The following is a 57,671-nucleotide window of genomic DNA, read 5'->3' on the forward strand; positions in this document are numbered from 1 at the left end:
CCGAGGCCCGCGGCCTGCTGCTGCCGGATCGCGGCGGCCACCCCGGGCACCGTCGCGGCCTCGAAGATGACGTTCATCGGCAGGTCCCCGTGCAGTTCCCGGAGCCGGGCGATGATCTGGATGGCGAACAGCGAGTTTCCGCCGAGCTCGAAGAAGTCGTCGTCCGCGGCGAAGCCGTCGCGGCCGAGGACGTCGTGCCACACCCGGGCGACGCTCTGCGCCACCTCGTCGTCGGGCCAGGTGTCGGCCGGATCCCAGGAGGAGGAAGCCGCGGTGGCCGGGCCGCGCAACGACTCGGCGACCGCGTGCGCGTCGAGGGCGGCCCCGCCGGCCAGCACCGACCGCAGATCCACCGCGGACACCACGGCGCGCGGAAGCCCAGCGGCCAGTACCGCCCGGGCGGCGGCCACGCCCTCCTGCGCCCGTACGCCGGCCTCGCGCCGGTGCCTGGCGAAACCGTCGCGCATCGCCGGAGTGCCGGCCTGCTGTTCGTGCCAGTCGTCGAAGGCCCACTGCGCCCACGCGATCGTGGTCACCGGCCGGCCACTCGCGGCCCGCGCGTCCGCGAACGCGTCGAGGAACGTGGCCACCGCGGCGTTCTCCGCCTGGCCGATCCCACCGACCAGTCCGGTCGTACTGGAAACGGTGAGGAAGAAGTCCAGGTCGCCCGGGAGCAGTTCGTCGAGCAGCAGGGTCGAGCGCACCCGGGCGTTCAGCACTGTGTCGATCTGCTCGGCGGTCTTCAGGGCGATCAGCCCGGAACCGCGCACGTCCACCGCGTGCACGACCCCGTCGACGGCGCCGAGGTGTTCGCGGGCCGCGTCCACCACCCGCCGCACGCCTTCCCGACTGGCCAGGTCGGCCGCGACGAAGCCGATCCGGCCGGACTCGGCCAACCGGACGAGCCGGTCCCGGGTCTGCGCCGGCAGCTCGGTCGTGGCCCATTCGTCAAGCGCCGGGAAGCCGGGCGGCCCGGCCAGCATGACCCGCGCGCCCTGGCCGATCATGTCCTCGGCGAAGGACAACCCGGGTTCGTGCGTGGCGCCGGTCACCAGATAGGTGGCGTCGCGGTTCCAGACCTGCTCGGCCGGCGCCGGTCCGAGATCGATTCCCGCGTACGCCGGAAGCCAGCGCCGGCCGCCGCGCAGCGCGACCACCTCGTCGGGGCTGTCGGCGCTCAGTTCGGCCACCAGGTGCTCGGCCAGGCCGGTGTCGGACCGGCGGACGTCGACGCACCGGGTACGGATGGCGTCGAACTCCTGGGCCAGCACCCGGGCCGCGCCGAGCACCGTCGCCCGTTGCGGCCCGTGCGCGCCCGTGCCGTCCACGTCGTGCAGCTCGTCGGTCAGCACGTCGATCCGGACCGGCCGGCTGTCTCCGGAAGCGCCGAGTGAGCGGGCAATGTCGAACAGTGCCGGCAGGCCCGGGTCGCCGCCGATGCCGCGGGCGTCCACGACGTGATCGATCCGGCCGGCGGGCAGGCCGTCGTCGGCGATCCGCACGGTGTCGCCGCGGGCTTCCAGCAACGGCACGAGACTCGCGGCCACACCGGCATGGTCGGGCAGGATGAACCAGCTGCGCGGGCCGGTCGGCGCGGGCGCCGCCGGTGGTACCCGCCGCCACACCGGCACGCTCGTCCAGTGGGCCGGGTCGAGACGGCCCGTCGGGTTCTGCTCACCCGGGCGCGGCAGCAGGTGGTCGTCGCCCTCGAACGGATAGCCCGGCAGCGAGACCCGACGCCCGGCCGTCCCGTGCCACGCCGCCCAGTCCACCGGCACCCCGCGGCTCCACAGCTCGGCGACGCCGTCGCGGAAGGACGTGACCTCGTCGGTGGGCACACCCTGGCGGTGCCGCAGCAGAGCCACCGCGGCGACCGGCGCGTCGTCGCTGCCGTGCGCCCCGGCCAGGGTGGTCAGCGCGCTGCCCGGCCCGGCTTCCACAAGCACCCCGCGACCCAACACCGCGCGCACGCCGTCGGAGAACCGGACCGGTCGGCGGACGTGCCCGACCCAGTACTGCGGGTCGGTGGCCTGCTCGTCGGTGATCCACGTGCCGGTCACGTTGGACACGAACGGGATCCTCGGCGCGGTCAGCGGGATGCCCCGAAGGACGTCGCCGAACTCCGGCAGGGCCGGCTCGACGAGCGCGGTGTGAAAGGCGTGCGAGGTGGCCAGCGCCTTCGGCCGCAGACCGTGCTCGGTGAGCCGCCGCTCGGCCTCGGCGATCTCGTCCGGCGTACCCGCGACCACGCAGGAACGCGGACTGTTGACGGCGGCGACCACGGCGTTTCCGTCGCCGTCGAGCAGCTTCTCGACGGTCTCGGCGGGCGCGGCCACGGTCAGCATCCGGCCCGGCGCCACCTGGTTCAGCAGCCGTGCCCGCGCGGCCACCACGGTGATCGCGTCGTCCAGGGTGAACACGCCGGCCAGGCACGCGGCGACCAACTCGCCCAGGCTGTGCCCGAGCAGGGCGGCGGGCTGGATCCCGGCGGCCAGCAGCGTGCGCGCCACCGCGTAGTCGAGGCTGAACAGGACCGGCTGGGTGTGCACGGTCTGCCGCAGCCGCTCGGCCGCTGTGTCGTCGTCGGCGAAGGCCACCGCGTGCAGGTCGATCCCGAGCCGGCTGCCGAACCCCTTGGCGCACTCGTCGAAGGCGGCCCGAAACTCCGGCTCGCTGTCGTGGAGCCGTGCGCCCGCGCCCGGATACTGGCTGCCCTGGCCGGGGAGGAGGAAGACGGCGGCGGCCGGCTCGGACCGTGTCGCGGTGCGCGAGGCGCGCAGGGCCGCGATCACGTCGGCGGCGTCCGTGCCGGTCACGGCCCGCCGGAACGGGAATTCGGCACGGCCGCTCTGCAACGTGTACGCGACGTCCGGGAGGCGCAGCCCGGAGTCCGCGGCCAGCCGGTCGGCGAGCCGGGCACAGGCGGCGTCGAGCGCGGCCGGCGTCCGAGCCGACACCGGAAGGACCTGGCGGGTCTGCTCCGGCAGCCCACGGGCGGCCGACGCCGGCGGCGCCTCAAGAACGACGTGGACGTTCGTGCCGCCGATACCGAACGAGCTGACCCCGGCCCGGGCGGGATCGGGCGTTCGCGGCCACGGCTCACCTGTCGCGCTGACCCGGAACGGGCTGCCGTCCAGGCCGGTCGCCGGATTGGCGCTCCGGTAGTGCAGCGTCGGCGGGAGGTACCGGTGCGCGATGGCCAGGGCCGCCTTGATCAGGCCGACCACCCCGGCGGCCGTGTCGAGGTGGCCGACGTTGCCCTTCACCGAGCCGAGCAGGCAGCTCCCCGGCGCGGCCACCGGCCCGAACACCTCGGTCAGCGCCCGCACCTCGATCGGGTCACCGAGCGGAGTCCCGGTGCCGTGCGCCTCGACGTACCGCACGGTCGCCGGGTCGACCCCGGCCACCGCCAGCGCCTCCGCGATCACCTCGGCCTGGCCGCGCGGCGACGGCGCGGTGAACCCGGCCTTCTCGGCGCCGTCGTTGTTGACCGCCGAGCCGCGGATCACGGCGTACACGTGGTCGCCGTCGCGCTGGGCGTCGTCGAGCCGCTTCAGGGCGACCACCGCGGTCCCGTCGCCGACGACCGTGCCCGCGGCGGCCGCGTCGAACGGCCGGCAGTGCCCGTCCGGCGACAGGATGCCACCCTCGTCGTAGTGGTAGCCCTGGGCGTCGAGCAGCCGCACGGCGGCGCCGCCGGCCAGCGCGACGTCGCACTCGCGCAGCAGCAGGCTCTGCGCTGCCAGGTGCACCGCCACCAGCGATGAGGAGCAGGCGGTCTGCACGGTCACGGCCGGGCCGCGCAGGTCGAGTTTGTACGCCACGCGCAGCGCGAGCATGTCGAGGTCGGTGCTGACGGCTGCCTGCACCGGAAGTGTGGTGCGACGGCGTTCCGGGTCGGCGTCGATGCGCTGCGACCGGTACCCGCTCGTGCTGCCGCTGGCGAAGACCCCGACCCGGCCGGTGAGCTGCTGCGGGGCGTACCCGGCATCTTCCAGCGCGTGCCACGCGGTTTCCAGCAGCATCCGCTGTTCCGGGTCGGTCAGCTCGGCCTCGGCCGGGGTGTAACCGAAGAACTCGGCGTCGAACCGTGCGGGCCGTCGCAGGGCGCCGACCACCGGCACGTACGCGGGATCGTCACGGGTCTCGGCCGGCACACCGGCGTCGGCGAGCTGGTCCGGGGTCCACCGGGTGAGCCCCTCCTCGCCGGCCACCAGGGCGGCCCAGAACGCGTCGAGGGTCTCGGCGCCCGGCAGGCGACCGGCCATCCCGACGATCGCAATGCCGAGCCCGTCGTCACCGTTGTCAGCCATGCCGTCCTCCCCGGGATCTGGTTCGCCCCGCTGTATTCACATTTCGGAATGGTTGTGCGACCTTGGAGACCACTGCGGCGTTTGTGGGGAGACGATGAACGAAGCCGGCTGAACGGCCACGGTCAGCCCCCGACCCGCGTGATCAGGCCGGTGAGCAACCGGCCGACCTCGCCCAACTGTCCACGATGGAAGAAGTGGCCGCCGGGCAGCAGGGCGATCTCCAGCGGGCCGTCCACGACGTCGGCCCACGACCCGAGCGCGGACGCCGGGCAGCGCCTGTCGGCAGTGCCGCCGAGCACGACCACCGGCGCATGCACCCGCTCCCGGCCGGCCGATCTCGTGGCCGCGACCGCGGATGTCCGGCGGGCGAAGGCCAGCCCTCGCCGAACCAACGGGAGATAGAAGGAACGCGCGTCGGCGTCGTCGAGGACGGCGGCGGGAATGTCGCCGTCGGCGCCCAGCGCGGCGGCGAGGGCGGCGTCGCTCAGCACGCTGAGATCGGGCACGAGGTGGCCCTGATGGGCCGGCACCGAGCCGGACAGCAGCAGCGCGTCGACCGGCCGGCCGGCCGCCTGTAGCACCAGGGCCACCTCGTAGGCCAGTATCGCGCCGAGGCTGTGCCCGCCGAGGATCAGAAGCCTGCCGTCCAGCTGCGCCCGTACCTCGGCCAGCAGCCCGGCCAGCTCGGAGATCATGACGGCCGGGTCGTCGATCGGCTCTTCGCTGATCCGGGAGCCGTAGCCGGGGTACTCGACTGCCGACAGCGCGAACTCGGCCGGCAGAATCGAAGCCCAGTCCCGGTACGCGTGGGCGCTGCCACCCGCGTGCGGCAGCATGATCAGCTGACCCGTCGTCACCGGCCGGACAATCGGCCGCAGCCACGGCGAATCCGACCGGGACTGTGCTGTCACCCGTACGTTATCCACGGCACCTCCTCCAGGGCCGCGACCGTTTCGGCGAGCTCGTCGTGGGTCGCCACCGTGCCGGATACGGCGGCCGCGTTGACGGTGGCGCCGAGTTCCCAGCCGGCCGGACTGCCCGGGCTGGTCAGCACCGTCACCCGGTCGGCGTGCGGGACCCGGCGCAGGGCCGGCACGCCGTGGATGGCCCGCACCTCCGTCACCCCGACGGGCGGGACGAGCAGGTAGTGGAAGGCGATCGGGTTGTCCGGCACGGCCTCGCGGCGTCCGTCGAACGGCAGGCCGAGCGCGGCGCGTACGGCCACCTCGGCCGGGACCGCCGACTCGGACCGTACGGCGAGGTCGTCGACCCAGGCGCCGAGCCGGCCGTTCACCTCGATCACCCGCGGCCCGTCCGGGGTCAGCTTGATCTCGACGTCGGCGATGCCGGTGGTGACACCGAGCGCCTCGACCGCCCGGCAGGCGAGCGCCTCGACCTCGGCGACGAGTGCCGGCTCCACCACGGACCGGGTGCCGTACGCGCCGCGCTCCCGGAACGGCTCGGCAAGCGTGAACTTGCTGGAGGTGAACAGCGCCTCGGCGCGGCCCTGCCGGACGGCGCAGTCGACGGCCATGTAGTCGCCCCACGGCGCCGGCGTGGGCCGGCCGACGAGCAGCTCCTCGAGGATCAGCGCGCTCTCCGGAACCCCGGGGCCGGTGCCGGCGAGGAGCCCGGCGACGAAGGCGTGCGCCTCGGCCGCCGTGTGCACGGCGCGGGTGTTCCGGCTGGACGCGCCCCACACCGGCTTGACCACGGCGGGAAGGCCGACCTTCTCCAGGGCCGCCTCCAGCTGGCCGGGCGCCGTGACCACCTCGGCGCGCAGCGCGTCGACGCCGCGTTCGGCGAACCGTTGCCGCTGCGCGTCCTTGAGGGTGATGGCCGGGATGTCGTCGAGGGCGTGGTGCGGAAGACCGAGCCGGGCGGCCAGCCGGGCCGTCGGCGCCAGCTGGAACTCGCTGAAGGTGACGATGCCGGCCGGCTGGTGCGCGTCGATCGCGGTGAGCAGCTCGTCCAGCCGGCCCGGCACGCCGGTCACGACCTCCCCGCACATGCGCAGCGCCGGCATCATCTCCTCGGCGTGTGCCGCGGCCGCGGGGATCGGCGTTCCGGTCGCCGCCTCGGCGCCCACCACGAACAGCAACTCGGCCTCGTTGCACGCGGCCACCTCGGCCAGCCGGGTCGGTGACAGGCTGCCGCGGTCGTAGACGACCACGAGTGTCGAACGGTCAGCCACGACGCGCCTCCGACGGCTCGGCCCGCACGCTGACATCGACCTCGCCGGCCGCCCGGCCGTCGACGATGGCGGCGGCCAACCGCGCGACGGTCGGGAACCGGAAGATCGCCTGGATCGGCACCGTGAGCAGAAACTCGCTCTGCAGCTCCCGGGTGACCTGGGTGGCCAGCAGCGAGTCGCCGCCCATCGCGAAGAAGTCGTCGTGCACGTCGAGGTCGTCGGCCCACAGCGCCTTCTGCCAGATCCGGGCCACGGCCCGCTCGGCAGCCGTCCGGGGCCGGGTCAGGTCGGAGGTCGCCGATGCGGCGTCGTCCGGCGGCCAGGCGAGGATCTCCGCCGGGCCGGGCAGCGACCGGTCGTCGATCTTGCCGCTGCCGGTCAGCGGAAGCGCGGGCAGCCGCAGGCAGACCGTCGGCACGAGATGGCCGGGCAGCGTGACCGCACACCACTCCCGCAGCTCGCCGAGGGGCATCGGCTTGTCCCCGGCGGTGACGACGAAGGCGACCAGCCGGGTGTCGCCGGGGCCGAACTCGCGGGCCCGGACCACCGACGCCACGATGTCCGGGTGCTCGTTCAACCGGGCCTGCACCTCGCCCGGCTCGATCCGGTAGCCGCGAACCTTCACCTGAGCGTCGATCCGGCCCAGCAGGCGCAGCCGACCGTCCGGCGCCCACCAGGCCAGATCACCCGTGCGGTACACGGTGGACGGCGTCGCCTCGTGTCCCCAGCGGTCCGGTACGAACCGATCGGCGGTCAACTCCGGCCGGCGTAGATAGCCGCGTGCCACGTTCGTCCCGCCGATCAGCAGCTCACCCGGCACGCCGGCCGGTAGGGGCCGGTCGTGCTCGTCGACGACGTGCAGGACCGTTCCGTCGACCGGCTCACCGACGGTGACCTCGTCGGCCGTGGTGATCTCCGCAACGGTCGAGTAGATGGTGGTCTCCGTAGGGCCGTACCCGTTGAAGACCCTGCCCGCGACGGCCAGCAGCCGGCCGGCCAGCGCCGGCGTCAGCGGTTCGCCCGCCGCGACGACCTGCAGCCACTCCCGGCGGCCGCCCGGCGCCAGCGCCTCGGCCAGCTCCCACCAGGCCGACGGGGTGGCCTGCACCAGCCGTACCCGGTGCCTGTCGATCAGCCGGGCCAGCTCGTCCGGCGCGCGGACCTGATCGCGGTCGGCGATCACCAGGTGGCCGCCGTTGAGCAGCGGCAGATAGATCTCCACCGTGGAGATGTCGAAGGCGGCGGACGAGCTGACCAGGACGGCGTCCCCGGGCCGCACCCGCACCAGCCGGCCGACGGCGTCCAGCAGCCGGCCGACGGCCGCCTCCGGCACGGCCACACACTTCGGCTCGCCGACGGAGCCCGAGGTGTAGAGCAGGTATCCGAGCCGCGCCCCGGCCACCGCCTGCTCCGGGGCGGGGGCCCAGCCGCCCGCGCTCGGCTCCGGGTCGCGGTGGGTCACCGGACCGTCGGTGGGACCGGCCGCGATCGGCTCCGGGCCGAGGTGGATCACCGGGCGGTCGGCGGGAACCGTGGCGTCCGGGGTGGCCAGCACCACGCGGGCGTCGGCGTCGTCGAGCAGGAAGGCGATCCGGGCCGCGGGATAGCCCGGATCGACCGGCAGGTAACACCCGCCCGCCTTGAGCACGGCCAGCTGGGCGACGACGAGTTCGAAACCCGGCGGCAGGCACACCGCGACCGCGACGTCCGGTCCCACGCCGTACGCGACCAGCCGGTCGGCAAGCGTGTCGGCCCGCTCGTCGAGGTCGCCGTAGGTGAGCCGGCGCGAACCGTGGACGACCGCGAGCCGGTCGGGCTCCCGACGTGCCCATTCCCGAACGATCTCGTGCCGGGGGCTCGGCGCGTCCGTCGCCTGCCCGGCGGCCCTGCGCCACACCTCGGGCGGGCCGGTGTCCTCCCCGGTGAACGCCCGGAGCCGCGTCAACGGCACCGACGGATCGGCGGCGATGCGCTCCGCCGTACGGGCGACAAGGCCCGCCAGCAACGCGGCCTGGACCGGGCCGACCGACCCGGACCTGGCGCTCAGCCCGGCCTGCCCCTGCTCGATGACCAGCGCGACGTCGTCGGCCGCGTCGGCCGCGTCCGTGCCGCCCGCCGCACACGCCGCGACGAGATCGGCTCCGGTGCCGAGGGCGTCCAGGTCGGCCTCGATCACCCGGCTCGTCCCGTCGACAGTCACGGCCGGCCGCACCGTGCCGCCGCGGCGCAGCGCGCCGAGGACTATCGCCCAGGCGGCCACCACGGTCGGGGCGTCGGCCGTCACCGGCACTCCGACGGTGGCGCTCATGACGCTGCCCGGGCGGGCTGCCTGTCGATCCTGCGGGTCGTGCGGGTCAACGCGATCGCGGGCACGATCAGGATCACCCCGGTGACGATGATCGACGCGGCGATGCCGAGCCAGTTGGCGGCCGCGCCGCCGAGCAGCACGCCGATGATCGTGAAGTTGACCATCAGGGCGTTGAGCAGCGCGATCCCGCGCCCGCGCAGATCGTCGGGCAGGTCGCGCAGCAGGATGTTCGCGACCGGCACCTGGACCAGGCTCATGCCCATCCCGGCGAGCGCGCACCAGGCGCAGATCACCGCCAGGCCGCCGAACCGGAAGTGGTCGATCGGCCAGAGCAGCACCAGCGACACGGCGAACAGGGCCACCGCGGCGGCGAGCAGATCGGCCAGCGGAACGCGTTTGACGAGCACCGGCCCGAAGAAGGCGCCGAGGATCGCGCCTGCCCCGAGCATCGCCGTGGCCAGGCCGAAGTCGAAGGCGCCCAGCCCGAACGCGACGAGTAGCTGGGTGTTCACGTTTGTGGTGAACACGCCGAACGCGATCATCGCCGGCACCATCATCCAGGCCACGATCCGCAGCGTCGGAATGCCGAGCGCGCGGCGGATGCCGTCGCGCAGCGACTGCCAGTACTGCCCGGCCGGCGTGGCCACCACCGACGCGTTTCGCAGCACGGCCAGGTTGCCGAGCAGGAGCGCGCTGACGACGAACGTGGCGGCGTCGATGATGAACGACCACCGTACGCCTGTCGTCGCGATGAGCAGGCCGCCGATCAGCGGCCCGACCAGGTTGAGCGTCTGGACCGTGCTCTGGAACAGCCCGATCGCCGCCGGGAGGCTGTGGTTGCCGACGACCTTCGGGATGGCCGCCATCCGGGCCGTCTCGAAGACCGCCTTGCCCAGGCCCTCCAGGAAGATCAGGACGAGGAGCAGGGCCGCGTGGTGTGACGCCGGGATCATCGCCAGCACGATCGCGACCCGGGCCAGGTCGGCCCCGACGAGCAGGTTGCGCGGCGACATCCGGTCCACCAGCGGCCCGATGAAGGTGCCGAGGATCCCGGAGGGCACCAGCTGGGCGATCACCACCGCGGCGATGAACAGCGCCGGGGCGTCGGTCAGGGTGGCGGCCACGTAGACCACGGTGACCTTCACGATGCCGTCACCCAGATAGGAGACGACCACGGCCAGCCAGTAGCGGAGGTAGACCTTGTCGCGCAGCAGTTCTCTCACGTTCTCGACTCCACGGGAGCACTCGGGGACAGGGCCGGTACGGGGTCTTCGTCGAGCAGCCCGGCGAGCAGGCCGACGGTCGGCGCGTCGAACAGCGAGCGCAGCGATACGGCGAGCCCGTAGCGCTCCCGGGCCAACGCGACGGCACGGGTGGCGAGCATCGAGTGCCCGCCCAGGTCGAAGAAGTCGTCGTCGAGACCGACCTCGGCGACGCCGAGCACCTCGGCCCAGATCTCGGCGAGCTGCTGCTGCACCCGGGTCCGCGGCTGGACCAGCGGGGCCGACAGGGCCGGGCGTTCGGTGCCCGGCTCCGGCAGGGCCGCGCGGTCCACCTTGCCGTTCCCGGTCAGCGGCAGCCGATCCAGCGTCACGAAGACGGCGGGCAGCATGTAGTCCGGCAGCGACCGGGCCAGGTGGGCGCGCAGCTCGTCCGGCGCCGCGGCGGCGCCGAGGACGACGTACGCGACGAGCCGCGCGTCCTGCTCGGCACGCTCGTCGAGGACTGTCACCGCTTCGTGTACGGCGGGATGGTCGCCGAGGGCCGCGTCGATCTCGCCGAGCTCGATCCGGTGCCCGCGGAGTTTCACCTGGTGGTCGAGGCGGCCCAGATACTGCAGTTCGCCGTCCGGACGGATGAGACAGCTGTCACCCGAGCGATACAGACGGCCGCCCCATTCCGGCGGCCCGGTCACGAACCGGGCCCGGGTGAGATCGGGCCGTCCGGCGTAGCCGCGGGCCACCCCGGCCCCGCCGACGTACAGCTCGCCGGGCGTACCGGTGGGCGCCGGCTGGCCGGCCTCGTCCAGGACCACGGCCGTCCAGCCCGCCAGCGGCAGACCGATCAGGCTGGCGTCGGGCTCGGCCAGGTCGGCCGTGGTCATCCGCCGCCACGTCGAGTGCACAGTGGTCTCGGTGATGCCGTACATGTTGACGAGCAGTGGCTGCTCGTCCCCGTGCCGTTGCAGCCAGGGCCGCAGCATCGCCGGCGTCAGCGACTCACCGGCGAAGATCACCCGGCGCAGGGCGGGCAGCGCCGCCGCGTCGGTGTCCTCCTCGTGGCGCGACAACTGACGGAAGGCGGCGGGCGTGAGATTCAGGACCGTGACGTTCTCCCGGCGCAGCAGGTCGTGCAGCGCTGCCGGTGAGCGGCGGTCGTCCTCGTCGACGATCACGAGCCGCGCGCCGTGCAGGAGGGCGCCCCACATCTCCCACACCGACACGTCGAACGCCAGCGAGGCGAACAACGTCCACACGTCGTCGCGTGTGAACCCGAACCGGGTGCCGGTGCTGGCGAGCAGGGCGACGACGTTCGCGTGCTCCACCTGCACGCCCTTGGGCCGGCCGGTCGAGCCGCTCGTGTAGATCAGGTACGCCAGGTCGCCGGCCTCGGCGCCCGTCCCCTCCGGCGCCGTGTCGACGCCCGGGCCGATCGCGGCGATGTCGACGACCGGCAGGCCGGACGGATGCTCCGCCGGCTGGTCCGTGACCAGCAGCCGGGCACCCGAGTCGGCGCAGACGAAGGCGTGCCGGTCAGCCGGGTGGGCGGGGTCGAGTGGAACGTACGCGCCACCGGCCTTGACCACCCCCAGCAGCGCGACCACCGCTTCCGGCGTCCGGCGCAGTCGGACGGCGACCAGGACGCCCGGGCCCACACCCTCCGCGCGCAGCCGGTGGGCCAGCGCGTTCGCCCGCTTGTCGAGCTCTCGATAGGTGCGGTGGCGACCGGCGTGCGTCACCGCGACGGCGTCCGGGTGGGCCGCGGCCTGCTCCGCGAACAGATCGTGCAGGCAGGCCCGCAGCCCCGGCGTCAACGCGGTCATCAGGACGCCCCCTGGTCGAGGCCGCCGGCGCGTTGCCGGGTTCGCCGGATGGCACCCTCGAAGCCGCTCGGCGCGGACAGGTCGACAAGCGCGTCCGGATCGCGGACGAGCGCGTGCAGGGCTTCCGTGTAGGTGTCCAGCACCGCCACCGCGGTCTCCCGCTCGTAGACGTCGGTGTCGTACTCCAGCTCAAGCCGCATTCCGGGACCTCGGCCGATCGCGTACAGGCTCAGGTCGTACTTGGCCGACCCGGGCGGGCTGGAGAACTCGGGCGCGGTGTCGGCCAGACCGTGGAAGGCGACGAGCGGCGAGTTCGGTTGGTACGAGAAGAGGACCGGGGCCACCTGCCCGGACGCCCGCACCAGCCGGTCGAACGGCGCGTCCTGCGCGTCCAGGGCTTCCCACGTCGCCTCGCCGACCTGGGCGACAAGCGCGGCGGCTGTCGCTGTGGCGTCGGGCCGGACGACGACCGGCACCACGTTCACGAAGCAACCGACGATCTCCTGCCACTGCGCGCGGACCCGGCCGGACGCCGGTGTGGCGACCGTGAACTCCGGCTGCCGGCCGGCCCGGCCGAGCACGACGACGAACGCCGCCAGCAGGATCGCGAACGGGGTGACCCGGCACCGCCCGGCGAGCCGCCGCACCGCACCGACCGCGGCGGGCTCCAGGCGGTCGTGGACCGCCGAGCCGACGAACCGTGCCAGGCGAGGGCGTGGCCGATCCGTCGGCAACCGGACCGGGGGGACACCGGCGAGCGCGGCGGCCCGGGCCGTGACAGCGCGGTCCATCGCCGCGGACCCGTCGGGTGACGATTCCCACCGGGCCACGTCGCCGTACGCCGGGTGGGCGCCGCCGGAGGCCGCGGCATCGCCGCGCACCCGGGCCGAATACCTTTCGCCCAGGTCGCGGACCAGCTTGTTCACCGTCACCCAGTCGACGGCGATGTGGTGGAGCGTCGCGACCAGCACGAGCCGGTCCCGGCTGCGGCGCGCCAGCGCGAGCCGTACGGGTGGCTCCTGCTCCAGCCGGAAGGGGATCGCCGCCTGCTGGGTCGCGAGGCGGTCGAGGGCCGCGGCGGGATCCGCCTCGGCGGACAGGTCGATCGACGGCAGCGGCGGCGGCGCATCCGGTGCGCCGACCCTGGCCAGCGGAATCCCGGCCGTGACGGGATAGGTCGTGCGCAGGATCTCGTACGCTGCCCAGACGTCGGCGAGCGCCGCCCGCAGGGCGTCCTCGTCGACCGGGCCGGCGAGTTCGAGCCGGACCGGCACGTTGTAGGGCACCGCGTCGTCGGCGAGCTGCTGCACGAACCAGATCCGCTGCTGGGCGGACGACAGGGGATGGTCGTTGGCGGCGGTCGCCGTCGGCTCGCCGGACGCGGGCGGGGGACCGGCCAGGGCGGCCTGGACGACGGCGCAGACCTCGGCGACCGAGCGCTTGCCCAGCAGGTCGTCCGCCGTGAGATCGATCGTGAAGAGGGAGTTGATCCGGGCGGCGAGTCGGGCCGCGCCGTCGGGGCCGGCCGCCGTCGGTGACGCGTCCCAGATGGCGCCGACCTCCTCCAGCAGGTACCTGGAGACAGGCGGCAGCGTGTCGGCCATATCGCTCCCCCCGTGGCCCGGACGATGTGGACACTCGCACAGCTCAAACCGGCGGTCAAGCCACATATAGAGGATGAAAATTAATTCGGCAAGGATCTCTGGACGACTATTTATCCATTGATCATTGTCGCCCTCTGTGATTGATCATCATGGCGGCGGGGGAGCAACGCGGATTGCCCGGGGCGGTTAATCTAGGCCCGCGTTACCGGTCCATTTCCACGATTCCGCAGGCCACCCCACCCGGAGGATTCCTCGACGATGAATCGCGACGCTGGAAAGACCCGAGTCCTGATCATCGGCCTGGGTGACCTGGGCCGACGACTGCTGCACATGCTGATCGCCGAGCCCGGCTCGCCGTACGAGGTGGTGGTGGCCGCGCGCTCGGCCGAGACCGCGCTGCGGCACGCCAATCTGGCCCGGTACACAGCGGCGAACCTGGGCGTGTTCACCTCGGTCGGCTCCGCCGCGATCGACCTGGAGGACATCGACCGCACCGCCGAGCAGATCGACCGGATCGCGCCCGACGTCATCGTCAACGCCGCCTCCCTGCAGGCCGCCCGGGCCATCCTCGACCTGCCGGCGGAGGTCTTCCGCGAGGTCGACGAGGCGCAGCTCGGACCGTGGCTGCCCATGCACCTGGCGCTCAACCACCACCTGATGCTCGCGCGCAGCCGGGCCGACTCAGCCGCGGTCACGGTCAACACCGCCTACCCGGACGCGGTCGGTCCCGCGCTGGCGTCGATCGGGATGGCACCGCACATCGGCATCGGCAATGTGGGCAACATCGTCCCCGCGCTCACCTTCGCGGCCGCCGGCGAGCTGGGCCGCGACCCGGCCGGGCTGACCGTACGCCTGGTCGCCCACCACTACTTCAGCCACCACGTGCACCGCTTCGGCGAGGCGCAGGGTGTCCCGTTCGCGATCGAGGTGTCCGACAGGGACACCGGCGAGGTGCTCGCACCCGAGCCGGAGCGGATGTTCGCCCGCCTGACCGGGGAGCTGAAACGGCAGGGCGGGACACACGGTCAGCAGCTCACCGCGGCTTCGGCGCTGCAGGTGATCCGGGCCCTGTCCGGCGTCGAGGAGCGGCGACTGCACGCGCCGGGGCCGCAGGGTCGCACCGGCGGCTATCCGGTCCTGGTCTCGGCCGGCGGCATCCGGCTCGACCTGCCGGCCGGGATGACCGAGGCGGCAGCCGTCGCCGTCAACGAGGAGTGCCAGCGCATCGACGGCATCGACGGCATCCACCCCGGCGGCCGGATCGTCTTCGCCAAGGAGAACATGTCGATCATGCAGCAACTGTTCGGCTACCACTGTCCGGAGATGGTCGTCGAGGACAGCCTGCCGCTCGCCCGTGAGCTGGCGGTCAGGTACGACGCCTTCGCCGACCGGGTGCGGTGAACGATGGCCGGGCCGAAGGTCGTCCTCTTCGATCTGGACGGGGTGCTCGTCGACAGCCAGGGAGCCGAGAACGACGCCCTGCTGTATCTCGCCGATCTGGTCGGCGCACCCATCACCGCGGCGGATGCCGAGCTGATGTTCACCGGACGCCGCATCGCGGAAAGTGTCGACTATCTGACCGAGTACGCGACGCGGCCGATGCCGGCGGACCCGGTCGGTGTGGTGCGGGCCCGGTGTGCGGAACTGGTCGCCGGTCGGATGCAGGCGGTGCCGGGGGTCGAGTCGGCGCTGCGTGCCATCACCGTGCCGAAGTACGTCGTGTCGAATTCGCCGCTGGAGATGATCGGCGACCGGCTCCGGATGACGGGACTCGACGGTTACTTCCCCGAGGCGCATTTCTCGGCGTACGAAATCGGGGTGTGGAAACCCGATCCGGGGCTCTATCGCGTCGCCGCCGAGTCGGTGGCGGTCGAGCCCGCCGACGCCCTGGTGATCGAGGACAGCATGGTGGGGGTGGTCGCCGCCGCGACGGCGGGAATGCGGGTCCTGTGGTACCGCCCCCGACCTGATCCGGCCGATCCTGACATCCCCGGCGTCCGCAGACTTCCGGACATGTTCGGCCTCGCCACGGCGGCGGCGACCGAATCCGGAGACCTGTGGCATTTCGCTCCGCAGGCCGAAAAACCAATTCCGGATCGCGCATAGTACGGCGACGGCAGTAGGCGAATCGAGTCCGGTTCGCGTTCGTTGGTCTGCGTGCCGTCGCGGCAGCCCCTTTCTCGCCGGTCACCGCCGCAGACGGTGAGATCCGGTGCCAGCGCATCGCTGGTTAGACTGCCGTCCTTCACGACGATGAAAGCGTCCTCGTGGGGGCGCGGCCCGACCCAGTTCTTCATGTCGCGGGTGACCCGCCTCATGCCCGCGTACGTCCTGGCCGTGCTGCTCACCGCCGCCGTGCTGACACTCTGGCCCGACCCGGACCCCAACGCGCACCCCGTCACCGTGCGCCGACTCCTGGCCAACCTCACGATGTACCAATTCCACCTGGGCCAGGAGCACATCGACCCGGTGTACTGGACCCTGGTGATCGAGGTGACGTTCTACGTCCTCTTCCTCGGTCTCGTCGTGGCCGGCCTCACCTACAAGCGCGTAGTCGCGTTCTGCCTGGTGTGGACGGTTGCCTCGTTCTATGCCCAGGCCTCGCACAGCGCGCTGCTGTCCACGGTCCTCGTGCCGACCTACGCCCCGTTCTTCGTCGCGGGGATCGTGCTCTACCTCATGCGCCGGTTCGGCCGGAACCTGATGCTCTGGATGACGCTGGCGGTGACGTTTGCTCTCGGGGCGCAGTCGGTGATCGAGGAGACCGATGCCCGCAGCCAACGCGGCGACCTGATCAACAGTACAAACGCGACCCTCGCCCTGGTCGCGATCTACGTCGTGATGATCGGTGTGGCATGCGGCTGGTTCGACTGGATCCGCTGGCGTGGCCTCGTCCTTTTCGGCGCGCTGACGTACCCGCTCTACCTGCTGCACGACGTGATCGGCGCGACCATAGCCCGCGAGACGTTATTTGTCCTCGGGCCGTACCAGATGCTGGCGGTGACCCTCGGCGGGCCCCTGTTACTCGCCTACCTGGTCTACCGGCTGTGGGAACGGCCGGTGGCCCGCTGGATAGGTCGAAATCTGCGGTCGAGCTTCGCTCAGATGCGCGCCCAAGGCCGGCCGAAATCCTGAAGTGGATCGAACAGAGGGCCCCGGGGTAGCCGCGAGGCGGGCGCCAGCAACACCTCGGCCGTCGCCAGGTCGGTGCCGCGGCGGGGCGGCGGCGAAACCTGACGTGGAGTACCGTCAACGGGACGGCGCTGCTCGTCCCCCCGTGCGAGCAGCGCCGTCCTTGATGCCTGGCGAAACCGCACACGATCCGGGACACCCACCGCACTTGTAAAATCGGCTCATGGGTCGGACAGACAAGGCTTCCCGGGTGATTGCGGCTCCGCTCGACCGCGTCTACGCGGCCCTCGTCGATCCCGAGGCGTTGACAACATGGTTGCCACCCGACGGCATGAGCGGCCGATTCGAGCGGTTCGACGCGCGTCCGGGCGGGTCCTACCGCCTTGTGCTTACCTATGCCGACGCTTCGACCGCGCGAGGCAAGACCACCACAGACTCGGACATCGTCGAGGCGGAGTTCGTTGACGTCGTCCCTGATGCCCGCGTGGTACAGGCCGTCACCTTTGTCTCCGACGATCCGGCCCAGGCCGGCACCATGACGATGACGTGGGAGGTCACGGCAGTGGAGCACGGCACACGAGTGGAGTTCCGAGCGGAGGACGTCCCAGCCGGCATCTCCGCCGCCGACCACGCCGCCGGTCTGAACTCCTCCCTGGCCAACCTCGCAGCCCACGTCGAGACGTGAGCCAGCGCTCGGGGCGGCGACGCCGTCCAGAAGGCACACAGCGTGGTTAGGCTCGATCTCATGATTGCGACGCGGCAGGTCACGTATGACGTCGACGGCATGACGATGGTCGGTCACCTGTCGCGGCCAGCGAGCGGTGGGCCCTGGCCGGCCGTGCTCCTCGGACACGACGGAGTGGGTCTCGACGACTATCAACGCAGCCGAGCGGACGACCTCGCCGAACACGGCTACCTGACCTTCGCGATGGACTACCACGGCGGCCGGACCTTCTTCGGCGAGCCACAGGCGATGCTGGATCGGGTCCTGCCGCTGATGGCCGACCCGGACCGCATGCTGACCATCGGCCGGGCCGCGCTCGACGTGCTACTCGCCGAACCCGGCGCTGACCACACCCAACTCGCCGCGCTCGGGTACGGGGCCGGCGGTCGAATCGTGCTGGAACTCGCCAGGAGAGGGCTGTCCTTCACAGCGCTCGCCGTCATCCACCCCGGCCTACCAGACGCGCGCGCCGAGGACTGGACGAATGCCGACGGGGTCTTCCTGCTCGCCACGGGTTCCGAAGATCCGCTCTGTACCCCCGCTCAACTTCTCACGTTCGGCGGCGCGCTCCAGGACGCTGGCGTCGATTGGCGGGCACACATCTACGGCGGCGCCAAACACGCCTTCTGGGCCGCTCCGGCTCGGCCGGACGGGTCGCCTACCGGAGGCACCGGCCACCTCAGCCCCACCGTGCCCGGCGTCGGCTACCACGCCGCCCACGCCGCGCGGGCGTGGCTGGCGGTTCTCGACGTGTTCGGCGAGAGCATCGGCGCGCGGTGACCCGAGGAGGGCTGCGACGTCGGGGGTGGGGCAGGAAGTCCGTCGTCGGGGAAGGGCCGGTCACTGTCTCTGCGCGACGTCGGGACGTCGGGTCCGGTCCCCGGCCCAGGCCGCTTCGAGGATCGCGGTCAGGCTGGCGGTGTCGCTCGGGCCCGGGTGGTTCTGGATCAGGCGGGTGACGCCACTGGCCATCTCCGCGAAGCGCGGGAGGTCGGCGCGTGCCACGCCGATGTCCGCCAGGGTGGGAGGGATGCCGATGTCGGCAAGGAGCCCGTCGAGCCAGGTGAGGAACGTCTCCGCGGCCTCGGCATCCGAGGCGTCGGCCACGTCGAGCCCGCACACCCCGGCGAGGATGGCCAACCGGTCGCTGATGGCATCCCTGGCCGCGTCCAGCGCGTAGGGCAGGAGCAGCCCGACGCCCAGGCCGTGCGGCGTGTGCGTGGCCGCGCCGATGGGGTACTGGAGAGCGTGCGGGGCCGCGTTGCCCGCGTGGGAGAAGGCGAGCCCGGCGAGCATCGACCCGTAGGACATGTCCGCGCGCGCATCCGTGTCGCCTCCGTCCCGGACCGCACGACGCAGGCTACGGGCGATCCGCTCCGCGGCCAGGAGCGCGTAGTGGTCGGTGATCGAGTTGCGGCCGAGGAACACCTGCTCCACCGGGTCGCGTGGCCCGTGGGCCCGGGGTCGCGCGGTGTAGCTCTCCACCGCGTGACAGAACGCGTCGATGCCGGAGTGAGCGGTGACCGTCGCCGGGCAGGTGTAGGTGAGCTCGGGGTCGACGATGGCGAAGTCGGGCACGATGTGGACGCTGGAAACCCCCACCTTCAGCTCACGGTCCGGGTCGGTCAACACCGAGACGGGCGTGAGCTCGGAGCCGGTGCCTGACGTCGTCGGGACCGCGACGAGAGGAATCGTCGGCCCCGGCACCTTCGACTCGCCGTAGAAGTCGCGCGGCGACCCACCGTGGCGTCTGATGACGCCGACGATTTTGGCGAGGTCGATCACCGTGCCACCGCCGACGGCGAGGATCACGTCCGCGTCCACCTCGGCGGCGGCCGAGACGGCCAGGGCGACGTCGGCGAGTGGCACGTCCGAGGTCGCGTCGGAGAACACCTCGACGACTCCGACCTTTTCCCGCACGGCGGCCACGATCTCGGCCACGCCTGGCTGCCCCAGGAGAACCTGGTCGGTCACGATGAGGACGCGCGAGCCACTCTCGGCCACCACTCGTGGGATGTTCTGCGCGACCCCTTCGCCCACTATCAGCTGGCGTGGTCCGCGGACGGTCTCAAGCATGTCGGTGCCTCTCCGGAACGTCGGCGGCGATGTGCGGGGCGGACGTCCAGGTCACCTGCGAGACCCCGACGGCGTCGGCAGGGTTGGCCGGCGGGTTCGTGCCGGCCGTGGCCCGGGTCGCGTCCGCCGGATGGAGGCCGGTCACGGTAGGTCGATCGCCGCGTAGGTGAGGTCGAGGTACTCGAGGATGCCCTCGTGCGACCCCTCCCTGCCGATCCCGGACTGCTTCACGCCGCCGAACGGAGCGGACGGGTCCGAGATCAGACCGCGGTTGATGCCGAGCATCCCGGTATCCAGCCCCTCGGCGAACCGGAGCGCCCGCTGGAGGTCACGGGTGAAGACGTAGCCGACCAGGCCGTACTCGGTGTCGTTGGCCTTCGCCAGCACCTCGTCGTCGGACGTGAACGAGACGATCGGCGCCACCGGGCCGAAGATCTCCGCCGCCAGCATCCGCGCGTCCTCGGGCACGTCGACGAGGACTGTGGGCGGGTAGAAGTGGCCCGGCCCAGCCGGACGCTCGCCGCCCACCAGGACCCGCGCGCCGCGCTCGACCGCGTCGGCGACGAGCTCGTCGATCTTGGTGACCGAGGCCTCGTCGATCAACGCCCCGACGTCCACGCCGTCGTCGAGTCCGTGGCCCATCGACAGCGCGCCCATCCGCGCGGCGAAGCGCGCCGTGAACTCCTCGCGCACCGGCTCCTCGACGTAGATCCGGTTGGCCGCGATGCAGGACTCCCCGATGTTGCGCATCTTGGCCACCATGGCGCCGTCGACCGCGACGTCCAGGTCAGCGTCGGCACACACGATCAGGGCCGCGTTGCCGCCCAGTTCCATCGAGGTACGCAGCACGTTGTCCGCCGCCTGTCGGAGCAGCACGCGCCCGACCTCGGTCGAGCCGGTGAACGAGAGCTTGCGGGTCCGACTGTCGGCCAGCAGTGCGGAGACCACCGTGCCGGAACGCTTGGTGGTCACCACGTTGACGACGCCCGGGGGAACGCCGACCTCCTCCATGATGCGGGCCAAGAGCAGCATGGTCAGTGGCGTCTGCCCCGCCGGCTTGGTGATCGTCGTGCAGCCCGCGGCCAGCGCAGGAGCGATCTTGCGGGCACCCATGGCCAACGGGAAGTTCCAGGGCGTCACGAAGACACACGGTCCAACCGGCTTCGGCACGGTGAGGATGCGATAGCCACCTCCGGGAGCGGTGCTGTAGCGGCCCTCGACGCGTACCGCCTCCTCGGCGAACCAACGGAAGAACTCGGCGCCGTAGGCCACCTCTCCCCGAGCCTCGGCGAGCGGCTTGCCCATCTCGAGCGTTATCAGCCGGGCGACCTCCTCGGATCGCTCGGTCAGTGCCCGGTACGTCGCGGTCAACAACTCCGACCGTTTCCGCGGCGGGGTCGCCGCCCACTCCGCCATCGCCGTGCTCGCCGCGTCCAGAGCGGCGAGCCCGTCGACGACGTCGGCGTCCGCCACCTCGGCGATGGTCTTGCCGGTGGCGGGGTCCTCGACGGCAAATGTGGCTCCGCTCGCGGCGTCGCGCCAGGCGTCGCCGATCCGGAGCCGCCGGTGCTCGGGGGCCAGGACGTTCATCGGGTCACTCACTGCGTCGCCTCCGGTGATCTTTGTGGTGCCAGGTGCGGGCGCATGTCGACACACGCCCTAGCGCCCAGCCTCGGACAGCGACAGCCCGGTGTCCGCGTCGAACAGGTGCGCACGGTCCAGGTCGACAGCGACCTGCAGCCGCTCGCCCGGCGTACCGGTGACTGTGGGTCGTGCCTTGACCTTGACCATCTCGGTCCCCACTCGGACGTCGACCACCGTGCGGTCACCGAGCGGCTCAAGCCCGTAGAGTTCCCCCGCCAACGACGCGTCCCCGCGCTGCTCGACGGACAGGTCCTCCGCGCGCAGGCCCAGCAGCAGGGCACGACCGTCCTCGGCCGTGGTCCAACGGGGCCGCGGCAGCGTCCAGCCTTCCGCACCGACCAGACGATCTCCCTCGGCGCGGCAGGCGAGCAGGCTGATCGGTGGGCTCCCGACGAATCCGGCGACCCACTTGTTGGCGGGACGCTCGTACACCTCGGTCGGCGTTCCGACCTGTTGCACAGTGCCCTCCTTGAGGACCGCGACCTGGTCGGCCATGGACAGGGCCTCGACCTGGTCGTTCGTCACGTAGACGAAGGTCGCGCCGAGGCTGCGGTGGATGCGGGTGAGCTCGGTGCGCATCTCGACGCGGAGCTTGAGGTCGAGGTTCGTCAGCGGCTCGTCCATGAGGAACGCGCGCGGGCTACGGACCAGCGCCCGGGCCAGGGCGACACGCTGCATCTCACCGCCCGACAACTGCGCGGGACGACGCCGCAGCAGACGTTCGATGTGCAGCAGGTTCGACATCTGCTCGACGGCAGCGGCGATCTCGCTCGACGAACAGCGGCGTGCCCGCAGCGGCGAGGCGATGTTCTCGTACACCGTGTGTCGCGGGTAGAGGGCGTAACTCTGGAAGACCATGGCCAGGTCGCGCGCGGCCGGGGTGTCGCCTGTCGCGTCCCTCCCGTCCAGGTGCACCGATCCGGCGTCGAGCTTGTCCAGGCCGGCGATCGCTCGCAGGGTCGTCGTCTTGCCCGCCCCGGAGGGGCCGAGCACGACGAAGAACGAGCCGTCCGGTACGTCCAGGGTCACCCCGTCCAGGGCCTGGACTTTGCCGAAAGACTTGCGCAGCCCTTGCACTGCAACGGTTCCCATCAGGCCACCAGCTCTTCCGTGCTCACGTCGTAGACCGCCGGGGTACCACCGGTGTGCCGTAGCCCGACCTTCGCGTCAGCGGCGAAACGGACAGTCGGTGGCATCCGAACCCGGACGTCGCGCTGACCGCTGTGGTCGACCACGTAGATGATTTCGTCGCCCAGCCACTCCGCCGACACCACGCGGGCCGGTACCGACCGTTCCGCCCCTGGTTCGGTGACTTCCAGCGCCTCGGGCCGGACGCCCGCGACCAGGCGACGGTCGCGCGGCAGGCCCGGCGGTGGCGTGAGGACCAGTCCGCCCTGACCGCGTAGCTCCCCGTCGGCCACCTCGACGTCGATGAGGTTCATCGGCGGGGAGCCGATGAATGCGGCGCAGAACAGACTCGCCGGACGGTCGTAGACCTCCAGGGGTGTGCCGATCTGCTCGACGCGGCCCTTGTTGAGGATGGCGATCCGGTGACCGAGCGACATCGCCTCGACCTGGTCGTGGGTGACGTAGACCATCGTCGCCCCCAGTTCCCCCTGCAGGTGCTTGATCTCCGTGCGCATGTCCGCCCTCAGCTCCGCGTCCAGATTCGTGAGCGGCTCGTCCATGAGGAATGCGCGCGGCCGTCGCACCAGGGCGCGAGCGAGCGCGACGCGCTGCTGCTCCCCGCCGGACAGCTGACGCGGTCGCCGGTCCAGCAGCGGGCCGAGCCGCATCAGCCGGGCGGCCTCGTCGACCCGCTTGTGCACCTCGGCCTTGGGCAGTCCCTCGGCCCGCAGTGGGAACGCCAGGTTGTCGCGGGTCTTCAGGTGCGGGTAGAGGGCGTAGAACTGGAACACCATGGCGATGTCGCGCTCGGCGGGCGGCAGGTCGTTGACGAGCGTCTCGCCGATGCGGATGTCGCCGGTCGTCTGCCTCTCCAGGCCGGCGATGGCCCGCAGCGTGGTCGTCTTGCCGCAACCCGAGGGGCCGAGCATCACGAACAGCTCGCCGTCGCCGATGGACAGGTCCACGTGCTCGACCGCCACCGTCCCGTCCGGGTAGCGCTTGTGCAGCGCGGTCACCTCGATGCCCGCCATCAGCGACGCACCGCCCCGAGCGTGACGCCGGCGATGAGGTGCTTGCGCACCAGGTAGGCGAAGACGAGCACCGGTAGGGCGAACACCACGGACGCGGCGGCCACGAGACCCCAGTCCGTAGTGGTGCCACCGATGAGGCCGGCGATGGCGGGTGGGGCCGTCCGCACGTTGTCGCTGGAGGTGAGGAAGATGGCGAACACGAACTCGTTCCACGAGAAGATGAGGGCGAAGACCGCCGTCGCGGCGATCCCGGGCACGAGCAGGGGCAGGGTATATCGCCAGAACGCCTGCAACCGGGTGTAGCCGTCGAGCATGGCGGCGTCCTCGTACTCGGCCGGCACCTCGTCGACGAAACCCTTCATCATCCAGATCGTGAACGGGACGTTGAACGCGGCGTAGATGAGGATCAGACCGAGCTTGCTGTCGATGAGTCCGACCTGGCGGTACATGAGGAAGATCGGGACCACGACCACCACCGGCGGCATGAAGCGGGTGGACAGGATGAAGAACAGTTGGTCCTTCTTGGCCTTCAGGGTGAAGCGTGAGTAGGCCCAGGCCGCCGGCACCCCCAGCACGGTGGCCAGCACCGTGGAGACCCCGGCGACCACGACCGAGTTGAGAAACGCGACGGACACGGCCGACCGACCGCCGCCGGGCGCCACGAACACGTCCTTGAAATGCTCCATGGTGACGTTGAAGCCGAAGAACTTGGCCGGGATGGCGTAGACGTCCCGGTTCTCCTTGATTGACGTCTCGATCATCCACAGCACCGGAAAGAGCATCACGACGGCCAGCACGATCAGCAGCGCGACCTCCAGCCCGGAGCGGCCCCGGCCGCCGAGGCGGCGCGCGGGGGGCGTGTGATCCCGGGCCGGGCCTGTGGAGACGGCGTCGTCGACGGAGACGGCCATCAGCCCTCCTTGAGCTTGTTCAGATAACGCAGGTAGAGCTGCGTGAGGACGATGACGACGAGGACCATGAGGATCCCGTACGCCGAGGCGGTCCCGGTGTTGAAGCCCAGGAACGCGACCTTGTAGACGTGGAACGACAACGTCTCGGTGGAGACACCCGGGCCGCCGCTGGTAAGGATGTAGACGAGGTCGAACAGCCGGAATGCCTCGATGGCCCGGAACAACACGGCAATGAGGAGCAGCGGCCACACCAGCGGAAGGGTGATGGTGCGGAACCGGAACCACTCGGACGCCCGGTCGATCGAGGCGGCCTCGTACAGGTACTTGGGTACCGCGGTGAGGCCCGCGAGCGCGATGAGCATGATGAACGGCGTCCACTGCCAGGTGTCGACAACGATCAGGGAGACAAGTGCCGTTCGCTGCCGGGTGAGCCACTCCACAGGTCCCAGGCCGAGCGAGCCGAGCATGCTGTTGATCACGCCGAACTGCGCGTCGAGCATGAATCGCCAGAACAGCCCGACCACGACCGGCGACAGCATCATCGGCACCAGGAACAGTGTGGTGAGCACTCCTCGCCCGCGCGTACGCCGGGAGATCAGGTAGGCGATGGTGAAGCCGAGCACGGTCTGCAGGCCGACCGCGCCGATCACGTAGACCAACGTCGTCAGGGCCCGCTGGTGGACCTGCGCCGACGTCAGGATGGCGGTGTAGTTCCCGAACCCGACGAAGTTGGCGGGCCCCCCGCGGGTGGCCGAGTAGTCGGTGAACGACAGGTACAACGCCCACAGCAACGGGAACACCGACATCGCGAGCAACAGCAACAGCGCGGGGGAGATGAAGGCCACGGCGAGCCCGCGGTCGCTCAGCCGGCGGGACCGGCCCCGCGCAGGTGGCGTCGCGGACGCCACCTGCCCGGGGTGTTCGGTCGTCAGAGGGGCAGAGTCACTCACAGTCCGCCGCCGCCCTTGCGGCTGCTGGAGTCGAGCACGCCCTGCTGCTCCTTTGCGATGTCGTCGAGCGCGTCCTTCGGCTTCTTCGCACCGTTGAGAGCCGCGTTCACGTTTGTGTTCTCGATGTTGACCAGGCGCGCGTACTCCGGCACGTTCCACATGTCCCGCATCCGCGGAACCGAGTCGGTGTACACCTGGTTGAACGGCCCGGCGTTGAGGAACTCGGGCGACTCCAGGGCGTCCGTACGAGATGGCACGCCACCGGCCGCGGCCCACTTCTTCTGGACATCAGCCTGCTCGAACCACTTCATGAAGTTCAGGGCCTCGGCCTGGTTCGCCTTGGAGGAGTACGCCGAGACGTGCATCCCCATGCCGCCGAGGGGGACCAGGTTCGTCTTCTGGGTCGGCAGGGTGGCGAAACCCAGCTTGTCGAGGATCTGCGCCCGCGTGGTGCCGAGCGTCGACTGCTTCGGATCGAGCAGGCCGCCGCTCGCGGCGATCCAGTTGAACGCGATGCAGGCCTTGCCCTGGGCGACCGCCGCGTTCACCTCGTCGATGAACCAGTTGCCGGAGCCCTTGGCGGTCAGCGGCTTCATCTTGTTGACCAGGACGTCCATCGCCTCCTGGCCCGCGGCGTCGTTGAGGATGCCCTCGATCTTGCGCGTCTTGGCGTCCCAGAGGTTGCCGCCGTAGACGCCGTTGACCGTGTTGTAGGTGACGGCCGCGGCGTCGGAGCCGTTTGCCTGGTGGAAGGCCAGTCCGCTGACGCCGGGATTCTCCGTCTGGCACTTCTCGGCGGCTGCGATCATCTGGTCCCAGGTCTGGGGTGGCTTGTCGCCGATCAGGTCCTTGCGGTAGATCATCGTCCAGGTGTCACCGAGCAGCGGCAGCCCGTACAGGCTGGCGTTTTCGTCGCGCTTGCCGGTCTCCGCCTGGGGGTACTGGCCGTAGGCCGCCAGGAGGTACGGGTTGTAGGCGGTGACGTCGATGTTCTGCTTGACGAAGTCGGTGAGGTCGAGGATGTTGCCGTTCGTGACTGCCTCGCCGATGTGCTGCGAGTCCAGGATCGCGATGTCGAAGTCGGTCTTGTGCGCGGCGAACTGGGTGAACATCGCGTCGTGCCAGTTCGCGTTCGGCACGGTGTTGACCTTGATGGTCGCGTTCGGCCGTTCCTTCTTGTACTCCGTGTTCGCGAAGGTCTCCAGCGCCTGGGCGGGGGGCCAGTCGAACCAGATGAAGCTGAGGGTCAGCGGGTCCTTCGTGAGCTCCGGGACGGTCGCCGGCGCCTTCGGGGCGCTCGCCTTCGCGTCGTCGTCCTTGCTGTCGCCGCAGGCCGCCACGGTCGTGGCCATCAGCAGCATGGCCGCCGTCGCCAGCCGCACCTTTCGACCGGGAAGGGATGTTCGTCCTGTTCGGTGTGGATACCGCATCTTCTTGCCTGCTTTCTGGTGGTGGGGAACCTCTAAGCCTCGCTATGCGCTTCGCCGAGCAGTTGCTGGGTTGTTCAAGCGTGTTACCGGGCTGTCGCGGGGGTCGATCCGCGAACCGTCGTCACGGGATCGAAGTGGAGCGATGGCGGGTGGAGCCGCGATGGTGCAGGATGGCGAGCATCCGGCACATTTCCTATACGATCCAGTGGGGGCGTCAGCATCCCGCAGCGTTGTGACTGATGTCAACAGGTTCCCGAAGGCGCAAGAAAGGACCTCAGGTCACGATGGACGAGGAAGCGATGATCGCTCCGGGCCGTAGGGCCGTAACGGGTGGAACGCCGTCGGGAAGATCCGGCGGCCGGCTTGCCGACGAGGTGTACGACACGCTGCTCGGACAGCTGATGTCGCTACGCATCGAGCCCGGGTCCCGCGTCACGATCGACGTCCTGGCGCGAGAGCTGGGGGTCTCGCAGACACCGATCCGAGACGCTCTGAACCGCATGGAGGCCGAGGGGCTGGTCGTGCGTGTGCCCCATGCCGGCTACCGTATTCCGCCCCAGATCACCCGGCACCGATTCGAGGACATGCTCGAGGTTCGCCTGCTCCTCGAGCCGGCGGCGGCACGCCGATCCGCCGAACGCGCATCCTCGGCGCAGGTGGCCGGTCTACAGCAGATGCTGGAGGAGATGGCGGAGCTGGAGGGGGGCAGCGGGCACGCGGCCTATGGCGCCTTCGGGCTGCGCGACGCCGCTTTCCACGACCTCGTCGCCCTGAGCGCGGAGAACCAGGTCATCCGTGAAGCGCTCGCTCGCCTGCACAGCCACGTGCACCTCTTCCGGCTTCACCACGACACCCAGGTCACCCACCTGGCCATGGCCGAGCACGAGGAGGTGGTGGCCGCGATCGCCGCGCGTGACCCCGACGCCGCCGCCTACGCGATGCGTCGGCACATCCTGCGATCCGGCGAACGTTTTCGACGATTGTTCGACGAGGTCAAGCACGCGGAGGGTTTGGCGGTAGAGGCTTGACGGGCGGGCTGGGCCGAGGAATGCTAACAATCGATCGGATCGGATCGGATTGGATCCACCCCACCCCCAGACGCGAGGAGAAGCAGGTGCCCAGAGCGCTGCTCCTGACCGGCGACGCCGCCGAGGAGCTCGACACCATGTATCCCTACTATCGCGTGCAGGAGGGCGGTTGGGACGTCGACGTCTCGTCCCGGACGCTGCGTGACGTGCAACTTGTCATCCACGAGTTCGACCCCAACTCCGACGCCTACGTGGAGAAGGACGGCCGGAAGCTGCCGGTCGACGTGCCCTGGGCCGAGGTCGACGTCGAGCGCTACGACGCCCTCATCATCCCCGGTGGGCGTGCCCCCGAGTGGATCCGGGTCGACGCCGACGTCCGGCGCATCACCGAGCACTTCTTCGCTCGCAACCTCCCCATCGCGCTCGTCTGCCACGGCGCGCAGGTGCCAGCGGTGTACGGGCTGCTGAAGGGTCGTAAGACGGCGTGCTTCCCGCCCATCACCGGTGACATGGAGAACGCGGGCGCGACTGTCATCGACGCTCCCGACGTCGTGGACGGCAACCTCGTCTCCTGCCGTGGATGGCCCGACATGCCGCAGTTCGGCAGGGCGATGATGGAGCTCTTCTCGAAGTCGGTCGACTCCGCATCGGCATGAGCACGCCTGGCCTGCCCCGGTGACGGCACTTCGGACTGTCACAGTCGACGGCTCTCCCGTCCACGTCCTGGAGGGCGGCACCGGGCCCGCGGTGCTGATGCTGCACGGCTCCGGACCCGGCACGACCGGGTCCGGCGCCTGGGCGTCGACGGCGCAGGCGCTGGGCACGTCCTGGCGCGTGGTGGCTCCCGACCAGGCGGGGTTCGGCAGTACACCTGTCCCGGCGGGCTCCCGGGCCGGCCTTCGACTGTGGACGGATCAGGCCGGCGGCCTGATGGACGCTCTCGGCATCGAGCACTACGCCGTGGTGGGTCACTCGATGGGCGGTGCCGTGGCGTTGGCGTTGGCCGCCGCGCGCCCCCAGCAGGTCACCGGTGTCGTGGCGGTCTCGACGATGGGCGCCCCCGGGGCGCCGCTGTCCGCCGACCTCGACGCGCTCTGGGCCGCCCCCGCCGGCCCGCTCGGGGCACGAGACATGCTGAGCCGCCTCGTTCTCGACCAAGCGCTCGTGACCGATTCGGCAGTCGAAGCCCGTGCGGCCGCGATGCGGGCGGGGGAGGCCGCGTTCGCGTCGTTGTTTCCTCCACCCAGGGCGCGATGGGTCGACGATCTCACCCTCTCGGCGCAGACGCTGGCAGCGGTGCGCGCGCCCGTGCTGCTCGTGCACGGCGCCGAGGACCGTGTCACCCCGCTCGGGACGGCAGCCCATCCCCTGCTCGAACGCCTGGCCGATGTCCGTCTGCACGTGTTCGGCCGATGCGGGCACGTGCCGGCGATCGAGCACCCGCAGGAGTTCAGGGAACTGCTGTCCTGCTTCCTCCGCCGGGACCGCGGTCGCTAGCGCCTGTCCCATGAGGTCGGTCGATCACTGGCCGACGAGGGCTTGACCGACGATGCGCTCCACTCCTGCCTGGTCGAAGTCGTTCACGCGCAGAGCCGCGATCAGCACGGGGTCGAGGCTGGACAGGAGGGCGGACACGTCGTGGCGCGGGATCGCGCTGGTGTCGGTCCGGAGGGTGAGGTGTGCGGCCCCGTCGCCGAGGTCCGCCAACACGCCCAACTTGACGTTGTAGCTTTCGAAGCCCTCGTTCCAGGCGGCGACGGTGCGTTCGGTGAGGCCGAGAATCGCCTGGTGGCCATGTTCGTCATCCGGCGGTGTCGGCGGGGTCTCCCCCCACAGCCGCACGTTGAGATAGCTCGACATCTCGAAGCCTTCCCGAGCACGCGCCAGGTCGGTCTGGAGGTCAAGGTAGCGCGGGATGTCGTACTGACCGTAGCGCTGCGCGACGAGGGAGGCGTGGGCGGTGGAGCGCACGATCTCCTCGAAGCTGCGTCCTCTGACATCGACGCACACCGCGCTCATCTCGGTCAGTGGAGCGACAAGGCCCTGCAAGCGCCGCATGTGTCGATTGCTGACGATGACGGGTAGGCCGACGGTTGCCGTGCCGGACCAGGCGCCGAGGAGTGCGAAAACGGCGGCAATCAGCACCACGGCGGGCGAGCAGTTGCCATAACGACGCGACAATGTGTGGACGGCGTCGAAGCCAGCCTTCGACGACACCTTACCCTCGCAGAAGCGGGGCGTCTCGGGCGGCGCGCTCGGACGGGAGAAGAGCGTCGTCGGAAATCTGCCCATCTGGCTCTGCCAGAACTGAAGCGAGCGGTCGGACAACCGTCGGCCCGTCTCACCGGACTCGAAATTGGCCTGATCGACGGGCTGCCAGTCTTGGGAGGCGCGCCGGGCCGGATCGTTCGGTTTGACGAGCCCAAGCGCGTGTTTCAGTTCCGTGCGCAGGAGCCCCGCCGACCACATGTCCACAACCATGTGGCTCATCCGTATCACGACCAGTCGTACCGTGTCGTTCTCGGCGAGGATCACCGCCCGGAACGGTAGGCCGTGCACATCGAAGTCGAGCCGGGACAGCTCGGTGCTGACCAGCGTGGATGCCTCCTGGTCGAACCGGGGGACTGTCCACAGCTCGACAGGGACAGCGCCTGTGGTGAGCACACTCTGGCGCAGTCCCATCGACGCTTCCGCGTCATCGACACAGACAGTTCGCAGGGACTCGAAACGGTTGACGAGATCGGCCACACCATTCGCGGCCCGGTCGGGCGTCATCTTCATCTCGCCGGCGATCGGCTGCACGATGCTGATACACATGTGCCGGCCGTCCGGGAGGTTCGACAACGCGTCCCAAACCCACTGCTGTCCCCAACTGAGATTGGTCGTGATGGATCGGTCGCCAACAAAGCTGAGCGGATACGGGCGCCGATCGACAGCTACATTCATTCCTCTGGCAACCTCCGCCCTTCGGTGACCGGCGAGCCGGCGCCCGGACTCTCGACACCTACCGCGCCCGTGGAGAATGACCTGTTGTCGGACCGGCGAGGTGAATAGCCAAGTTATCACCGATCCCGCATGAGTCAAGCGATGTCCTCCGTCAAGATCTACTATTCCGTTGGGCTACTGCTCGACCGCAGGCGGCTCGTTCGGGTGTGGGTTCGATCCGGCAGTTGCCAGGAGGGCCCGGCGCTTGGCTGGTGTGGACGGGACGAAGTTCGTTGCCGTGGCGCTGGGCGGGATCGCCCATACGGCGACTTCCGAAGCCTCTCTGGGCGTCGATGACATCGCTCGGGGGTGTCGGATACCCATCCGGAACGAAGTGCTCCATTCCGGATAGCCGGTGGTGCCATTCGGCGCTTTCGGGCCGATCTTTCCCGGTGGGGTGGGGTGCAGTCCAAGCGAGTCACCGTCCACTGAGGACGAAAGACTTTCGGCTGTTCAGCAGTCGTGGCTGATTCTGCCGCCACGTCCATCCATAGGCGCGGAGGTCGAAGATCGATAATGACGCGGGTTGATTCCGACTGGTGTGACGTCTAACCTCCGAAAGGGACCAGGCGTCAAGTCGGGCCAGCAGGGTGCTCGGCGGCGTGACGGTGGCGCTGAGGAGGTGCATTCCCTAGTGCGACGGTGAGCGGTTGCAGGGCACGGATCTGATGCCTGCCGGTGATTCGCGAACCGATCGGTCGTCCGCTGCATCGGTCTGATGACATGAGCGACAGCCGAATTTCCGGCATACGCCTTGGTCCAACGAGTCAGCAGCAGGACGTCGCAGCCGAGGGTTTTCCATTGCGCGTAGTTAGCGGGGGATACGGTGCCGAACAAGATGCGATCCATCGACCACGTGTACTCGCTGAGGAGCCTTTCCAGTCTTCAGCCGCGATACTCCATCGAGCGGGCCGTCGCATCCATTGAGGCCCTCGGCCCTGTCGGGGCTGCCAGCTTCCTGGGCTCGCTGAGGATGGTGTCTCTGGTGTCTCGACGGTTGTCCGAGATAGCCCGGCCGAGCACCGCCGTGCGCGAGTGTCTTGCCGTTCTGTCTGCCGAGGCCGACCGACGCCGGGACATGTATGGCGTGCTGGGGCCGAACATCGCGCGACTGGACGAAATTGCCCGGGAGGAAGGGATCCAGATCCTCGGGGGCAAGGGTCTTGGGGTCCGCCGCCTGTATCCGGATGAAGCGATTCGCGACTTCAACGACATCGACCTGTTCGTGCGTACCCGTGACGACGCCACCCGACTGTGTCGTCGCCTGCGAGTCGAGTTGGGCTATCGGTATCAACGCCAGGAGCTTCCCTGGTTCAAATCTGATCCCGAGCGTCATCTGGTGTATGGGCAGTTCGCGCTGGCGGCACCGCCAGCCCGCCCAGAGCTGCTGAACGTGGACATCCACTTCGGGGACTACTCTGTGCGCCACTGTGGCCTGCTTGGCCTGCCAGCGACGTTCCCGGAGCACGCTCCCGGGTTACACAGTCTGCCGCTGGAGGCCAACCTGGCATGCATCGTGAACAACGCCGCCGGCGACTACTTCGTCACCGCGAAGGACACCAACGACCTGCTGCTCAGCCTCTCGCGGTTTGACCTGGACACCTTCGGCGTTCTGATTCGTCAGGCCAGACTGGACGGGTTCTTGGCGTCGATCGTCGCGGCCCTGCGCGACTCGTCGATCCTGACCGACGAGCAGGAGGCGGCCCTGCGTGAGCTCCCACCGGCGCGCACGCACGAGCTGGCGCCGAAGCCGGACGGACAGAATTGGGGCGTACGTTGTCTGGGCACTGCGCTGCACGCGTTCGAGACGACGCGGCGAAGCGGCGTGGTACGGGCGACGCGGATAGCGGCCAACGCGTTCTCCTACTACCGCAAACGTCACCGACTGAGGGTGGTACGCGGGCGCAGAATAGGCGGACTGCCTTCCCGCCTCAACAGGTGGACATGTGTCCGGCTCGTTCCGGTGGACATGGCGGTAAGCCTCCTCCCAGCGGAGCCCATCGCCCAGGCACCGGGAAGGATCGCCGAGTCTCGTCGGGTCGTGACCGGCGACGAGGGAGTCGAACGCGTCGACACCGATGCCGGCACGTACTTCAGGATCGGCGACGAATTCTTTGTCGGGACGGTGGACTACGCCCTGTCGGTGGACGTTATACGGCAGGCGGCGACGACCGCGGCTGGGACGCCGTGATCGATCTGACCGGCCCGCTTCGGCCGTGGTCGCCGCGGGTGGTGACGAGGTTCGGCGCGGCGCAGGAGCGGGCCCGCGACAGCCCGTCCTGGTGGAAGACCCCCGCGTGGCGTGGTGAGCCGGCGCTGCTGGAGCGGCTCGCAGAGTTGTTCGGGGCGCCACCGGATCGAACCGTGGTGACCTCTGGCGTCCGCCAGTTCGCGGCAAGCTGGGCGGGCATGACCGCGAGCACGCTTGTCGAGACTCCGACCTTCGCCGATCTCCCCATCATCCTGGGCAGCCGTGGGCGGGTCCGGAGCATCTCCTGGCAGTCGCTGACAGACGGTGGAGTCTGCGGGGTTGAACCAGTGGGGGTCTGGGTCACCAGCCCGTTCCGCAATCCCGACGGAAGATCGTTGGACGACACCCTCGCCGATGCGCTCGGCCAGCTCGCCGCCCGTGGGCATCCTGTCCTGGTCAACCAGGTCTACCGGTGGTTCACCTCCGATGCCGCGGAGCCGACCCTTCCCGTCGGTGCTTGGAGCGTCACCTCGTTGGCCAAGCTCGCCGGCGGCGGGGCCCGGCTGGGCTGGTTCACCACCCCCGACACGGGTGAGCTTCCGCGTGAACTGACCACCGGGTCGCCGCCAACGCTGTGGCAACGAACGTGGGCCGAGTTCCTCGATCCGACGACGTTACGCGCGCTCTGGGCAGATTGCGTAGAGCCGACCCTTGACGCGCGCCGCGCCTTCACGGAACGAGTGGCGGAGCTGGTGGGGTGGCGGGTCCCTGGTGGAGGGCTCTCGTTGCTCCTCGGCTGCGACGGTGTCGACGAGGACGCAGCCGTCCAGCTACTTGAAGAGCACGGCCTGAGGGTGTCGCGGGGCGCCGCGTTCGGCAGCGACAAGCCCTCCGTCCGCCTGGCTTTCTCCGGCGCGAATCGCGCAGACAGCGCGTTGGCGGCGGACGTTCTCGCCACATTCACCGAAATATTCCGTCCAACGCAGCGGCAGTGAGGGTGCTCATGCCAGACGAAGCTGAAGTCAAGATGCTGGACACGTCGTCACTCGAAGGTCTGCGGCCGGAGCATGAACTGCTGCTCGCACTGTCGCGACCACGGTTGGGTGTGGACGAGCGAAAGCGGATTCGCCTATTTCTGACCACCCATTCGGAGGCCATCGAATGGGGGGTCTTCATCGACCAGGCGTGCCGGCACATGGTGATGCCACTGGTCGCCCGCCACCTGACCCAGTTTCGCCTGACGCTCTCGGACGAGGGGAAGCCGCTGGTTCCGTACCGCTGGCTCTACACCGAAGCGTACGAGGGCAGCCGTCGGCGGAACCTCGTACTGGCCAGCGAGTACGCACGTGTGCTGCATGCCCTCAACGACTCGGCGGTGCGATACCTCATTCGTAAGGGGCCGGTCCTCGGCGAGCATTTCTACCACGACCTCGCCGCACGGCGGATCTCCAACCTGGATGTCTTCATGCAGCGCGCCGACTATCCACTGCTGCAGCAGGTGCTCGCCGATCTCGGCTACCAGGTCGGTGAACTGACGCCCAACGGCTCCCGCATCGTGCCGTTCGACCGTCGTACCGAGTTGTACTGGAAGGTCAACCTCACCAACACCTCGCTGCCACATGCCCGGGTAGGCGACCACGACACGGTCGAGTCGTACCTCGTCTCGACGATGTTCAGCCTGTTCCAGCCGATGCTCGGAATACGCGACGACGCCGACGAGGTCCTCGACGCCAGCGTGGCGACCACTCTGTATGGCGTCCCGGCTCGCATGCTGCACCTCGCCGACCAACTCCTCGACTCCTGCTTCCAGATACATCTGCGCGCGACGCTCTTCTATTACATCGAGAGCGGCAAGGATCTACTTGTCCGCAACTTCCTCGACCTCGTGCACCTTCTCATGAAGGCAACCCCCGACTGTATTGAGGAGTTTCGGGGGCGCGTCGAGAAATTCGATCTGACGAAAAGCGCGTATTACTCGCTGCATTTCACTCGTCAGCTCTACCCGGATCTCGTGCCGGAGCGGCTGGTCGAGTCCTTCCGGCCGGCCGACACCAGCTATCTGGAGGAGTATGGGGCATTCGACGGAGACAGGTACACGTGGAATCGGAGATTCGCGGAGCGACTGTTCGACCCCCGCCGTAGGGCTGAGGTCGCGGGGCGGAGCAAGGTTCCGGGCCCACGTTCCATGATCTGACCTCTCAACAATCAACTCTTGCCAGGGAACGGGGCTGCCTTGCCAGATTCATTGTTCAGACAGCTTGCCGTCGCTCCGACGGAGCACGACTCCGTTTTAACCCAGACCCGCGAGGACGTCCTCGCAACACTGAGCAAGTATTCGTCGCACGGGCCAACGCACGCCTCAACATGCTACGTCTGGCCATCGTCCGAGTGCCCGGTCGGGTGTGGGCACTGCAACTACGCCACCCCGATGTCTCTCAACCGGCTCACTCGCTACAGCGTGGCACGCGACCCTGAGCCGGTCCTTCGGGTGGTGAACGGCATGGGCCTGTGGAAGGCCGTGCTCTCCGGCGGCGGTGAGCCGATGGTCGAGCCAGAGTTCTGCGAGCGTTTCGTCAACGAGGTCGACTCGCCGAACCTTGAGGAGATCGAGCTGATCACGAGCGCGCACTTCGCCGCGGACGAGGCCGAGACGCTCGCCCGGCTGAACGCGCTCGTCGCGGCCTGGCGCAGTCGCGCCGCGCACCTGGCGCGTGCCAGCCTGACAATTCGGATCAGCCTTGACTGGTTCCACGCCCAGCGGATCGGCGTCGAGCCGGCGGCGCGTGTCATCGAGATGTTGGGCCAGCCGGGGTTCGAGGACGTCCACTGCTACGTCCGCTCGGTGCTGCTGGAGCGCGACAGCACCACAGCGGATCTGTGCGCGCGCCTCGGCGGTCAACTGACCGAGGTGCGCGACTACCAGCAACGAATCCAGTTGCCGGATGGGCGTGAAATTCTGGTGTATTACAAGAACCTCATCGTCGATGGCCGGATGAACCAGCGTAAGCTCTCCCGGCTGCCGGTCGACCTGCCCACCGAGTCGAAGGCCGACGTGTTCGGCAAGCGGTTCGTCGGCGAGAGCGGTGAGCATGTCCCGGCCCGCACGTACAACGGCCCGCAGGTGCGGCATCTCGACGGCCTGGCCTGTCTGATCCTGGACGACGGCAGCGTGCGCATCCTGGAGGGAAATGACCCGCACCGCAGCCCCAGCGCCAGGGCGGTGAGCGGTTGGGACGAGGCCATCGAGTTCCTCTACACCGATCCCCTCACGGTGTACCTCGTGGACCACGGGCCACAGGCGTTGGCTCAGCTGCTCGCGCAGTCCTTTCCGGACGCCGCGCGGGTGGCCACCGACACCAACCAGCTTTACCACCTGACCGAGCTTCTCCTTGCCACCCCCGAACGTCGTCTGTGCGCGATGCTGTACGCGCTCGACATCCACCTGAAAGAGGGCCGGGTCACTGCCGACCGGGCCGTGGTGGAGCAGGCATGGCGCACCTTGGCCGAGCGCGGTGTGGCGGTGCCCGCCCGGGAGACGCCGTGACCCGCGGCGGCGTTCGGATCTACCCGGTGGTCGGACCACCCGGAGCGGGCAAGACGACAGCGCTGCTGTCGTTGGCGGCGGTACACCCGTCGCTGGCTCGCTTCGGTGTCCGGGACTACGGCCTCGATCTCGCCGACGCGGGTCACCCGTTGGGCCTGGAGCTGCGGGAGGATCTGCTTCGTGGTGCGCTCCTGCCCGACCACCTCGTCCGCCAGGAGTTCACGCATTTTCTCGATCACCTACCGAAGCGGGCCGACGTCGTCACGGTCGAAGGGTATCCACGGGACCTGGCCCAGACCGAGCACTTCTTCGAGGTGGTCCGGGCGGCCGGCGCTCACGTGGCGGCTATGGTCGTCATCGATGCGCCGGACGACCTTCTGTGGGTGCGGGTGGCACAGCGGAAGATCTGCGCCTCCTGCGGCCGTCCGGTCGCCGGGGATGCCGCGATCCGTTGCTCGAGGTGTGGCGGATCGGTCGTACGGCGAGGTGACGACGAAGAAGAGCGGGTTGCCCGTCGGGTCGCCGACTACCGCCGGCTTGCCGCCGAGGTGGGCGAGTACTTCGGCGAACGTGACCTGCTGAGGACAGTGGACGGAACACGTGGCGTGGCCGTGGTGCGTGCGGAGCTACAGGAAGTGTTGATGAGCGATGACCGTTAACGAGACCGGCGAGGGATTAGTCAGTACGGACATGATGGAAATGCGTCGGGCGGCGCTGGACGCGATGGCCGACCTACCAGGTCAGAACCCTGCGAGTCCGCCCTTCGCCGCCGTCAGGGTCGATGCGGGACCGATCCTGGCCGCCGCGCAGTCGGATCGGGTGCCAGGTGCTCTGGTGGCGGCGGTCGTCGATCGGCTCGACCGTACGGTCGGCCGCGAGGGGTGCGGCGCCGCCCTGGTGACGGGGTTGTCCGGCGTGTTCGACCTCCCGGCGACGCGGCGCTTTCACGAGGCACTCTTCCGCGCGGTGTGGCGCGAGATCGAGCCGATGGTCGGTGCCGAGGTGCCCGGCCGGGGGTACCGCACGAAGGTGAATCTGACGGCGGACGGGGCGATCCCGCTCGAGCTGTACGGCAGCCGGTGGAGCTTCAAACAGATCCACATGGACCGAGACGCGCTGTTGTTCTCGCACTGCTACGGCCCGGTCTCCGGCTACGACGGTGGAGAGGTGATCCTCGCTGACGCACGCTCCTATCTGAATCGCCACCGCGCGCGCTTCACCGACCTGTTCGAGTGGTCGGAGGAGGCCACGCCCGGCAGCAAACCGGTGTTGCGAGCGGAACACCAGTCAGATGTGATGGCCGAGTGTGGCGTCAATCTCGGTTGCCTCGATTCCGACCAGATTCTCTTCGTCAACAACCTGCCCAGCGCCGGCATCCTGCACGGCGCCACACAGGTTCAGGTGCGAGATCCGGCCAACTATCTCCGCGAGTTCCACAGGTGCAGCGTGCGACGGCTCGCCGACGGCGAAGACGGTGACCCAGCGGCAGACGCGGGCAGCGGAGGTTCACGATGACAGCGGTGTCACGCAGGACCGGGATCATCGGGACGCTGGGGCCGATCAGCGAGACCCGTGCGTGCATCGACGGGCTCGTCGCTGCCGGACTTGACACCGTGCGGCTCAGCATGAGCAACGGGACACGGGAACGGCACCGCGCGACCGCCCGACGGGTTCGCGAGATCGCCTCTGAGCGCGCCCGTCAGGTGACACTGCTGGCCGACCTGCAGGGTAGGAAGAACAGGTTGGGCCGATTTCCCGACGGTGGCGCCGAGTGGGCAATTGGTGAAGAGGTCCACCTCACTGCCGAGCCCGGATCGCTGGACACCCATCGCACCTGGACCACCTACCGCTGGGACGCCGAGCTGACGCAAACTGGCGCCGCGGTGTTCATCGACGACGGCGCTATCGTGCTTTCCGTGCAGGAGGTGCGCCACGATGAGCTGAGATGTGTCGTGGTCAATGGTGGGTCCGTCACCGACGGTCGCGGGGTGACCCTGCCCGGAGGGACCGTCTATCCACCCGGGCTGACCGATCGCGATGTCGATGATCTGATGTTCGCCCGTGACCTGGGTGTCGAGGCGGTCGCGCTCTCGTTCGCGGAACAGGCCGAGGACTGTCACGCGGTCCGCGCGCTGGCACCTGATGTGGCCATCATCGGCAAGGTGGAGAGCCCAGCGGCGATGCGCCACCTGCCCGCACTCGCGGACGCGTTCGACGGACTGATGGTCGCGCGGGGTGACCTGAGCCTGGAGATTCCGTTCGAGGACGTACCAGCGGCGCAGGAAGCTGTGCTTGATGCCTGTATCCGTCGAGGCAAGCAGAGCATGGTCGCGACCCACGTGCTGCACTCGATGCGTGTGCACGTCCGGCCAACACCCGCGGAGGTAGCAGACGTCGCGATGGCGGTGCGATCAGGCGCTGGTGGCCTCTTACTGACCGGAGAGACGGGGTACGGCCGACACCCTGTCCATGTGGTGGATGTGCTGCGCCGACTTATCGAACGTGCGGAGAGGGACTGGCCACCGGTCCACCGGTAGATGGGGCGTCGTCACCAACTCCCAAGGTTTCTTCAGACGAGGAGTACTGATGTCACGGGGATCGATTCTTGCCCAGCCGGTCGTGTCGGTGGTCCGCGATCATGCGGCGGGTCACGACGAGAACGCCACCTTCCCGGTCGAGGCGCTGGCCGCGATGCGTACGCACGGTCTGCTCGGGATGCTGGTGCCGACCGAGTACGGCGGCCTGGGCGAAGACCTGTCGACGTTCCTCGAAGTGGCGTCCGAACTCTCCGCGCACTGCCTGTCGACGGGACAGATCTGGGCGATGCACTGCTTCCAGGTGGACGCCGTCATTCGGTACGGCTCAGCCGATCTGAAGGCCACGTTGCTTCCCAGGATCGCCGCCGGCGAGGTGTACATCGCGTCGGTGACCAGCGAGGGCGGCCGTAAGGCCGACCTTCTCACTGCTGTCACGCCGCTGCACGTGGACGGCGAGCGTGTTGTTGTCGAGCGGGCGGCGCCGGTGGTCACCGGTGGACGGTGGGCGGATGGATTCCTCATCACCATGCGGGCCTCGGCCGACGCACCGGAGTCCGAGGTGTCGCTGGTCTATGCCGATCGCGCCGATCTGCACGTGGAACCGACGAGCCAATGGAACTCCCTGGGAGTACGGGCCACGGAGAGTGTGGGGATGCTGTTGAAGGGAGCGGTGCCATCCCACAACGTGATCGGCGGGCCGGCCCGTTTCCCCGAGATCGCCAGGGAGAGCATGGTGCCGATGTCGCATCTCGGTTGGTCGGCGTGCTGGCTGGGCACGGCTCGGGGCGCCCTCCGTGAGCTGATCCGATGGTCAGGGAAGTCCCGTGACTCGCGCCATGGCGGATCCGCCCACTCGGATCTCTTCTACGAGCGGATCGGGCGGGTCCGGGTGGCGCTCGAACTGGTCAGTTCCTACCTGGGACGGGCACGCGATGAGGTCGAGCGTGCCAGGATGTCCCAGCAGCCGCTCAGCAGTCCTCGTCATCGCCTGCAACTGAACACACTGAAGGTAGTGGCGTCGGACCTCACCTTTCGCGCGATCGACGACATGCTCCAGCTGGCCGGCCTTCGGACCGGATACCTGAAGGACTCGGAGATTCCGCTGGAGCGGCACTTCCGTGACCTGCGTTCGGCTGCCCTCAACCACGCCAACGACGGTCTCCTGGTCGGCATCGGGGCGCTGACCATGATGGACCGCGGCGTCTCGCTGATCTGAGAGCGGACGACAGACATGCCTACATACGTGGTCAAGCTCGCCAGACCGGTGCCCGCCTCGCACAGCGACCACCTATCCAAACGGGTGTTCTATGTCGCTCCGGACATCACCAACTTCATCCTCCTCTGGGAGGGTGACCGGGTCACCGGAGTCGAGCTCACCACCGGAGGTGAGACGGACCCGCAGATTCTGGCCCGGAAGATCGAGGAGATCAGCCGGGCCGAGGTGCTGCCGCAGCGGCTCCTTGCGTCCGACGTGGTTTGGCGGTCGCCGCACCCCGTGGTCGCAGCCACCGACATCTTCGCCGAGTTGGTGAAGCGGGGCGTCGTGTACGAAATGGGTGAAGGGGCAATCGCCACCGCGGCTGCGTTCACAGACGTCCTGGAGGCGCTGGACCGACAGTTGAGCAGCATCGCCACCGACCACTTTCAAGCGGTGGAGTACCGCTATCCGACCCTGATCAAGACGTCGGCGCTGCGCCTGGGCAATTATCTGAGGTCGTTTCCTCAACTGATCATGTACGCGGGTCGGCTCACGTCTGATCTGGAGAACTACCGGCGGTTCCTGGACGAGATCGACGAGGGCGCCGACGCGGACAGACTGCTCACGCGACACGGCGAGCACTCCGGTTACTGCCTGCCGCCGACGATGTGTTTCCACACCTACCACCAGCTGAGCGGCACCACACTCGCCGACGACGACTCCGTCATCACCTCGCGCGGACAGTCGTTCCGGTTTGAGTCCCGCTACCAACGATCGCTTGAGCGGCTGTGGGACTTCACCATCCGGGAGATCGTCTTTCTCGGTGACGAGCATGCCGTGACGCAGCGACGAGAACGGTTCCTTCATGAGGCTGGCGAGTTGGTCGCCGACCTTGGCCTCGCGGGTCTGGTCGAGTCCGCCGACGACCCGTTCTTCGGCGACCGCGAGGTGGCTCGACGCGGCTTGGCGCAACGACTGAGACGGTTGAAGTACGAGCTGCGGCTACCGGCCGAAGATGGCCGCACCATGTCGGCGGCGTCCTTCAACCTGCACGGCACGATGTTCGGCGAGGCCTACGACATCCGACTGCCGAGCGGGCAGAAGGCGCACACGGCCTGTGTTGGTTTCGGACTTGAGCGGTTCACGTTCGCGCTCTTCTGCCAGCACGGTGCGGATCCGGCCGCTTGGCCGGAGCACGTCCGCGACCGGCTCGTCCTGCCCCCACGGCACACATCAAGGGAGTAGCCATGAGTTCACCGGCCATTGACCGCACCTATCTCAGGTCGATCGCCCTGGGGTACCGGCTCAGCCAGGCGCTGTTTGTCTTCGCGGAACTCGGCGTGGCGGATCTCCTCACTCGTGGGCCAGCTTCCGCGCAGTCGATCGCGGAGAAGACCAGCGCCGATCCCGCCGCGCTGCAACGACTCCTACGAGTCGCCCAGGGGATGGGGCTCGTCGCCGAGCAGGCGGACGGACATCTGACGCTTACCGATCGGGGCCGCCTACTCTGCCGCGACGCCGAGGATTCGATGTGGCCGCGGGTCCGCTCGGTGGGCGAATCCTGGCACTGGGGCCCGTGGCGGCGGCTGCTGGACACCGTGGTCGCAGGTAGGTCCGCGTTCGAGATGGAGCATGGGATCAGCTCGTTCGACTACTTCGACCGTACGCCCGGCGCGGGCGACACCATGATGAATCGAGTCACCGACGAGGCGCGGCAGCGCGGATACGCCATCGCGGATGCCTTCGACTTCTCCTCGGTCCAGACGGTTGTCGACGTTGGTGGCGGTCGCGGCGGCATCCTGGCGGCGATTCTCCGGCGCCACCCGCACCTGCGCGGGGTGCTCTTCGATCTTCCCTACGCCGTGGCCGACGCCGCCGCCGTCTTCAGCGAGTCGGGCGTCGCGGACCGGAGCGAGGTGGTCGGCGGGGACTTCCGGGTGGACCTGCCGAGAGGCGGGGACGTCTATCTACTATCCGCTGTGGTGCACAGCTGGAGTGACGACGAGTCCGTCCGACTGTTGGGCCGCTGTTTCGCCCAGACCGATCGGGTGCTCGTGGCCGACGAGGTGATCGACCCCGACTCGGCGCAGATGGACGCACTGCTGAAGGACCTCCAACTTATGGTCTTCTCGGGGGGTCGGTTGCGTTCGCTGGAGGAGTACCACGAGCTCTTCGCCCGAGCTGGGGCGAAGACGGTGCGACACGCGCCTCTCAGCAGAAACGAGGTATTGGTGGAAGGAGCCCGGTGAGGTACGCGGCATCGGCCACACAGTCCAACGATCGGGCGCTGTGGCGGCTGCTCGCCGCCTACGCGAGGCCCTACCGGGCAACGGTCGCTCTGATCGTGGTGCTGCAGTCCATCCAGACGATCGCACTGCTCTACCTGCCAACACTGAATGCCGACATCATCGACAACGGCGTTGTCGAAGGTGACACCTCCAGGATTCTGCATACCGGTGTGGTGATGGGGGTGGTGACGCTTGCCGAAGTCACCGCGACCGCCTTCGCCGTACGGCTGAGCGCGCGAACCGCGCTGGCGGTCGGCCGGGATCTCCGTGCGGCCGGGTTCGGCCAGGTGCAACGCTTCTCGGCGCGTGAGATCCAGCAGATCGGTGTCCCGTCGCTCGTCACCCGCACGACGAATGACGTTCAGCAGGTGCAGATGCTGTTTATGTCCGCGCTGACAATCCTGGTGGTCGCTCCGGTCATGGCGGTCGGCGGGATCGTCATGGCCATCGCGCAGGACGTGGCATTCTCACCTCTCCTCATCGTCCTGGTGGTCCTGCTCGGGATCGTGGTGGCCGCTCTGATCCGGCGAATGCGGCCGATGTCGTATCGGGTGCAGGCACAGATTGACACCATCAACCGGGTGCTCCGGGAGCAGATCGCCGGCATCCAGGTGATCCGTGCCTTGGCCAAGGACCGGTTCGAGCAGGACCGTTTCGCCCGCGTCAACCGCGAGCTCGCCGATGTGTCGATCCGGCTCGGCCGGGTCAGCACCCTGCTCCTGCCGGTCGTGGTCAACCTGGTCTGTGTGTGCAGTGTCGCGGTGGTCTGGATCGGCGCGATCCGCATCGAGGCCGGCGCCACGCGGATCGGCGCCATCACCGCGTTCCTCACCTACCTGGTCCTGGTGCAGGGTGCGGTGTTGACCGCCGCGTTCGTCATCATGGGGCTGTCCCGCGCCGAGGCGTCCGCGACGCGGATCGAAGAGGTGCTGCGGACCGAACCGAGTGTCGTGCCGCCGGCTGACGGGGTGCGGTCGTTGCCCCGCCGTGGCTGTGTGGAACTTCGCGACGTGCGGTTCGCCTTTCCGAACGCCGATCAGGACGTTCTGCACGGGGTGGACCTGTCGGCCGATCCTGGCTCCACCACCGCACTCGTGGGGTCCACGGGATCCGGTAAGTCGACGTTGATCGGTCTGGTCTGCCGGCTCTTCGACCCCACCAGCGGACAGGTGCGCGTTGGTGGGGTCGACGTGCGAGACCTGGATCCGGCGACACTGTCCCGGGCCGTGGGCCTGGTACCGCAGAAGGCTCACCTGTTTCGGGGAACGATCGCCTCCAACCTGCGTACCGGTAAGCCCGAAGCGACCGACGAGGAGCTTTGGCAGGCGCTGGAGATCGCCCAGGCACGGGAGTTCGTGAAGGAGATGAACGGCCAGCTCGACGCCGAGGTTTCGCAGGTCGGCGGAAACCTGTCGGGCGGGCAGCGTCAACGGCTGTCCATCGCGCGCGCCCTGGTGCCGCGACCACAGATCTACCTGTTCGATGACTGCTTCTCGGCTCTGGACTACGCGACGGATGCGGCGCTCCGGCAGGCTCTGACGACCCATCTGGTCGATGCCACGATCCTCGTCGTGGCGCAGCGGGTGAGCACCGTGGCGCGGGCGGACCGCATCGTCGTTCTCGACCAGGGACGCGTGGTAGGCGCCGGCACCAACGACGAATTGTTGAACAATAGTCCGGTCTACCGTGAGATCGTCTTCTCGCAGACGGGGGAGCGCGTGGCATGAGCCGTAAACCGACGGTCAGGGTGCCGCGTCCGGCGAGCCGACGCCTGACAGGAGGCGGCAACGATGCCGCCGAGCCGGCCGGGTTCCAGCGCACGGCGCGACGGCTGCTCGGGCTGATCCGTCCTCGTCGACGGCTCGCCGCGGTGGCGGTTGTGGGCGCACTCAGCATTCTGCTGAACGTGGCCGGTCCCCTGATCCTCGGTCACGCCACCGACTTGATCTTTTCGGGCATCGTCGGGCGCCGGTTCCCGGCGGGCATGACCAAGGCTGAGGTTATCGAGCAGCTTCGCGACTCCGGCCAGCAGGAGATCGTCCCGCTGCTGAACTCGGTCGATTTCCGCCCTGGCCGCGGCATCGACTTCACAGCGCTCGGCCTGACCCTCCTTGCTGCCCTCTGCGTGTACGTGTTGTCCGGATTGTTCTGGGCGCTGCAAGGCAGGCTGACCACCGCGCTCGTGCAACGGACGGCGCAGAACCTGCGCCGGCAGGCCGAGGAGAAGCTGTCTCGCCTTCCGCTGTCGTACTTCGACCGGCAGCCGCGCGGCGAGGTGCTGAGTCGCACGACGAACGACATCGACAACGTGGCGACCAGCATGCAGCAGACGATCAGTCAGATCACGAACTCGTCGCTACTGCTCGTCGGCGTACTGGCGGTGATGTTCTGGATCTCACCCCTGCTCTCGGTGATCGCCCTGATAGCCGTGCCCGCCTCCATCCTCGTGACAAGGGCGCTCGGCAAACGGTCCCAGGCGCACTTCTCCAAGCAGTGGAACCTGACTGGCGAACTCAGCTCATCGATCGAGGAGGCATACTCCGGGCACATGGTCGTCAAGGCCTTCGGCCGTGAGGCCGAGATGGAGGCCGAGTTTCGGAAACGGAACGAGGAGCTGTACCAATCCGGGGCTCGCGCTCAGTTCGTCAGCGGAATGATCGGGCCGGCCACAACCCTGCTCGGAAATCTCAGCTATGTGCTCGTCGCCGTGATCGGCGGATTGCAGGTGGCCTCTGGCGTCCTGTCCATCGGCTCTGTCCAGGCGTTCGTCCAGTATTCTCGCCAGTTCACCCAGCCGTTGATGGCCCTCGCGAACCTGTCCAACCTCGTGCAGTCCGGGGTGGCGTCCGCCGAGCGTGTCTTCGGATACCTCGACGAACGCGAGGAGGACTTGTCCGGAGGTGCGCCTACTGCGGGTCGTCTGCCCGTCGCGATCAGGGGTCATGTTCGCTTCGAGTCGGTCAGCTTCCGCTATCGGGTCGATCAGCCGTTGATCGAGGATCTCTCGATGACCGCCGAGCCCGGCCAGTTGATCGCCATCGTCGGTCCGACGGGCGCGGGAAAGACGACCCTGGTCAACCTGCTGATGCGGTTCTACGAGCTGACGGGCGGTCGGATCCTCATCGACGGTGTCGATATCCGTGATCTCGACAAGGAGATCCTCCGGGCCAACATCGGCATGGTGCAGCAGGAGAGCTGGCTGTTCCACGGGACTGTCCGGGACAACATCGCATACGGCGGGGATGGCTCGGATGACGAGGCCATCCAGGCCGCCGCGACGGCGGCCCAGGTGGACCACGTCATCCGTACCCTCTCGGACGGTTACGAGACGGTGGTGGACGACGACGGCACCGGGGTGAGCGCCGGTGAACGTCAGCTCATCACGATCGCCCGCGCGTTCCTCGCGGACCCGGCCATCCTCGTGCTCGATGAGGCGACGAGCTCGGTGGACACCAGGACGGAGATTCTGATCCAGCAGGCCACCGCCCGGCTGAGGCAGGGCCGCACCAATTTCGTGGTGGCGCACCGGCTGTCGACCGTGCGGGAGGCCGACCTCATCCTGGTGATGGACCACGGCCGGCTCGTCGACAAGGGTACGCACGAGGATCTTGTGGCCGCCGGGGGCGCTTACGCGCGGATGTACCACGCGCAGTTCGCCGTCCCTGCTACCGGGGGGAAATAGGGTGCCAGGCATGAGGCCGAGCGGTGCGTCATTCGGCGTGGGGCTGGTAAGCGGCCCGACAATCGTTCCGTTCGTCGCCGCCGCCGTCGCATCGATACGACGGCACAACGCAGACGTCCCGGTCACCGTGTATGTCGACGAGGCGAGCCCGCAGTTGCACCGCCTCGCGCCCACTCTGGCGGTCGATCTGGAGCGGGTCATCACCGGCACAGAGAACCTGTGGGCACCGTCGCCGACAGAGCGAGACAGGCTGTCCGCCCAACTGCTGAAGATCAAGTCGCTTCTCCGCACCAGACATGACTCCTATCTCTATCTGGACCCGGACAGTCTGGCGCTCGGCGACGTCGGTGACATCCAACTTGACCTTCGTCACCTGCTGGGTGACCACGCCGACGTCTTCGTTCTCCCGTACCGGGCCGAGCCAACGGTGTGGGGGAGTAGACACCGATACTTCGACGATCCGGAGATCGACGAGGAGACCGCCAATGCTCTTCTCAACGAGACATACGCGCTCTCCCTGCCCGTCTCGGTCCTGGGTGAGCTCAGACGCTGGGACAGTGGCGTGATCTACGGTGCGGGCGCCGCGCTGCGACTGCTGGCGAATCGGTGGATGGAGTTGCACCGTCGAATGCTCGGCGCACTCAAACGACCGTCGATACTCGCCCACGACGACCTCAGCCTCTCGGTCGCGTTGTGGGAGCTGCGCGACCTCATCCGGGTTGCCGAACTACCCGAGCGTTGGAATTTCAGAGCCGGTCCGCTGCTCGGCCTCGGGCCGGACACACCTGAGATCCAGCCATCGGCTCTTGGCGGCGTGCGGGTCCTGCGACTGGCAGGAAACAGGCTTGACGCCTGGGGTCTGCGGGAGGTGCGGGCCGCGCTCCACGGGTTGGACATCGATGGGCCGCTCGGCAGAGCTACCTGAACAGCCGTCGAGAGCCCGTCCCGGGCGATGTGGACAGTCAGACAACGTGCCTTGACGAAGTGAAGGATGAGGGGGTCGGGTAGCTGTGGTTGAAGGTGGAACGACTGAGGCGGCGACGGTGGCCGCGGGTTGGCCGGACGGTTTCGAAGACCTGCTACGGGCGAATCTTCCCGAGATGAGCGCCGAGACCGTCATCACGCCGGATTTGAGCCTCCCGGCGCACGGCCTCGATTCCTTGGGCACCGTCAGTCTGCTCCTGGCCCTGGAGGAGGAGTACGAGGTGAGTCTGCCGGACGATCTGCTGAACGTGGAGACTTTCGCGACGGCTGGCCGGCTCTGGTCGGTATTCGAGCAGATGGGGGTCGGCAACGGTAAGTCCTGATCAAAACTCTACGCCCGGCGCTACCACTACCGCTTCGCGGTCGACGTCCCCGCCGAGGACGCGGTGGTGTGCGCGATCGCGCAGCGCGGGGCCTGGGACAGCCGCTCGACGAGCTGTCCCAGGCCTGCCGTGGAGAAGGCTCAGTAGCGACGCAGGACGCGCTTGTCGGCATCCAGGTCGCGGTCCAGCTTGAGCACGATGAACTCGTTGTTGTCCGCCTGGCCGGCGGTGCGGCCCGAGGACGACGGGAAGTTGTTGTCGTTGAGGACGGCGATCGTACGGTCGTCGAGGATCACCACGTCCTCGATGGTCTGGAACGGGAACGTGAAGGTGCTGCCGAAGCCGCCGACGTGCCGCGGGTTGGCGATGTTCATCAGGTCGGCGACAAGCGTCTTGTCCAGGCGTCCGTCCCGGTTCCGGTCGCGCTTGTCGGCCAGGTAGATCCTCTTCACCTTCGCCGTCTCGCCCTGGCCGTTGTCCCGTTCGATGATCAGGAAGCGGTCGCGGTCGACCATGATCGCGTCACCGATCGCGTGCTCGGCGGCGTCGAGCGCGTAGGTCCAGTACCGACCGGTGTAGGCGTTGGTCCGGACGTCGAACTCGTTGAGCCGGACGGTGCCCGTCGGGTCGCCCGCGACCGTGCCCTCGAGCAACGGATAGAGCGTGCCGCCGTCCGGTGACTGGGCCATGCCCTCGAAGCCCTTGCTGCTGGAGATGGTGGCCGGGGTCGTACCGCGGGTCGGGTTCTCCGGAGCGAACACGCCGGGCAGTGGCACGGGCGCCTGCAGCAGGCGGCCCGCGCGGTCGAAGTGCAGCAGGTACGGGCCGAACTCGTCGCCGATCCAGTACGTGCCGTCGGCGGTCCGAGTGATCGACTCGACGTCGAAATCGGCGCCGGTGAGCACGCGGTCGGCGCGGGTGAGAGCGAACGGAACCTTGCCGTACGGGTCGGTCAGGTTGATGCCGCCGACCACGTCGACGGCGCCGCCGGCGAAGCCGGGCGCGACCCGCTGGACCCGCAGCAGGAAGTCCGCGCTGTTCGCCTTGTTGCCGAAGCCGTTGTCGGACAACACGTCGAAGGTGCCGTCGGTGTTACGAAGGACGCCGCTGAACCCCTGGACCGGTTGGTCGGCGAACGGCGGGGTGATCCCGTTGATCGGGGCAGTGCCGAGTGCCGCGCCGGACGGTTCGCTACCGGGGACGAATGTCGCCGCCGGCAGCATGGCGAACTTGATCAACTCGGCTCGGTGTCGCGTGCTCTGCTCGGCCGCGGAGGCGGCCCCCGGCAGCGTCAGGATCAGCGCGGCCACCGCAGCGCCCACGCCCACCCGCTTGCGTACTGCCATCAATCCTCATTTCGTGGAGAACGAAGGACCATGGTGATCCGATGGCAAGGTAGAGAGACGCGGTGAACTCGGCCTGGCCACAGGGAATCCGCACCCGGACCGTGCGGTGACCCTTCGACGCGTGTCGGTGGTCAGCGGGGCAACGGGGGCAGCGTCGGGCTGTCGAGCCAGGCGGCGAACAGGTCGTCCAGGGGCTCGCGGGCGAAGCGCTGGGCGTGCAGCCGGAACTGCTCGGTCGTGACTGTCGCGTGCTGGTGCTCGGCGACCCACGCCCGCAGCAGCGCGAAGAACGACTCGTCGCCGACCCTCCGGCGAAGGGCGTGCACCGTGAGCGCGCCACGCTTGTAGACGAGCGGGTCGAACATCTCGTCGACGCCGGGGTCCGCGACGACGACGGTGCGCGGGCGAGCCGCGACCCACGCGTACCACCGGGCGGCCAGGGCGTCTGTCGGCAGGTCGCCGCAGACGCCGGACCACAGCCACTCGGCGTACGTGGCGAAGCCCTCGTTGAGCCAGATGTGCCGCCAGTCCGCCACGGTGAGGCTGTTGCCGAACCACTGGTGGGCCAGCTCGTGCACCACCAACCGCTCGTGCGTGCGCCGCCCGTCGACGTGGTTGCGGCCGAACACCGCCATGCCCTGCGCCTCGACCGGGTCGTCGAGGTCGTCGTCGGCGACCACGACGACATACTGCGTGAAGGGGTACGGCCCGAAGAGCCGCTGCAGCGCCGTCATGATCTCGCCGTGCCGGCCGAAGTCGTGGGCGACGGTGCGGCGCAGCGCGGGCGGCACCGCCACGCGCTGCACCACCTCGCCGACAGCCAGGTCCACCATCTCGTAGCGGCCGATCTGGACGCTCATCAGGTACGGCGAGGTGGGCTCGTGCCGCTCGTACACCCAGGTCGTGGTGCCCGCGCCACGGCGCTGTCGCACGGGATCGCCGGTCACCAGGACGGTGTACGGGGAGGAGGTCGTGACCGCCACCCGGAAGGTGGCCTTGGCGCCGGGCTGGTCGTCGCACGGGAACCACGACGGCGATCCGTTCGGCTGGCTGGCCACGAGCACCCCGTCGGTGAGCTCCTCCCACCCGAGGTTGCCCCAGCGGCCGGAGATGGGCACCGGCTTGCCCGCGTACCGGATCTCCACCCGGAAGGTGTCTCCGACGCCGATCGGCCGCTCGGGTTTGATCTGCAGTTTGTCCGGGCGGTGCAGGTACTTCGCCGGGCGCCCGTCCACCCGGACGTCCTGGACGCGGAGCCGACCGAGATCGAGGGTGAACCGCGACAGCGACTGCACGGCCACCGCGGTGAGGTCCGCCCGGCCACCGAGGCGGTTCGTCGCGACCCGGTAGTCGAGGTCGAGGTCGTAGTGCCGCACCCGGTAGCCGCCGTTGCCGTGCTCGGGCAGGTAGGAGTCGCCGGAGCGATCGGCGCCGGGTGTCGCGCCGCTCGACGTCGACGCCGCCTTCGGATTCACGCCGACCGTGCCGCTGGCGCCGGCCAGGTGGTGATCGGGTTACCCAACCACCGGCTGTCGCACGGCACGGCGTCGCCGCGGGTCACGAGCGAGCCGGGCCCGACGGTGGTCCGCGCCCCGATGCTCGCGCCCGGCAGGACGATGCCGTGCGGGCCCAGCGCGGCCCCCGCGCCCAGTGTCACCTCGTCCATGCTCATCACACGATCATGGAACAGATGGGTCTGCACCACACAACCGCGGTTCACCGTCGCGCCGTCGCCGAGGCGCACCAGGTCGTACTCGGGCAGCCAGTAGGTTTCCAGCCAGACGCCCCGGCCGATCGTCGCGCCGAGCGTGCGCAGCCACGCCGCCAGCAGTGGCGTGCCGGTCGCGAAACGGACCAGCCACGGCGCGGCGAGGACCTCGACGAACGTGTCGGCGAGTTCGTTGCGCCAGACGAAGGACGTCCACAGCGCGTGCTCGGTGACCCGGAAGCGCCCGACCAGCAGCCATTTCGCGGCCGTCGCGAGGGCGGCGGCGATGATCGCCGCGCCGAGCAGCACCGGCCCGGCGGTGAGCGCGGCCGCCCACCACCCGCCGGTCCGCCAGACGAGCGCGAGGACGGCCAGGACGCCGACCGCCAGGGCGCCGGCGCACATCACCGGAACGATCCGGCACAGCTCGATCGCGGCCCGCGCCAGCTTCAGCCGCAGTGGCGGGTCGAAGGTGCGGCTGGTGTCGGCCGCCTCCACGGTCCGGCGCAGCGGCATCGGCGGCGCGCCGAGCCACGACGAGCCCTTCTTCGCCTTGAACGGCGCCGACGACAACACGCCGACAAGCCCACGCTTGGGCACCGAACGCCCGGGCGCCGCCATCCCGGAGTTGCCGAGGAACGCCTGCTTCCCGATGCGGGCCGGAGCGACGCGCAGCCACCCGTGGCTCAGCTCGTAGGTCGCGACCATTGTGTCGTCGGCCAGGAAGGCCCCGTCGGCGACAGTTGTCATCGCCGGCACCGCGAGCACTGTGGAGGCCTCCACCCCGCGCCCCACCTTGGCCCCCAGCAGCCGTAACCACACAGGCGTGAAGAGACTGGCGTAGAGCGGGAACAGCCCGACCCGCGCCAACCCCATCAGCCGCTCGGTCGTCCACACCTGCCACGCCACCCGCCCCCGCACCTGGTGGTACCCGGTGCGCAGGCCGATGCTGAGCGCCCGGACAGCCCCGAGGATCAGCAGCGCGTAGCCCAGCAGGTAGGCGACGCTCGCCACCGCGACGGAGGCCAGCACCGCGCCGACCGTCGGCCGGACGGCGAGCGTCCAACCCAGCAGGGCGATCGCCGGCAGGGCGGCCACGACCGGCACCAGCCCCAGCAGTTGGGCGGTCAGCGCGTACGCGATCGGCCAGCCGCGCGACCGCAGTCGCGTTCGCGGGGGCCGTTGACCGGGCCATTCGGCGGGATCCTTGGCAGCGGGTGCGGCAGGCGAGCCGGCCCAGCGCTGATTCGCCGGTACGGCGCCGGTCACCGTCGAGCCGGCGGCGATACGCGCGCCCTTGCCGACGCGGGCGCCGGGCATCAGGGTGCTGCGGGAACCGACCCGGGCGCCCGCGCCGACGCGGACCCTGCCGACATGGACGACATCGCCGTCGACCCAGTGGCCGGACAGATCGACCTCCGGCTCGATCGCCGCGCCGCGACCCAGCTTCAGCAGGCCGGTGACCGGCGGCGCGGAGTGCAGGTCCACGTCGGGAGCGATGGACGCGCCGAGCGCCCGGGCGTACGCGGTCATCCAGGATGCCCCGGCGACGCCTGTGGCGCCGGTCAGCTCCGCGAGGCGTTCGGCGGCCCACAGCCGCAGGTGTACGCCGCCACCGCGCGGGTAGCTGCCGGGGCGTACCCCGCGCAGCAGCAGTCGCGCTCCCGCGGCGGCCAGGGCGATCCGGCCGAGCGGACTGAACAGCAGAAGCCAGCCCAGCGCCACCCACCACCACGGCACGTCAGGCGCCCAGGGTGTCGGCACGAGCAGGGTGAGCACGGTGCCGAGTGCGGCCAGGACGGTCAGCCAGCGCAGCCCGACAAGCGCGAGCATCGGCGTCATCAGCGCGGCCTGGATCAGCCCGGCCCGCCTCGGCGTCGGCCGGACCTCACGACGGACCGCCGCCGTGGTGTCGAGCGCGTCGAGCATCGTCGCGAGGCGCGACAGTTTCGGGTGGAGGTAGATGTCCGCCACCGAGACCCGGGGGTGCCGGCGACGGATCCACGCCACCAGTTGCGCCGCGTTCAGGCTCCCGCCGCCGTGACTGAAGAAGTCCGCGTCGGCCTCGGTGGGGCGTACGCCCAGGATCTCGGCCCAACCGCCGGCGAGCCACTCCTCCGTCGCGGTCAGCTCGCCCGCGGTGTCCTGCCCGGTGGCCAGCGGCCAGGGCAGCGCGGCCCGATCCACCTTGCCGGACGTGCGAGTCGGCAACTCGTCCACCACGGCCAGCAGCGGCACGAGCGCGGCCGGCAGTTGCTCACGGATCCGCAGCGCCGCCGACGCGGCGTCGAACGTGACACCGTCGTGCGGGACCACGTACCCCACAAGCAGTTGGTTGCCGGCGGCGGTGCGTTGCACGGCCGCGGCGGCGCCGGCGACGTCGGGCAGCGCCTGGAGCGCGGCGTCGATCTCACCCAGCTCGATCCGGCGTCCGCCGAGCTTCACCTGTTCGTCACCGCGGCCGACGAACAGGAGTCCCGCGGGCTCCGCCCGGACGATGTCGCCGCTGCGGTACGCCCGCTGCCAGCCGAGCGCGGGCAGCGCCGCGAACTTCTCGGCGTCCTTTCCCGCGTCCAGGTAGCGGGCGAGGCCCACCCCGCCGATCACCAACTCTCCTGTCGCACCCATCGCCACCGGAGCGCCGGAGGGGTCGACCACCGCGAGGTCCCAGCCGGCCAGCGGCAGCCCGATGCGGACCGGCCCCTCGCCGGTCATCCGCGCGGCGCAGGCCACCACTGTCGCCTCGGTCGGTCCGTAGGTGTTCCAGACCTCGCGGCCCTCCACGGCCAGGCGCTGCGCCAGTTCCGGCGGACATGCCTCGCCACCGAAGATCAGCAGCCGGACCTCCTCCAACGCCTCGACGGGCCACAGCGCGGCGAGCGTCGGGACCGTCGACACCACCGAGATGCGCTGCTCGGCCAGCCACGGACCGAGGTCGACGCCGCTGCGGACGAGCGCCCGAGCGGCCGGCACCAGGCAGGCGCCGTGCCGCCACGCCAGCCACATCTCCTCGCAGGACGCGTCGAACGCCACCGACAGGCCGGCCAGGACCCGGTCCTGCGGACCGATCGCCTCGCTGGCCTCGTCGGCGAGGAACAACCGCGCCTCGGCGTCCACGAAAGCCGCCGCCGCGCCGTGGCTGACCGCCACCCCCTTCGGGGTGCCCGTCGAGCCCGAGGTGAAGATGATCCAGGCGTCGTCGTCCGGGCCGGGCCGGCCGATCCGACCCCCGGGGGTACGACGCGGCGACACCACCAACCCGTCCCCGAGGACCGCCGCGGCTCCCGCCTCGGCGAAGACGAGCTCGGCGCGCTCCTCCGGATCGTCCGCGTCCACCGGCACGTAGGCCGCGCCCGCCGCGAGAACGCCGAGGATCGCCAGGTACAGCTCGGCCGTACCGGAGGAGATCCGGACACCCACGCGGTCGCCGACACCGATGCCGTGCCCGGCCAGCGACCTGCGGACGGCCTCGACCTCGTCGGCGAGGTCGCGGTACGTCAGTGCCGTGGCGCCGCTGTCGAGCGCGGCCGCGTCGGCGTGCGCGCGCACGGAGTCGTCGAGAATGTCGACGAGCGTGCGGCGGGCCGCCGCCGGGGAGGATCGGAACACCGCGGGGACCGCAGGTGCGGCAACGGTCGGCGGTAGCGACACCACCTGCGGTTCACGTGTCACGGGCACCCGGCGTTCACCATCTTCGTCTCACGGATCGGCGTCTACCAGGCGTGCGGCATGCGGACCCGCCCTGGGCAGCCCTCAACGCTACGTGGCATCCGGTCGGAATAGGCGGCGAAGCAACGGCTTCGTGTCCACCACCACAGTTCACGCAGCGTCCAATCCCGATCCCGCTCGCACCGCGGAGAGCGCACCCGACAGGGCCGGAATCCGCGACGCCTGCGCCCTCGGCGATCCGGCCGCTGGTGGGGGAGAATCGACTCATGTTTGTCATCAGGGAGCGGTTCTTCTCGATCGGCGACGACTTCGACGTGCTCGACGAGCACGGCGCCAAGGTCTTCCACGTCGACGGCAAGGTGCTCAGCGTCCGCAACAAGGTCGTCATCGAGGACGCGTCCGGGCAGGAGGTCGCCACGCTGCACCGGCACCTGGTGGCGCTGCGTCCGACGTACGAGATCCGGATCGGCGGCGAGAAGGCCGCAGAGGTCCGCAAGAAGCTGCTCACGCCGTTCCGCGACAAGTTCACCATCGACGTGCCGGGGCCCAACGACCTGGAGATGAAGGGTGACCTGCTCGACCACGAGTACGTCATCGAACGCGACGGCACCGAGGTGGCAGCGGTCTCCAAGCGGTGGCTGACGATCCGGGACACCTACGCCGTACGGGTCGCGGCCGGCATCGACCCGCTGCTCATCATCGGCAGCGTCCTCGCGCTCGACCTGGCCCTGGACCGCGACAAGAAAAAGGACAAGAAGAAGGACGACGAGGACTGACCGACGCGGGCCTGTTTGGTGGTGTGTCCTCCAACAAGGTGAAACCTGAGCCATTTTCCCCTTCTGCCCGGGATCGCCACTGACCGTCAGTACGGTGAGTGTCGGGCGATCGAGCAGGTCATCGTGGCACCGGTGCCCAGCCGCCTGCGCTGCGCGCGCCGCTCGGCTGTGCTCGCGACCGCCTGCGGCTTCGGCGGGGTCGCGTTGGCGCCACGCACGTCTGCCCGCGTTCGGAAACCACTTACCAACGAGGGGGAAGAGACATGCTCGGTATCTCGCTACGTCGGCCGAAGACCATCGCCGCGACGCTCGCCGCCGCGACGCTTGTGACGGTGCTCGGCTCAGCCGCCCCACATGTGTACGCGGACGGCGGTGGGCATCCCACCCCGGACCCGGGGCATGGCGACAGACCGACAGTCGTCCTGGTGCACGGCGCCTGGGCCGACGGATCGAGCTGGAGTGGGGAGGTTCGCAGGCTCCAGGCCCGCGGTTTCGAGGTCCAGGTCGCGCCGCAACCCAGCCGGGGGCCGTCGATCGACAGCGGCTACCTGAAGGACTTCCTGTCCACCATCGAGGGTCCCATCGTGCTCGCGGCCCACTCGTACGGCGGTTTCGTGGCGAGCGACGCCGCGACCGGCAACAGCAACGTCAAGGCCCTCGTGTTCGTCGACGCGTTCGCCCCGGACAAGGGGGAGACCGTGGAGGAACTCACCGCCGGCTCCGGCTCGGTGCTGGAGCCGGCCCTGACCGACCCCACGAGCGTGTTCAAGCTCGTGCCGTTCCCCGGCGCCCCGGAAGGCGCCGTCGACGCGTACGTCCTGCCGAAGGTGTTCATCCCCGGCTTCGCCAACGGTCTGCCTCGGCGGCAGGCGGAGGTGCTCGCCGCGTCCCAGACCGCCCTGGCCACGAACGCCCTGGCGGAGCCGGCCACCGAGCCGGCGTGGAAGACGATCCCGGTGTGGGCGGTCGTCGGGACCGAGGACCGGGTCATCCCGCCGGCCCGCCAAGAGGAGATGATGAAGCGGGCGGGGGCCGACATCACCCGGATCGACGCCGGCCACCTGGGCCTGATCTCGCATCCCGATGAGGTTACCGAGGTCATCCTGGAGGCGGCCCGGACGACCGCCTGACGGGACCTGAAGACATCGGCGGCACATCTCCGGAAAGACAGAAGCGCGCCTGCGAAAAGGCCGGCCGTGGCATCGCGGTGAGGGATGCCACGGCCGGTCGTGGTGTCAGTCGGTCGCCGTGGCAGCGGCCTCGATCTGATTGGTGACCGCGCCCGCGTCCGTGACCATGGACAGGTGGGGGGCGTTGATCTCGACGGTGTGCGCCTTGGCCCTCTTGGACATGGCGATCTGCTGAGCGGCAGGGATGACGGCGTCCTGCTTGCCGACCACCGACCACGACGGGATGGTGCGCCAGGCCGGCTCGCCGGACTCCTCGGCCAGGGCGTTGAAGGCCAGCGGACGCTGCCGGGCGGCCAGCACCGCCACGTCCTTTGCGGGAATGCCCCTGTCGGCGAACGCCTTGCCGAAGACCGACGGCTTCACGTAGAGGTTGACGTTGTGCGGGTCGTCACCGGGGATCGCGACCTGGTCGAAGACTGTGGACGCTTCGGCCGCGAAGACCGAGCCCGGCACGGCCGAGGTCAGCGACAGCACGGTGTCGTGCGTGTCGGGGACGTACGCGTCGACGTACACCAGGGCCTTGACCTGCTTGTCGCCCAGGGCGGCGTTCGTGATGACCATGCCGCCGTAGGAGTGCCCGACGAGGACGATCGGTCCGGTGATGGTGTCCAGGTACGCGCGGAGGTTCTCGGCGTCCTTGCTCACGCCCGACAGGAGATTCGGCGGCGTGACCACCCGGTAGCCGTCGTGCTGGAGCTTGGCCGCCACCTTGTCCCAGCTCGACCCGTCCGCCCACGCGCCGTGCACGAGCACGACTGTCGGCTTGGCCGCCGCGGGGCGCGACGGGTGGGATTGCACGACGTTGCTCGGCGAGGCCTGCGCGGTGCCGATTCCGGCACCGGTCAGGGTGAGGGCGCCGATGGCCGCGCCGACGTAGAGGAGGCGGCGCCGGGAGAACAGTTTCACGGTGTTTCCTTTCACTTCTGCACAAAGTCGAGCAGGGCGGCATTTACCTGATCGGCGTGGGTCCAGGCGATGGCGTGCGGCCCGCCCTCGATGACGAGCAACCGGCTGTCCCCGAGGAATGCGGACAGGCGCTGGCCGGTCACCCCGAGAGGGAGGACGCGGTCCTGGTCGCCCTGGATCACGAGCACCGGCACGTCGATCGTGGACAGGTCTTCACGGAAGTCGGTGAGCCAGGTCGGGATACAGGCCACCGCGGCGACGGGAGATCCGGCCACGGCCACGTTCAGACTGGCCTGGAACGCCTCGTCACTGACCAGCGAGCCGCCGTAGACGTCGAGGTTGTAGAAGTTCCCCAGGAACTGCTGGAGCCACGCGTTCCGGTCCGCTTCGGCGGCCTGGACGAACCCATCGAACAACGACTGCGGCGCGCCTTCGGGATTGTCGTCCGTACGCAGGAGAAACGGCGGGATCGGCGACATCAGTACGGCCTTCGCGACCCGCTCGGTGCCATAGCGACCCAGGTAACGGGCAACGTCGCCGGTTCCCATCGAGTGACCCACGAGGATGGCGTCGCGTACGTCCAGTTCCGTGAGCAGCACGTTCACATCGCTGGCGAATGTGTCGTAGTCGTATCCACCGGCGGGCTGGCTGGAATTGCCCCAACCCCGTCGGTCATAGGTGATCACGCGGTATCCGGCCGCGAGCAGCGCGGAGACCTGCTTCTCCCAGGCCCGCCCGCTGAGCGGGTAACCGTGACTGAGCACCACAGGCGTACCGGCGCCGTGATCCTCGTAATAGATGTCGATCGGGTCGGCTCCCTCTGAGCCA

Annotated in this window: 44 protein-coding genes (2 of these 44 cut by a window edge); 24 read left to right on the top strand and 20 right to left on the bottom strand. The window is 69.5% G+C overall.

What is annotated here, in order from left to right:
* From ACLQ29_RS24155 to ACLQ29_RS24185, 7 genes are all read right to left on the bottom strand, one after another.
* Positions 1–4,313: the 5' portion of an SDR family NAD(P)-dependent oxidoreductase gene (locus ACLQ29_RS24155; protein ID WP_425773748.1), read on the bottom strand. It extends 88 nt beyond the left edge of the window; the window shows 4,313 of its 4,401 coding nt (coding positions 1–4,313); the start codon lies at positions 4,311–4,313; its stop codon lies off the left edge, out of view.
* A 122-nt stretch (positions 4,314–4,435) separates the two neighbouring features.
* Complete coding sequence (locus ACLQ29_RS24160) at positions 4,436–5,170, bottom strand: thioesterase II family protein (protein WP_425773749.1); 735 nt, start codon at positions 5,168–5,170, stop codon at positions 4,436–4,438.
* A 50-nt stretch (positions 5,171–5,220) separates the two neighbouring features.
* Entirely contained in the window at positions 5,221–6,507 is a 1,287-nt protein-coding gene (locus tag ACLQ29_RS24165) for an ATP-grasp domain-containing protein (RefSeq protein ID WP_425773750.1), read from the bottom strand.
* The gene (locus tag ACLQ29_RS24170; RefSeq protein ID WP_425773751.1) at positions 6,500–8,815 is read right to left on the bottom strand and encodes a non-ribosomal peptide synthetase; all 2,316 of its coding nucleotides are present in this window, start codon (positions 8,813–8,815) and stop codon (positions 6,500–6,502) included. The genes ACLQ29_RS24165 and ACLQ29_RS24170 overlap by 8 nt, the downstream gene beginning before the upstream one ends.
* A complete protein-coding gene (locus ACLQ29_RS24175; RefSeq protein WP_425773752.1) occupies positions 8,812–10,038 on the bottom strand; it encodes an MFS transporter in 1,227 nt (408 codons plus the stop codon). The genes ACLQ29_RS24170 and ACLQ29_RS24175 overlap by 4 nt, the downstream gene beginning before the upstream one ends.
* Positions 10,035–11,858: an amino acid adenylation domain-containing protein gene (locus ACLQ29_RS24180; protein WP_425773753.1), complete on the bottom strand. Its 1,824-nt coding sequence runs from the start codon at positions 11,856–11,858 to the stop codon at positions 10,035–10,037. The genes ACLQ29_RS24175 and ACLQ29_RS24180 overlap by 4 nt, the downstream gene beginning before the upstream one ends.
* Entirely contained in the window at positions 11,858–13,462 is a 1,605-nt protein-coding gene (locus ACLQ29_RS24185) for a condensation domain-containing protein (protein ID WP_425773754.1), read from the bottom strand. Before ACLQ29_RS24185 ends, ACLQ29_RS24180 begins: the two co-directional genes overlap by 1 nt.
* Before the next feature lie 258 nt (positions 13,463–13,720).
* Between ACLQ29_RS24185 and ACLQ29_RS24190 the strand changes: the two genes are divergently transcribed.
* From ACLQ29_RS24190 to ACLQ29_RS24210, 5 genes are all read left to right on the top strand, one after another.
* Entirely contained in the window at positions 13,721–14,863 is a 1,143-nt protein-coding gene (locus ACLQ29_RS24190; RefSeq protein WP_425773755.1) for a hypothetical protein, read from the top strand.
* A gap of 3 nt (positions 14,864–14,866) precedes the next feature.
* A complete protein-coding gene (locus tag ACLQ29_RS24195) occupies positions 14,867–15,568 on the top strand; it encodes an HAD family hydrolase (protein WP_425773756.1) in 702 nt (233 codons plus the stop codon).
* Between the two features lie 96 nt (positions 15,569–15,664).
* Entirely contained in the window at positions 15,665–16,597 is a 933-nt protein-coding gene (locus ACLQ29_RS24200; RefSeq protein WP_425773757.1) for an acyltransferase family protein, read from the top strand.
* Positions 16,598–16,817: 220 nt separating this feature from the next.
* Complete coding sequence (locus tag ACLQ29_RS24205) at positions 16,818–17,279, top strand: SRPBCC family protein (protein ID WP_425773758.1); 462 nt, start codon at positions 16,818–16,820, stop codon at positions 17,277–17,279.
* A 60-nt stretch (positions 17,280–17,339) separates the two neighbouring features.
* A complete protein-coding gene (locus tag ACLQ29_RS24210; RefSeq protein WP_425773759.1) occupies positions 17,340–18,098 on the top strand; it encodes a dienelactone hydrolase family protein in 759 nt (252 codons plus the stop codon).
* A 60-nt stretch (positions 18,099–18,158) separates the two neighbouring features.
* On the opposite strand, the gene ACLQ29_RS24215 is transcribed toward ACLQ29_RS24210, so the two are convergent.
* The 7 genes from ACLQ29_RS24215 to ACLQ29_RS24245 all read right to left on the bottom strand — a co-directional run bounded on the left by ACLQ29_RS24215 (position 18,159) and on the right by ACLQ29_RS24245 (position 26,440).
* Entirely contained in the window at positions 18,159–19,325 is a 1,167-nt protein-coding gene (locus ACLQ29_RS24215) for an iron-containing alcohol dehydrogenase (RefSeq protein ID WP_425773760.1), read from the bottom strand.
* 210 nt (positions 19,326–19,535) lie between these two features.
* Positions 19,536–20,996 carry an NAD-dependent succinate-semialdehyde dehydrogenase gene (locus ACLQ29_RS24220; protein WP_425773761.1) on the bottom strand — a complete coding sequence of 487 codons (1,461 nt, stop codon included), beginning with the start codon at positions 20,994–20,996 and terminating at the stop codon, positions 19,536–19,538.
* Between the two features lie 57 nt (positions 20,997–21,053).
* Positions 21,054–22,130, bottom strand: a complete 1,077-nt coding sequence (locus tag ACLQ29_RS24225; protein ID WP_425773762.1) for an ABC transporter ATP-binding protein — start codon at positions 22,128–22,130, stop codon at positions 21,054–21,056.
* Positions 22,130–23,197, bottom strand: coding sequence for an ABC transporter ATP-binding protein (locus ACLQ29_RS24230; RefSeq protein WP_425773763.1), 1,068 nt, complete (start codon positions 23,195–23,197; stop codon positions 22,130–22,132). Before ACLQ29_RS24230 ends, ACLQ29_RS24225 begins: the two co-directional genes overlap by 1 nt.
* Positions 23,197–24,108: a carbohydrate ABC transporter permease gene (locus ACLQ29_RS24235; protein WP_425773764.1), complete on the bottom strand. Its 912-nt coding sequence runs from the start codon at positions 24,106–24,108 to the stop codon at positions 23,197–23,199. The genes ACLQ29_RS24230 and ACLQ29_RS24235 overlap by 1 nt, the downstream gene beginning before the upstream one ends.
* Positions 24,108–25,016, bottom strand: a complete 909-nt coding sequence (locus ACLQ29_RS24240; protein WP_425773765.1) for a carbohydrate ABC transporter permease — start codon at positions 25,014–25,016, stop codon at positions 24,108–24,110. The genes ACLQ29_RS24235 and ACLQ29_RS24240 overlap by 1 nt, the downstream gene beginning before the upstream one ends.
* A 38-nt stretch (positions 25,017–25,054) precedes the next feature.
* On the bottom strand, positions 25,055–26,440 hold the full coding sequence (locus tag ACLQ29_RS24245; protein ID WP_425773766.1) for an extracellular solute-binding protein: 1,386 nt from the start codon (positions 26,438–26,440) through the stop codon (positions 25,055–25,057).
* A gap of 332 nt (positions 26,441–26,772) precedes the next feature.
* Here ACLQ29_RS24245 and ACLQ29_RS24250 point away from each other — a divergent pair, with 332 nt between their 5' ends.
* From ACLQ29_RS24250 to ACLQ29_RS24260, 3 genes are all read left to right on the top strand, one after another.
* Complete coding sequence (locus ACLQ29_RS24250) at positions 26,773–27,516, top strand: GntR family transcriptional regulator (RefSeq protein WP_425773767.1); 744 nt, start codon at positions 26,773–26,775, stop codon at positions 27,514–27,516.
* A gap of 86 nt (positions 27,517–27,602) precedes the next feature.
* Positions 27,603–28,172: a DJ-1/PfpI family protein gene (locus tag ACLQ29_RS24255; RefSeq protein ID WP_425773768.1), complete on the top strand. Its 570-nt coding sequence runs from the start codon at positions 27,603–27,605 to the stop codon at positions 28,170–28,172.
* Between the two features lie 19 nt (positions 28,173–28,191).
* Positions 28,192–29,013, top strand: coding sequence for an alpha/beta fold hydrolase (locus ACLQ29_RS24260; protein WP_425773769.1), 822 nt, complete (start codon positions 28,192–28,194; stop codon positions 29,011–29,013).
* 24 nt (positions 29,014–29,037) lie between these two features.
* Here the strand turns inward: ACLQ29_RS24260 and ACLQ29_RS24265 are convergent, their stop codons facing one another.
* Positions 29,038–30,462 carry a condensation domain-containing protein gene (locus ACLQ29_RS24265; RefSeq protein ID WP_425773770.1) on the bottom strand — a complete coding sequence of 475 codons (1,425 nt, stop codon included), beginning with the start codon at positions 30,460–30,462 and terminating at the stop codon, positions 29,038–29,040.
* 877 nt (positions 30,463–31,339) lie between these two features.
* Between ACLQ29_RS24265 and ACLQ29_RS24270 the strand changes: the two genes are divergently transcribed.
* The 14 genes from ACLQ29_RS24270 to ACLQ29_RS24335 all read left to right on the top strand — a co-directional run bounded on the left by ACLQ29_RS24270 (position 31,340) and on the right by ACLQ29_RS24335 (position 47,248).
* Positions 31,340–32,692, top strand: coding sequence for a nucleotidyltransferase family protein (locus ACLQ29_RS24270; protein WP_425773771.1), 1,353 nt, complete (start codon positions 31,340–31,342; stop codon positions 32,690–32,692).
* Positions 32,689–33,687, top strand: coding sequence for an aminotransferase class I/II-fold pyridoxal phosphate-dependent enzyme (locus tag ACLQ29_RS24275; RefSeq protein WP_425773772.1), 999 nt, complete (start codon positions 32,689–32,691; stop codon positions 33,685–33,687). Before ACLQ29_RS24270 ends, ACLQ29_RS24275 begins: the two co-directional genes overlap by 4 nt.
* 8 nt (positions 33,688–33,695) lie before the next feature.
* Positions 33,696–34,886 carry a nucleotidyltransferase family protein gene (locus ACLQ29_RS24280; protein WP_425773773.1) on the top strand — a complete coding sequence of 397 codons (1,191 nt, stop codon included), beginning with the start codon at positions 33,696–33,698 and terminating at the stop codon, positions 34,884–34,886.
* 306 nt (positions 34,887–35,192) lie between these two features.
* Positions 35,193–36,236, top strand: coding sequence for a hypothetical protein (locus tag ACLQ29_RS24285; protein WP_425773774.1), 1,044 nt, complete (start codon positions 35,193–35,195; stop codon positions 36,234–36,236).
* Positions 36,233–36,895 carry an adenylate kinase family protein gene (locus tag ACLQ29_RS24290; protein WP_425773775.1) on the top strand — a complete coding sequence of 221 codons (663 nt, stop codon included), beginning with the start codon at positions 36,233–36,235 and terminating at the stop codon, positions 36,893–36,895. Before ACLQ29_RS24285 ends, ACLQ29_RS24290 begins: the two co-directional genes overlap by 4 nt.
* Positions 36,885–37,751 carry a hypothetical protein gene (locus ACLQ29_RS24295; protein ID WP_425773776.1) on the top strand — a complete coding sequence of 289 codons (867 nt, stop codon included), beginning with the start codon at positions 36,885–36,887 and terminating at the stop codon, positions 37,749–37,751. Before ACLQ29_RS24290 ends, ACLQ29_RS24295 begins: the two co-directional genes overlap by 11 nt.
* Before the next feature lie 5 nt (positions 37,752–37,756).
* Entirely contained in the window at positions 37,757–38,773 is a 1,017-nt protein-coding gene (locus ACLQ29_RS24300; protein ID WP_425773777.1) for a pyruvate kinase, read from the top strand.
* A gap of 49 nt (positions 38,774–38,822) precedes the next feature.
* Positions 38,823–39,989 carry an acyl-CoA dehydrogenase family protein gene (locus ACLQ29_RS24305; RefSeq protein WP_425773851.1) on the top strand — a complete coding sequence of 389 codons (1,167 nt, stop codon included), beginning with the start codon at positions 38,823–38,825 and terminating at the stop codon, positions 39,987–39,989.
* Between the two features lie 15 nt (positions 39,990–40,004).
* Positions 40,005–41,216 carry a hypothetical protein gene (locus ACLQ29_RS24310; protein ID WP_425773778.1) on the top strand — a complete coding sequence of 404 codons (1,212 nt, stop codon included), beginning with the start codon at positions 40,005–40,007 and terminating at the stop codon, positions 41,214–41,216.
* A gap of 2 nt (positions 41,217–41,218) precedes the next feature.
* Complete coding sequence (locus ACLQ29_RS24315; protein WP_425773779.1) at positions 41,219–42,220, top strand: methyltransferase; 1,002 nt, start codon at positions 41,219–41,221, stop codon at positions 42,218–42,220.
* Entirely contained in the window at positions 42,217–43,986 is a 1,770-nt protein-coding gene (locus ACLQ29_RS24320; RefSeq protein ID WP_425773780.1) for an ABC transporter ATP-binding protein, read from the top strand. Before ACLQ29_RS24315 ends, ACLQ29_RS24320 begins: the two co-directional genes overlap by 4 nt.
* On the top strand, positions 43,983–45,941 hold the full coding sequence (locus tag ACLQ29_RS24325; RefSeq protein ID WP_425773781.1) for an ABC transporter ATP-binding protein: 1,959 nt from the start codon (positions 43,983–43,985) through the stop codon (positions 45,939–45,941). The genes ACLQ29_RS24320 and ACLQ29_RS24325 overlap by 4 nt, the downstream gene beginning before the upstream one ends.
* Positions 45,942–45,951: 10 nt before the next feature.
* The gene (locus ACLQ29_RS24330; RefSeq protein ID WP_425773782.1) at positions 45,952–46,866 is read left to right on the top strand and encodes a hypothetical protein; all 915 of its coding nucleotides are present in this window, start codon (positions 45,952–45,954) and stop codon (positions 46,864–46,866) included.
* A 175-nt stretch (positions 46,867–47,041) separates the two neighbouring features.
* On the top strand, positions 47,042–47,248 hold the full coding sequence (locus tag ACLQ29_RS24335) for a phosphopantetheine-binding protein (RefSeq protein ID WP_425773783.1): 207 nt from the start codon (positions 47,042–47,044) through the stop codon (positions 47,246–47,248).
* A gap of 140 nt (positions 47,249–47,388) precedes the next feature.
* Here ACLQ29_RS24335 and ACLQ29_RS24340 read toward each other — a convergent pair whose 3' ends face one another.
* From ACLQ29_RS24340 to ACLQ29_RS24350, 3 genes are all read right to left on the bottom strand, one after another.
* Positions 47,389–48,594, bottom strand: coding sequence for an esterase-like activity of phytase family protein (locus ACLQ29_RS24340; protein WP_425773784.1), 1,206 nt, complete (start codon positions 48,592–48,594; stop codon positions 47,389–47,391).
* Between the two features lie 131 nt (positions 48,595–48,725).
* Positions 48,726–50,069, bottom strand: a complete 1,344-nt coding sequence (locus ACLQ29_RS24345) for a M1 family metallopeptidase (protein WP_425773785.1) — start codon at positions 50,067–50,069, stop codon at positions 48,726–48,728.
* Entirely contained in the window at positions 50,066–53,974 is a 3,909-nt protein-coding gene (locus tag ACLQ29_RS24350) for a Pls/PosA family non-ribosomal peptide synthetase (protein WP_425773852.1), read from the bottom strand. The genes ACLQ29_RS24345 and ACLQ29_RS24350 overlap by 4 nt, the downstream gene beginning before the upstream one ends.
* 263 nt (positions 53,975–54,237) lie before the next feature.
* Here ACLQ29_RS24350 and ACLQ29_RS24355 point away from each other — a divergent pair, with 263 nt between their 5' ends.
* A complete protein-coding gene (locus ACLQ29_RS24355) occupies positions 54,238–54,747 on the top strand; it encodes an LURP-one-related/scramblase family protein (protein ID WP_425773786.1) in 510 nt (169 codons plus the stop codon).
* Positions 54,748–55,010: 263 nt separating this feature from the next.
* Positions 55,011–55,877, top strand: a complete 867-nt coding sequence (locus tag ACLQ29_RS24360) for an alpha/beta fold hydrolase (protein WP_425773787.1) — start codon at positions 55,011–55,013, stop codon at positions 55,875–55,877.
* Between the two features lie 105 nt (positions 55,878–55,982).
* Here ACLQ29_RS24360 and ACLQ29_RS24365 read toward each other — a convergent pair whose 3' ends face one another.
* Together ACLQ29_RS24365 and ACLQ29_RS24370 are read right to left on the bottom strand one after the other, a co-directional pair.
* Entirely contained in the window at positions 55,983–56,843 is an 861-nt protein-coding gene (locus ACLQ29_RS24365) for an alpha/beta fold hydrolase (protein ID WP_425773788.1), read from the bottom strand.
* An 11-nt stretch (positions 56,844–56,854) separates the two neighbouring features.
* A protein-coding gene (locus ACLQ29_RS24370) for an alpha/beta fold hydrolase (RefSeq protein WP_425773789.1) crosses the window boundary here: on the bottom strand, positions 56,855–57,671 show its 3' portion. The gene runs 17 nt beyond the window's last position; 817 of the gene's 834 nt are visible here — the last part of the coding sequence; its start codon lies off the right edge, out of view; the stop codon is at positions 56,855–56,857.

It is taken from the genome of Micromonospora sp. DT228, assembly GCF_049841595.1.
In the GTDB taxonomy this organism is placed as follows: domain Bacteria; phylum Actinomycetota; class Actinomycetes; order Mycobacteriales; family Micromonosporaceae; genus Micromonospora.

Excerpts from the sequence above, each read along its gene's own strand:
- ACLQ29_RS24335 (WP_425773783.1), top strand. The coding sequence starts at position 47,042 with ATGAGCGCCGAGACCGTCATCACGCCGGATTTGAGCCTCCCGGCGCAC.
- ACLQ29_RS24310 (WP_425773778.1), top strand. The coding sequence starts at position 40,005 with ATGCCTACATACGTGGTCAAGCTCGCCAGACCGGTGCCCGCCTCGCAC.
- ACLQ29_RS24230 (WP_425773763.1), bottom strand. The coding sequence starts at position 23,197 with ATGGCGGGCATCGAGGTGACCGCGCTGCACAAGCGCTACCCGGACGGG.
- ACLQ29_RS24170 (WP_425773751.1), bottom strand. The coding sequence starts at position 8,815 with ATGAGCGCCACCGTCGGAGTGCCGGTGACGGCCGACGCCCCGACCGTG.
- ACLQ29_RS24295 (WP_425773776.1), top strand. The coding sequence starts at position 36,885 with ATGACCGTTAACGAGACCGGCGAGGGATTAGTCAGTACGGACATGATG.
- ACLQ29_RS24340 (WP_425773784.1), bottom strand. The coding sequence starts at position 48,594 with ATGGCAGTACGCAAGCGGGTGGGCGTGGGCGCTGCGGTGGCCGCGCTG.
- ACLQ29_RS24355 (WP_425773786.1), top strand. The coding sequence starts at position 54,238 with ATGTTTGTCATCAGGGAGCGGTTCTTCTCGATCGGCGACGACTTCGAC.
- ACLQ29_RS24185 (WP_425773754.1), bottom strand. The coding sequence starts at position 13,462 with ATGGCCGACACGCTGCCGCCTGTCTCCAGGTACCTGCTGGAGGAGGTC.
- ACLQ29_RS24330 (WP_425773782.1), top strand. The coding sequence starts at position 45,952 with ATGAGGCCGAGCGGTGCGTCATTCGGCGTGGGGCTGGTAAGCGGCCCG.
- ACLQ29_RS24225 (WP_425773762.1), bottom strand. The coding sequence starts at position 22,130 with ATGGGAACCGTTGCAGTGCAAGGGCTGCGCAAGTCTTTCGGCAAAGTC.
- ACLQ29_RS24250 (WP_425773767.1), top strand. The coding sequence starts at position 26,773 with ATGGACGAGGAAGCGATGATCGCTCCGGGCCGTAGGGCCGTAACGGGT.
- ACLQ29_RS24210 (WP_425773759.1), top strand. The coding sequence starts at position 17,340 with ATGATTGCGACGCGGCAGGTCACGTATGACGTCGACGGCATGACGATG.
- ACLQ29_RS24270 (WP_425773771.1), top strand. The coding sequence starts at position 31,340 with ATGCGATCCATCGACCACGTGTACTCGCTGAGGAGCCTTTCCAGTCTT.
- ACLQ29_RS24285 (WP_425773774.1), top strand. The coding sequence starts at position 35,193 with ATGGGCCTGTGGAAGGCCGTGCTCTCCGGCGGCGGTGAGCCGATGGTC.
- ACLQ29_RS24190 (WP_425773755.1), top strand. The coding sequence starts at position 13,721 with ATGAATCGCGACGCTGGAAAGACCCGAGTCCTGATCATCGGCCTGGGT.
- ACLQ29_RS24280 (WP_425773773.1), top strand. The coding sequence starts at position 33,696 with ATGCCAGACGAAGCTGAAGTCAAGATGCTGGACACGTCGTCACTCGAA.
- ACLQ29_RS24325 (WP_425773781.1), top strand. The coding sequence starts at position 43,983 with ATGAGCCGTAAACCGACGGTCAGGGTGCCGCGTCCGGCGAGCCGACGC.
- ACLQ29_RS24265 (WP_425773770.1), bottom strand. The coding sequence starts at position 30,462 with ATGAATGTAGCTGTCGATCGGCGCCCGTATCCGCTCAGCTTTGTTGGC.
- ACLQ29_RS24180 (WP_425773753.1), bottom strand. The coding sequence starts at position 11,858 with ATGACCGCGTTGACGCCGGGGCTGCGGGCCTGCCTGCACGATCTGTTC.
- ACLQ29_RS24235 (WP_425773764.1), bottom strand. The coding sequence starts at position 24,108 with ATGGCCGTCTCCGTCGACGACGCCGTCTCCACAGGCCCGGCCCGGGAT.
- ACLQ29_RS24305 (WP_425773851.1), top strand. The coding sequence starts at position 38,823 with ATGTCACGGGGATCGATTCTTGCCCAGCCGGTCGTGTCGGTGGTCCGC.
- ACLQ29_RS24360 (WP_425773787.1), top strand. The coding sequence starts at position 55,011 with ATGCTCGGTATCTCGCTACGTCGGCCGAAGACCATCGCCGCGACGCTC.
- ACLQ29_RS24315 (WP_425773779.1), top strand. The coding sequence starts at position 41,219 with ATGAGTTCACCGGCCATTGACCGCACCTATCTCAGGTCGATCGCCCTG.
- ACLQ29_RS24195 (WP_425773756.1), top strand. The coding sequence starts at position 14,867 with ATGGCCGGGCCGAAGGTCGTCCTCTTCGATCTGGACGGGGTGCTCGTC.
- ACLQ29_RS24205 (WP_425773758.1), top strand. The coding sequence starts at position 16,818 with ATGGGTCGGACAGACAAGGCTTCCCGGGTGATTGCGGCTCCGCTCGAC.